This window comes from Halopiger djelfimassiliensis, from assembly GCF_000455365.1.
GTDB lineage: Archaea > Halobacteriota > Halobacteria > Halobacteriales > Natrialbaceae > Halopiger_B > Halopiger_B djelfimassiliensis.
On sequence record NZ_HG315686.1, the window covers coordinates 87,871 to 141,913 of the forward strand.

Here is a 54,043-nt window from a genome sequence, read left to right on the forward strand (position 1 = left end):
CTGCCCTCTACGCGGCCGCCCGTCAGGCCGGCACTCCCCGCAGCCTCGACGAGATTTCCGCCGTCAGCCGGGTCGAGAAGGACGAAATCGCGCGCACATATCGGTACGTGATCCGCGAACTCGGCCTCGAGGTCAAACCCGCCGACCCCGAGAGCTACGTCCCGCGGTTCGCAAGCGACCTCGACCTCTCCGACGAGACCGAGCGGCGGGCCCGCCAGTTGCTCAAGACCGCGAAGGAAAGCGGCATCCACAGCGGCAAGTCGCCGGTCGGCCTCGCCGCGGCGGCCGTCTACGCCGGCGCACTGTTGACAAACGAGAAGGTTACCCAGAACGACGTCAGCGAGGTCGCAAGCATCTCCGAAGTCACCATCCGGAACCGGTATCACGAACTGCTCGAGGCGGAGGGCGGGGCCCCCGCCTGATCGTCGGCCGAATCGGCCGGCGGCTCTCGGTTCCGTCTCTCGGGAAATCCCACGTTGACTCGAATTACGATGCTACTAACTGATAGCGATCGGTGATAATCACAGCATACTGAATACCGATCCGTGTCTCGGCGACGGTATGGAGTGCGATAACTGCCAGTCGGACGGGATCGCGTACACACTGACGACGTACGTCGACGGTGAATCCGGGGATCGGGTCAATCTGCACTTCTGTTCGGCGGACTGTCTGCGCGTTTGGACGTAACGGCTCCTCTCGCGGCGATGACTGCTCGATTGGGGGTCACCACTCATCGACCACGGTACGGGTATCATCGACCACAGTGGCCGGGTTTGGCGGCTCGCCGCCGTAAGCACGCTCGACGAGCCCGTTCCGGTTTGCCAACAGGACGAGATTGGAGTGAACGAAGTGGCGGTCGTGGTCTCCATCCGCTCGAGCGGTGTCGGTCCCGCTGTGTTCGTCGGTCGCCTCGTCGCCGGCGGCCGACCCGGGCGCTTCGCCGTCGGCCCGTTCGAACGCCACGCCGAACGTCTCCTCGACGAACGCCCGTGCCTCGCCGGGCGTCTCCGGCCGCAGGAAGTACCAGTTGCCGATGTCGAAGTCCACGCGCATGTCCTCGCCGTAGGACTCGAGGACGGCGGCGGTATCGTACTCGGGATCGAAGGTGACGGCGAGAAACCCGACCTCGTCCTCGTAGCCGCGTTCGGTTGCGTCGTCCTGCACGCGCCGGAGGACGGCGGTCAGCCCCGGACAAACGGTCGTGCAACTCGTGAAGACGAACGTGAGCAGTACGTGTCGCTCGCCGACGAATTCCGTGGTCGAAACCGAGCGGTCGTGCAGCGGCGCTGGTGCCGTCGCTTCGGGGAGTTCTTCCCCGTAGATGGGGTGTGGGACGGCGGCGGCATCGACGCGGCCGTGGTTCTCCGGCGGCGAGAGTACGGGTCCGTCACCCGCTTCCTCGTCGGCATCCGATCGCGAACAGCCAGCCAGGGCCGTGGTCGCCGTCGTACCCGCAACGTACAGGAACGCCCGCCTGTCGAGGGACGATGTAAAGACCATGCTCTCGAGCGAACCTCGGCGTCGACGGCGCTAAAACGTCGCTGGCATTCCAGAGCGGCGGGAATCGGCCGGACACGTTCAGGTTCCGCCTCGCCGGTCGAACTCGCGTCCGGTGGCGGGCGTCGGGACTTACGGTCCCGTCTCGAGGACGGGACGGGCCTCCTCGTTGAACGACGCGATCGCTTTCGCCGCTTGGGACGGGAGTTCGGACTGCGGTTCGGCCATCGCGGGTTCGTCGTCGGGACCCGGCCAGCCGACGACGACGCGACCGATGTTCCCGGCGACCTCGTGGGAGGTACAGACTTGCTGGGTATCGACGTAGTCGTAGACGCCCTCGCGGTCGAACGTGTGCTCGTACGACGACCCTGCCCCCGTCAGCCGGTCGCTCCCCCAGGGTTCGGTGCCGTTCGGGGTCCGGTGTGGTCCGTGACCGTCCTCGTGGTACGCGGTCACGTCGTGGCGGCCGGTCTCGACGAGCCACTCGACGGTGCCACCGGTGACGACGTGGACGATCTGCGGATCGAACTCCGGGTACGGTCGCGAGTTCGCCGCGACGGTGACCCGTTCGGCGGGCGTTCCGAGTTCCCCTGCGTTTTCGGGTTCGCCGTCGCCGCTCGAGCGGTCGGTCACGCCGCCGAGACAGCCCCCGAGGGAAACACCGAGTACACAGGTAGTCGACCGAAGAGCGGCACGGCGGGACGTTGGTATCATGATCGTACCTCGGTACCGTCTACGGTGAACGATCGGTCACTACTATCGACGATTCCATCGAAGACGGAATCAGCAGGAACGTGTTCGGGCTGCCGTTTTCGTTTCCGACGGGTTACCCATACGTTGAAATCGAACTGCATACAATCCTAGCGATTATGGAGTCGAACCGTCCCCCGGCGGAAACCGACGCATCGCTGCTTTCGACGGTCGACGCGGCGTCGACCGTCCGTACAGTTAATGGTATCCGGCTTCATGCCGTCGTCGCCGGCGACGAGGACGCGCCGCTCGTCGTTCTCCTTCACGGGTTTCCCGAGTTCTGGTACGCGTGGCGATACCAGATCGAACCGCTCGTCGAAGCCGGCTATCGCGTCCTCGTCCCCGACCAGCGCGGTTACAATCTCAGCGACAAGCCCGGGTCCGTCCGAGCCTATCGGCAGCGGTACTGCTCACGGGACATCGTCGACCTGATCGCGACCGAAGGCCGATCGTCCGCCCACGTCGTCGGCCACGACTGGGGCGGCGCCGTCGCCTGGGATCTCGCGCTTCGGTATCCGGACGCCGTCGATCGGCTCGCGATCAGCAACGCCCCACACCCGACGGCGTACGTCGAACAGCTCCGTTCGGATCCCGACCAACTGCGTCGGAGCGGGTACGCGTACTTCTTTCAGCTTCCGCGGCTCCCGGAGTGGTGTCTCCGGTTCGACGGGTTCCGGCTCCTCGAGTGGATGCTACGCGAGTCGTCCGCACCGGGGACGTTCACCGACGAAGAACTGCAACGGTATCGGGCGGCGTGGCGTCGGGACGGTTCGCTTTCGGCGATGCTCGACTGGTATCGGGCCAGCGCCCGGTACCCCCCATCGACGGCTCGTAACCGAGTCGATCCCCCGACGCTTCTCGTCTGGGGCAAAGCCGACGCCGCGCTGGTTCCCGAACTGGCGACCAGAAGCCGTGCTTTCTGCGAGCAGGGCCGCCTCGAAATGCTGTCCGAGACGACCCACTGGGTCCCCCACGAGCGACCGGAACGGACGACGGAACTGCTGCTCGAGCACCTGGCTGGCTGACACCGGGCCTCCGGATTCCGACCTGCCGATCAGTTTTCGGGTTTCCAGATGACGGTCACGACCTCGTCGTCGAGCTCGACGGTCTCGTGTTCGTATCCCCGGTCCTCGAGTTTCGGAAAGAGGAACTGCGGCACGCGGTCGTTGCGCTGGACCAGCACCGTCCCGTCGGGGAGTTCGACGAGGTGCTCGAGGGTCTCTTTCAGCGGTTCCGGCGGCCCGAGCGAGCGAACGTCGATCGTTACCTGTGGGCGGTCGGTCGGGGCATCGGTTCGGTCGACGACGGACGCTGGCGACTGCATAGCCGTTCGTTCGTGGCGCTTCAGCCTGTGTTTCGTCCCGCACGTGTTCGGCCTCGATGGCGGGTTCGACGGCGACCGCGAAACGGAGCGGTGAGTACGTCCGAGAGGCCGCGTCGTTGCTACGTGTCTCGCTTCGGGAAGTGGGCGACGAACTCCTCGGAACCGACCTTCTCGACCTCGTATCCGTCCGCGTCGAAACTCTCGACCTCCGCCTGAAACTCGTAGAACAGCGGCTTCGGTTCGTGATCGTTGACGATCGTCAGCGTCTCGCCGGGCTCGAGGTCCGCGAACGCCTCGTGGATCTTCGGGTGGCGGTTCACCGGTGGGATGTCCCTGACGTCGAGTCGCGTCATGCAGGTGGAGGTCGGGGAGGTGTCGCCATCGTCGTTTGCCCGAACACGTTCGTCCGGTCGAGCCCGGCGGGGATCACTCCCGCCGGATCAGGACGTGCCAGACGTCTCCCTCCCGCTGTTGACTTTCGTACGCGTATCCCCGTGCCTCGAGAACCTCGTAGAGCGGCTTCGGTTCGAACGGCGCGATTAGTCGGAGCCGTTCGCCGTCCTCGAGCGAACCGAGGGCGGAGATGATGTCGTCGAACGGCGGGCCGTCGATCTCTCGGACGTCGAGCGTTCGGTCGGCGGTATCGGTTGCCATCACCGTCCCGTTCGGACCGGCGACGGTTGGCTATTCAGCCGAACGAGTTCGGATACCGCCGCATTCCCACGCTGTAGGAATTGCGCCGAATATATTCGTAGCCATGGGTTTGTAGTCTCGTCTAGAACGAGTCCCCATGGCCCAGGCGACACTCACGATCACGATGCCCGAGCAGGTCTGGATCCAACAGATCTCGACGGACTACCCCGAAGCGACGTTCCGAGTGCTGGCTGCCGTCCCGGGAGCCGAGACCGGATTCGCGCTCGTCCGGATCGCCGGTACGGCGGTTCCCGAGGTGGTCGACGACATGAACGACCATCCCCAGATCACCGAGCTCACGCTCGCCCAGTGGAGCGAGAACGAGGCGACGGTCCACTTCGAGACGACGGCCCCGCTCTTGCTCTTTTCCTCCCAGGAATCGGGGATGCCGATCGAACTCCCCGTCGAGATCCGGGACGGCGAGGCGACGATCGACGTCACCGGCTCGCGCGAGCGCCTCGCCGAACTCGCCGAACAGCTCGAGCACTTCGGACTCCAGTACCGCATCGAAAACGTCCGCGAACGGCTCCACGAGAGCCAGCTCCTCTCGGAACGGCAACTCGAGATCGTCGTCGCCGCCGTCGAGGAGGGCTACTACGATACTCCCCGTCGCTGTTCGCTGACCGAACTGGCCGAATCCCTCGATATCGCCAAGTCGACCTGCAGCGAGACGCTCCATCGGGCCGAGGAGGCGATCGTCAAACGGTTCGTCGAGGACCTTCCCGGCCTCGACGGCGAGGAACCGCTCGAGGAACAACTCGCCGCCAACTGATCGGGAGTGTGAGCCGATTCAATCGGTATTTGGGCCGTCCGCCCGCTTGGCGAGGACGAGCAACGCCGTCGCGTCCGTGAGCGCCTTCGGGGCGATATCCTGTGCACCGTCGAACCGAACGACGTCGCCGGCGTCGAGTTCGTGGCTCTCGTCGCCGAGTGTCACCGCAAGCCGTCCCTCGAGTACGTGCAGGACGATCTCGCGATCGGGATGCTGGTGTGCCGCGACGCCGTCGCCTTCCGCGAGGGTCAACCGGATCGTCTTGGGCTCGCCCTCGAACAGTCGTGCGTGGGGAGTGCCGTCGAGGTCCTCGAGCGTTCGTTTCTCCGTTGGCGTGATCGGTGGGTCGTCGGCTGTCGTCATATCCGGAATTCCATTCCGGCGCGGCAAGTATATTCGGCCGAACAGGTCGATCGCTCGAGGATCCATCTATTGTGATATGATACCACCGACCTCGATGTGGTGACACTTATGCTCGGAAGAGTCACCGCTTCAATACGGTCCATCGCCGGCCGCTCCCCCTCGTTTATTACCGTGCTGGCGGTCGGAACGCAAATGAAACCGGTTGCGCGCTCGAACACTGTAACGAGGTTTGGTACCACAGAGCTACGGTGTCGGGCGGTATCCGCGGCCTCCCGTAATATATCTACGAACATGTTCGAGTCCATTCTCACGGCGTGGAAATCGGGTCGATACTTCATCCGGATCTAGTTGTGACTGCGGGGTAGAGGAACCACAAATGAACGTATTCAAGTGGGTGCTGTCGAGTATCCACTCCATGATAGGATGTCAAGAGGTGTTCGATCATGAGCGCTGACGACGAATCGTTCCACCCGCTCGGCGAGGAGTGGGAGGGCGAACTCGAGTCGATGCTCGACGATACCGAGTACGACAGCGATCTCGGGATGCGCATGGCCGAGGACGCCATGCGCGTCACCAAGGGCGAGCTGTCGGAAGCCGAATTCCACGAGAAGTATCACGACGACGTGATGGAGGAGTTCGGCGAGGACAACCGCCCGACCGAGGAGGCCTACGAGGAGGCCAAGAAGAACGCGGGCGGTTTCGCCGAGATGCTCAAGAGCTTCGACGGCGACGGCGACGAGAGTCGCCGCGAGATGATGAAGAAGATGGGGGCCGGCGCGGCCTTCGTCGGACTCGGGGCCTGGGGCACCGTCGGCGACGGTCCCCAGCAGAGCCTCGCCGCCGAGGAGGAGCACGGGCGTCACACGGAGACCACGGAGGAAAGCGACGTCCAGTGGGGCATGACGATCGACCTCGAGCGCTGTGACGGCTGTCTCTCCTGTATGCAGGCCTGTTCCGAGGAGAACCAGCTGGACCAGGGGGTCAACTGGATGTACGTCATGGCCTTCGAGGACGATCTCACGTCTTCCCCTGCGCCACAGCCAGACGTGGTCGGCGGACAGAGCGAATACAACATGCTCGTTCGCCCGTGCCAGCACTGTACGGACGCTCCCTGTGAGAAGGTCTGTCCGACGACGGCCCGCCACACCCGCGACAAGGACGGGCTGGTGCTGACCGACTACGACGTCTGCATCGGCTGCCGGTACTGTCAGGTTGCCTGTCCCTACGGGGTCAACTACTTCCAGTGGGACGAACCCGACGTTCCCTACGAGGACCTCGCGAAAAACCAGGAAGCCGACGACCCCGACGAGATCACCCACGCCGAGTACGAATACGGCGAGCGCTGGGTCGACAGCCGGGCTCCCCGCGGCGTGATGAGCAAGTGTACGATGTGTCCGTCCCATCAGGACGGCAAGCGCGGCGACGACATGCGCGGTACGACCGCGTGTGAGGAGGCCTGTCCGCCGGACGCGATCCAGTTCGGGAACGTCAAGGACCCCAAAAGCGACGCCAGCCAGCACCGCGAAAACCCGATCAAGAGTCGGGCCATCATCGACATCGCCCCCCTCATGCCCTCGCCCGACGAGATCGACGAGAGCCTCAGCGAAGACGCCGACCTCGAGTCGGCCCTCGAGGCGGTCGATTCCCTCGACGAGGAACTCGTCAGCGTCATGAAGGCGATCGAGATCTACAGCCGCGACGGCGAAACCGATCCGGGCGAGGAAGAGAATAACACGATCCTCCGCCAGCAGCAGGACATCCTCGAGGTCCTCGAGGCGTTCGAACAGTACGTCAACCTCGAAGACGAGGCGACCCTCGAGGAACTGCGACTCGGCTCGGGTGACCACGACGACGCCCAGTCGCGGCTCATGGAGTACGCCGGCAACCCGAGTTCGAAGTTCCGCTTGCTCGACGAGATCGGCACCAACCCGAACATCACGTACCTCGGTCAGGAACCCGGGCCGGAAGCCGAGCAGGTCGAAGGGCCAAAGATGTACGAGGAGGCAAAATATGATCAGGGTGACCAAGAGGTCAACCTCGTCGACAAGCGCCAGGAGATCCTCGACGAGGGCACGGTCGGCGGCCTCGACGGGGTGTCGCTATGAGCACGAAGACACCCTCCGAGGAGGACATCCTCCGGCCGATCAACACGCTGACCAAGAAGTACATCATCATGTACGCCGCGGCCGCCCTCGGCCTCGTCGCGTTCCTCGTGGCCTGGGCCTATCAGCTCGAGAAGGGGCTGATCGTCACCGGGCTCGGTGACTGGGGTACCGGTGGCGGCTCGACGTGGGGCCTGTACATCGGCGCGTTCATCTGGTGGGTCGGCGTCGCCCACGGCGGGATTATTCTCTCGGCCGCCGTCCGTCTGCTCGGAATGGACCGGTACATGCCCGTCGCACGGATCGCCGAGATGACGACGATCGGCGGGCTCTCGGCCGCTGGCTTCTACATTCTGGTCCACATGGGTCGTCCGGACCGGATGGTCACCAGCGTCATCGGCCACTACCACATCACGGTCAACAACTCGCCGCTGGTGTGGGACGTGACCGTCATTACGGCCTACTTCGTGCTGTCGGCGACCTACCTCGGCCTGACGCTTCGCTACGACATCTCCCGGCTGCGCGATCAGCTCCCGTCGTTCGCACCGAAGATCGGCGGGGTTCAGCTTCCGGACCTGTACGGGATCGTCTACAACGTGATGACGATCGGCTACACCGAGAAGGAAGACGAGGTCATCGAGCGGATGGTCTGGTGGCTCGCGGCTGCGGTCATCATCATGGCCCCGCTCTTGCTCCACGGCGGCGTTATTCCGTGGCTGTTCTCGCTGCTTCCGGCGATGCCCGCCTGGACCGGCGGAATTCAGGGCCCGATGTTCCTGAGCATCGCGCTGATGTCGGCGATCAGCGGCGTGATGATCATCTCCTACTCGTTCCGTCGCGCCTACGACTGGGACCACATCATCACCGACGACATCTTCCGCGGGCTGCTCCTGTGGCTCGGGTTCTTCATCCTGCTGTTCCTCTGGTTCCAGCTGCAGTTCGTCCTCAACGGCGTCTTCCTCGGCCCGCTTGACAAGGCACACGCGGCCGAGGAGAAGATCGCAAGCCCGCTCTACCAGATCGCGATCGGGATGATCTTCGCGACGCTCGTGTACATCTTCCTGCAGGCGATCCGCCCGGCGCTGTTCAGCAAGAAGCGAGCGCTCCTCGCCAGCGCTGCGGTGCTCGTCGGGACGCTGACCGAGAAGGTCCTGTTCGTCGTCGAAGGGTTCATGGACCCGCACTTCAACATCTACGCCGCGACGCCCGGGACGTACTTCCCGGGCGCGATCGAGTGGCTGTCGCTCGTCGGGACGGGCGGTCTGGTTGCCCTGCTGTTCCTCAACCTCTCGAAGCTCGTTCCGGTGGTCGAACTCCACGCGATCGAGCACCTGCGCGGTGACCACGACCACGATCACGAACACACTGACGCGACCGAACCCGAGGTGGAAGCATGAACGCAGCACTCGCAACCCTTGCGTCGAACCTGCTGTACCACGGCTACGACGGTACCGAAGGCTTTACCGGCTTCGCCAACGAGGGAACCTGGATCATCTTCGCCGTCATCCTGGTCCCGGTCTACATCATGCTCATCGCTTGGTTCACCGGGGAACCCCGCGACACGAAAAGCGGACTGCTCGGCGTCTCGTATCTCGTCGGGCTGACGACATCGATGTGGGTCGGCATGTTCTTCCTGACGCTGCTGATCGGCATCGTCTTCTACGGCGGGATGCCCGAACCGGTCGGCGCACCCGGCCCGTAACTGGACCGACGCCGTAGCGATCCCGGATTCGTTTTTTGCGCTCGTAACCCTCGACATGCCGTCTCGACGTTGAGACGGCTGGTACTCTCGGTGACCCTGACGACGACCATGATGACGCAGGGGAAACTGCAACCAGCCGTGGCGTGGACGGCCGACCATGTCGGTTCCTGACACGCTCGCGTCGGTCCTCTACCACGGCTACGAGGGGACCGAGGGGTTGACCGGGTTTCCCAACGACGGCACGTGGCTTATCTTCGGTATCGTCCTGTTGCCGGTCTACGTCATGGTCGTCGCGTGGTTCGTCGGTTCCCCTCGTAGCCCGAAAACGGGACTGCTCGGCGTCTCGTATCTCGTCGGGCTGACGACGACGATGTGGGTTTCGATGCTGGTCCTGACGGTAGTGATCGGCTTCGTCTTCTACGGCGAGATACCCGAACCGATCGGTACTCCCGGACCGTAGCTGCGAGCCGCTCGACTGCGTGTGACGCCCCGTTTGCCCGGTTCGAGTCCCGAACCATCACACGTATCCCGTTCGACCCCCTCCGTTCGACTAGCGTATCTCGACGCACCATGAGTATCACAGAACACGAACTCAAGATCAAACTCGAGGGTATCGAAGACCCCGATATCGGCGAGGACATCGTCTCGCTCGGGTTGGTCAACGACGTCACCATCGAGGACGAGACCGCACGTATTTCGCTTGCATTTAACACTCCCTACGCACCGTCGGAACTGGAGATCGGGAACCGGGTCCGAGAGGTCGTCTCGGAGGCCGGTCTCGAGGCCGATCTGCGCGCACACGTCGGTCAGGAACACGGCATCGAGAACGAAATCCTCCCGCGCGTTCGCAACGTCATCGCCGTCGCCTCCGGGAAGGGTGGCGTCGGGAAGACGACCGTCGCGGCGAACCTCGCGGCCGGACTCGAGAAACGCGGTGCGATGGTCGGCCTGCTGGACGCCGACATTCACGGGCCAAACGTCCCGAAGATCCTGCCGGTGGAAAACGAGCCTGGGGTAACGCCGAGCGAGGACATCGTGCCGCCCCGCTCCGACGGCGTCCGCGTGATCAGTATGGGCTTTATGATGGAGGAAGACGACGACCCGGCGATCCTTCGGGGGCCGATGGTCAACAAGTTCATGATCAAGTTCCTCGAGGGCGTCGAGTGGGGTCGACTCGACTATCTCATCGTCGACCTGCCGCCGGGGACCGGTGACGCGACGTTGAACCTGCTCCAGTCGATGCCGGTCACGGGATCGGTCGTCGTCACCACGCCACAGGAGATGGCGCTGGAGGACACCCGGAAGGGGATCCAGATGTTCAACAAACACGACACGCCGGTGCTCGGCGTCGTCGAGAACATGAGTTCGTTCGTCTGTCCGAGCTGTGGCGACCAGCACGGGCTGTTCGGCACCGAAGGGGCCGACTCCATCGTCGACAAGTACGATGTCCCGTTGCTCGGTCGGGTCCCGATCCACCCGGACTTCGGCGCGGACGGGAGCGAAGGCGCGCTCGTCAAAAACGACGAGAGCGAGGTACAGGAGCCCGTCGAGGAACTCGTCGGCGAAATCGCCGATCGCGTCGGCGAGATCAACCGGCGGACGGTTTCGGAACACGTGTCCGACGAACCGGACGACAGGCTCCCGACCGAGACCGAAGACTGATTTGTTGATCCGGGGTTCGCGTTCGTTTTGCTGGCGCTGTCGCGCCAACGGGAACACCGATGTATCGCCGCCGCGAACGGCAGACTATGACGCTCGACAGCTACGCCGACGCGCTCGAGTCCCTCGAGCCGGTCCCGGATGAAGTCGAAACCGCGGAACTGGTCGGTACCGACGACGTCCTCGTCAAGGCGTTTGCGCTCGGCCCGGGTGCGGAACTCGAGGCCCACGAACACGCCGACAGCACGAACGTGTTTCACGTCCTCGAGGGCACGGTGACCGTCCTGCGAGGCGGCGACCGCGAACGGATCGCCGCGCCCGGCGTCGTCCACCACGAGCCGGGGGTCGATCACGGCGCGAAAAACGAAACCGACGAGAGGGTGGTCTTCACGGCGAGTCTCTGTCCGCGTCCGTCCTGACGTCGACCGTTCGCCGCCGGTTGTGGCGTCCGCCGATCACGGCGACGCCGTCTCGTCCTCGAGCAACGACCGAACGTACTTCGTGACGTGATCGTCCATCCGTCGTTTGTAGCCGGCTTGCCGGGCGAGGCGGTCGAGTTCGCGTGCGACGAGGCTTCCGTACTGGACCGCCTTCTTGTCCCTGTCGGCGACTTCGTCGGGAAGGTAGTTCGCCGCGACTCGCCGGAAGCCACGCTTTCGCGTTTCGTCGTCGGCAAGCAACTCCTCCGGGAGCCGAAGCGCTGCTTCGATCACCGCGTCATGAAGCAGCGGGATCACCGGCTCGAGCCCCGCGGCTTCGATCGTCAAGACGTCGCGGGGAAGCTGTTCGGGGAGGCTGCAAATTCCTTCGCGGACGGCACCGCGGGTCGTCTCGGCGTCGACGCGGTGGTCGAGCCGAACGACCTTCTCGTAGCCGCCGAACAGTTCGTCAGCGCCCTGTCCGACCGCCAGCGCGTCGAATCCGTCGTCGCTGACGCGCTCGCCGACGAGATACAGGGGCAACGCGATCTGGACGTCCATCGCATTGGTCCGGCCGATCGCCCGTGCGACCTCGGGGACCGCTCGTTCGAGATCGGCAGGCTCGAGTTCGACGACCGTCAGCTCGCGGTCCATCGCCGCCGCGGCGGTCCGGGCGGCCTCGACGTCGTGGCTGTCCGGAAACCCGACGACGTACAGCGGCGCGTCGAGGAGTTCGGCGACGAGCGCCGAATCGACGCCGCCGGAAAACGCCACCGCGATGTCACGGTCGCCGGCGGCCGACTCCTCGATGGCGGTCCGGAGTCCGGTTTCGAGGCGCTCGAGGGCGCGGTCTCGGTCGGGGTCAGGGTCCGGGAGGTGCCAGCGCGGACCCGGCTCGCCGTTCGGTTCGGCGACGGCCCCAGCCGGGAACGGGACGGGGTCCTCGAGCGCGGACGGCTCGAACGCCCAGTCCTCCCTGTGGCCGGCGTCGGCCTCGACGAACAGCGGCACGCGACCGAGGACGTCCCGGACGAGGCGTCCGTCGACCGTGCCCGCAAACCCCGTCGTTCCGGGCAGTGGGTCGCCGCTCTCGAGCGCTCGGCGAACGGTTTCGGGAGTGGCTCCACGGAGGGTCATCGAAACAGCCCCATGACGCCGTTTCGAACGCGTCTCGAGACGCCGCCGGCGGCCTGCCGGAAGCTGATGTGCCACGGCGTGCGCTTTCCTTCGACGGACGTCCGGCCCTGACGGATGGCTTCGAGGATCGCCTCGACGGATCGTTCGTCGGTGTCGACCCGGGTTACGGCCTGTCCGACCATCTCGCTGATGTGGGCGTCGCTGCCCGCGGTCATCGGCAGCTCGCGGGCGGCGGCGAACCGTTCGGCCTGCCGGTTGGCGCGGCCGGTCAGCAGCCGGGAGTTGTAGACCTCGATCGCGTCACCCGCGGCGAGTTCTTTCTTCGAAATTCGGGCCATAACGCCGTGGCGAGACTCCTGAAAGGGATGAGGGATCACCGCGATCCCGCCCTGCTCGTGGATCGCATCGATCGTCGATCCGTATGAGAGTCCCGGGGGGATGGCCTCCTCGACGCCCAGTCCGAGGATGTGGCCGGCCTTGCTCGAGATCTCGATACCCGGAATCCCGACCAGCCCGTACTCGGGGGCTCGCTCGGCGGCCTCGAGGCTCGCGTCGATCTCGTCGTGATCGGTCACCGCGATCGCGTCGAGTCCGACCGCTTTCGCCTGTTCGAGGATGAGTTCGACGGGGTCGCGGCCGTCGTAAGACAGCGACGAGTGGACGTGGAGTTCGACCGACAGCACGACCGTATGTTTATGTTGCCTGATGAAAAACGGCTCGGTCCTCGCGTTCGAACCGGCTCGAACGGACTGCCACGCAATACCGCCAGCCGGCACGAAGGTAGTGGTGTGTATCCACGAACGTGGATATAGAAACCCATTTACTCCCCGAGTTTCACCACTTAGGTGAATGAGTCTTGCCGATTCGGACCGGGAACTCGTCGTTTCCGAGCTGGGGCGGGAACCGACGCCGGCGGAGGCGGCGCTGTTCGAGAACCTCTGGAGCGAACACTGCGCGTACCGCTCCTCGAGACCGCTGCTGTCGGCGTTCGAGAGCGAGGGCGAGCAGGTCGTCGTCGGCCCGGGCGACGACGCGGCGGTCGTCGCGCTGCCGGATAATACGGACGACGGGGAAGGCGAAAACACCTACATCACGATGGGCATCGAGAGCCACAACCACCCCTCCTACGTGGATCCGTTCGACGGTGCCGCGACCGGCGTCGGCGGCATCGTTCGGGATACGCTCTCGATGGGTGCGTACCCGATCGCGCTCGCGGATTCGTTGTACTTCGGCGAGTTCGACCGCGAGCACTCGAAGTATCTCTTCGAGGGCGTCGTCGAGGGGATCAGCCACTACGGGAACTGTATCGGGGTTCCCACGGTCGCCGGCAGCGTCGACTTCCATCCCGACTACGAGGGGAATCCGCTGGTCAACGTCGCCTGTGTCGGCCTGACGAACGAGAAGCGGCTGGTAACCGCCGAAGCCCAGCAACCGGGCAACAAACTCGTTCTGGTCGGGAACGCCACCGGCCGCGACGGGCTCGGCGGCGCGTCCTTTGCCAGCGAGGACCTTGCGGAGGACGCCGAGACCGAGGACCGGCCCGCGGTTCAGGTCGGCGACCCGTACGCGGAGAAGTTGCTCATCGAGGCCAACGAGCAACTCGTCGACGAGGGGCTGATCGAGTCCGCGCGCGACCTCGGTGCCGCCGGTCTCGGCGGGGCCTCGAGCGAACTGGTCGCCAAGGGCGGACTCGGTGCCGAGATCGAACTCGAGCGGGTCCACCAGCGCGAGCCGAACATGTCCGCTCTGGAGATCCTGCTCGCCGAATCCCAGGAGCGGATGTGTTACGAGGTCGCCCCCGAGAACGTCGACCGCGTTCGCGAGGTCGCCGAGCGGTTCGATCTCGGCTGCTCGGTCATCGGCGAGGTCACGGACGGCAACTACGCCGCTACCTTCGAGGGCGAGCGGGTCGTCGACGTCGACGCCGAGTTCCTCGGCGACGGCGCGCCGATGAACGACCTCCCGTCCACGGAGCCGGACCAGCCCGAGACCGAACTGCCCGCGGTCGATCTCGAGACGGCGTTCGACGCGGTCGTCTCGAGTCCGAACACGGCCTCGAAGCAGTGGGTCTATCGCCAGTACGATCACGAGGTCGGCGTCCGAACGAGCGTCGGCCCGGGCGACGACGCGGCGCTGATCGCGATCAGGGAGGCCGGAACGGGGCTGGCGCTCTCGTCGGGCGCGGCTCCGAACTGGACCGCCGCCGCTCCGTACGAGGGTGCGCGCGCGGTCGCCCTCGAGAACGCGACGAACATCGCGGCCAAGGGCGCAACGCCGCTTGCCGCCGTCGACTGTCTCAACGGCGGTAATCCCGAGAAACCGGCCGTCTACGGCGGATTCGAGGGGATCGTCGACGGGCTGGCGGAGATGTGCGATCGGCTCTCGACGCCGGTCGTCGGCGGCAACGTCTCGCTGTACAACGACTCCGTCGCCGGTCCGATCCCGCCGACGCCGACCATCGCGATGGTCGGCACGAAAGCGGGCTACGACGCGCCACCGCTGTCGGTCGCTCCCGACGGCACGGTGTTGCTCGTCGGGGACGTCGGCCTCGAGAGCGGCGAGTGCCGCCTGGGCGGCTCCGAGTATCTCGCCCGATTCGGCGGCAGCGACCGGTTCCCGGCGCTACCGCCGGAGCCGTCCGCGTTCGTCGAGGCGCTCGCTGGCGTTGCCGACGACGACACGACGCGTGCCGTCCACGACGTCAGCCACGGCGGCCTCGCGGTCGCTCTCGCGGAGATGGTCACCGAAACGGCCGGGCTCGAGGTTTCGATTCCGAGCGCGGACGTCGACCCCGCCGGCGCGCTGTTCCACGAACAGCCGGGGCGGGCGCTGGTCCAGACCACGTCTCCCGAGCGTGTTCGTGAGGCGTTCGACGGGCTCGCACCGGTCGTCGAACTCGGTTCGGGGACCCCTGACGGCACGCTCACGATCGCTGTCGGCGACCGAACGATCGAGGTCGACGCGTCCGGCATCCGTGACCGGCGCGCGACCCTCGAGCGCGAACTCGAGTAATGAGTTCCGCTCACCCGGTCGACGGCACGCGGTCGCGCCTCTGGACAGTGTGGACTCGGGTTCGGACCGAACCCGTTCGCGTCGATCGGTTCGCAGCTCCGGTATCTTGATATACCCCCAGTACTACCCCTACGACGAACCGTCAATTTCGGAGGATTACCGTTCGATGGCACCCGACACCCCGTCCGTCCTGATCGTCGAAGACGAGCCCGATCTGGCCGACCTGTATGCGGCCTGGCTTCAGGAGGACTGTACCGTCGAGACCGTCTACGACGGCAGCGAGGCGCTCGATTCGATCGACGAGAGTATCGACATCGTGCTTCTCGACCGTCGAATGCCGGGGCTGTCGGGTGATACCGTTCTCGATACGATCCGCGAGCGGGAACTCAACTGTCGCATCGCGATGGTGACCGCGGTCGAACCGGACTTCGACATCATCGGGATGGGGTTCGACGATTACCTCGTCAAACCGGTTTCGAAGGACGAACTCGTCCGGGTCGTCGACCAGCTACGGCTTCGCTCGACCTACGACGAGCAACTCCAGGAGTTCTTCGCGCTCGCGTCGAAGAAGGCGCTGTTGGACGCCCAGAAGACCGAGGCCGAACGAAAGACCAGCCGGGAGTACGCCGAACTCGAGGATCGCCTCGCCGTGTTGCGCGTGTCGGTCAACGAAACGATGGCGGAACTCCTCGAACAGGACGAGTACCGACAGCTCTGTCAGGATCTCACCCGGGAGTCGATCCTCGACGAGTGAGGTGACTGCGGGGTCGATCGCGGTCCGACGGATTACGATCGTCGCTCGAGGGTCGTCACGTCCCGGATCTCGATTCGAGTGCCACGGTCCGTTTCGTCGATCGAGAGTGTCCAGTCGTGGGCTTGCGCGATCGCCCGGACGAGCGCGAGTCCGAGGCCGTCGATGGCACCGTCGTCGTCGCCCGTCGGATCGAGGAGCCGTCCCTGTGCGTGTGCGCTCGGCGGAACCTCCTCGGCATCGTCGAGCAAAAAGATCGCGCGGGGTCGGTCGGACTCGTCGATCCCGATCACGCCGACCCGAACCGTAACGTCGCCGTTCGAGCGGGCGGCAACGTCGTCGAACGCCGTCTCAAGCAAGTGGATTAGTCGGTCGTAATCGGCTCTGAGCGTCGCCTCGTCCTCGAGCACGACGTCGGTTTCATCGAGCCGTGAGCCCTCGACGGCCTCGTCGATCGCTCGCTCGAGGTGGATGCGGCTTCGAGGACCGACGGCAGCGGCGTTGCGTGCGAACTCGCGCACGTCGTCGACGAGGCGCTCGGCCCGGTCGAGCGTGGCTTCGACCGAATCTTCCGCGAGGGGGAACTCCCAGGCATCGTCGGCCCCGTCGTCCTCGAGCGCGTCGGCGACGGCCTCGAGCTGGCGTTTCAGATCCGTCGAGAGCACTTCCGCGATCCCTTCCAGACGCTCGGTCTGGCGCTCGAGTTCGGTCGTCCGTTCACGGAGGATTCGTTCCCGATCGGCCCGATCGAGGGCGGCCCGGGTGTTCTCGACGAGCGTCGAGACGAGTTCGACGTCGGTTTCGTCGAACCGGTTCGGCTCCAGCGCCCCGGTCATGAGGACCCCGTGCGTGCCGATCGGTGCGATGATCTCCGAGCGAAGCGGCGTCTCCGGGTTGTAGAGGCCATCGACCGCCTCGAGGTCGTCGAACCGCTCGACGTCGCCGGACTCGAAGACGTCCCAGACCAGCCCTTCGCTGGGGTTGAACCGCGGGAGGCCGCCGAACTCGTCGTGAGCGCCGGCGGTTCCGGCGACGGGGTCGAGATACCCCTGCTCCTCCTCGAGCAGCCAGATGCCGCTGATCGGGAGATCGAGCAGGTCGCTGCCCGCGTGGACGGCGATCGCACAGATCTCCTCGGGATCGTTCGACTCGAGGAGCCACCGGGTGATCTCGTGGAGCGAGGCGGCGACGCGTTCGTACTCGTACTGATCGGTCACGTCGCGGACGACGCCCGCGACGGTCGCTCTGTTGTCCTCGATCGGGACGAACCGGAACTCCCCCATCCGGTCGTCCCCGTCGGCGTCGGTGAACGGAACCTCGAGTTGTCGTTGCTCGGCCGTGCCGATGTCGACGTCGGTGATCGCTCGCCCGATCTCGACGGCGTCCGCGTCGTCGATCGCGGCCAGTTCGGGAATGATTTCGACGTGCTCGCCGGTCAACTCGTCGCGGTCAGCACCGAGCAGTGTCTCCATGGCTTCGTTGACGGAGACGATCTCGCGGTTGCGATCCAGCGTCACCACGCCGTCGTGGACCGCCTCGACGACGGCGGCGTGCTGTGCGAGCGTTCGCTCCTGTTGCTTGCGCTCGGTGACGTCGCGCATGTACACCGACAGCCCGGTCTCGGAGGGGTAGGCTCGGGCCTCGAACCAGGTCTCGAGGTGGGTGTGATAGATGTCGAACGAGACGGGGACCTGCTCTTCCATCGCCTGGTGGAAGCCGTCGGGGAACTGGGTTTCGACGGTCTGGGGGAACTCGTCCCACATCACCCGGCCGATCAACTCCTCGCGGGAGCGTTTGAGCAACGTTTCGGCTCGATCGTTGAGGTAGGTAAACCGAAAGTCCGTATCGAGCGCGAAGAACGCGTCGGTGACCCGATCGACGACCGGAACCGGTTGCAACGTCAGGGCTCGTCACCCCCGTTCAGCCACGGCCGCGAACACGCGTTCCTGTGGCTCCACCCGTCCCTGCATCCCCCGTCATCGAGACGATCGGCTCTCACTGTCGTTGTAATCATCGACAGACAGTCAGGAAATACTTGGCGAAGCCGCTATTTCAGTGTCGTGGCCGACGAACGACGTTCGAGGTGGCGATCGAACCGCTCACAGCGGAACGGTCGTTCCGACGCCCGCCTCCCGAGCCCGGTCGAAGACGAACGTCGCGGTCGCGGCGTCGAGTACCGCCGTGCCGACGCTCTCGAGGACGACGAGTTCGTCGTCCGTGTCCCGCCCCCGTTCTCCCGCCAGAACGTCCCCGAAAGGACGTATTTCGCCGTCGTACGCCCGGAGATCACCGGTTTCGGCGGCTTCCGCTGGCACGTCGCCGAAGAGCTGGTCCGCGCGAGTCACCGTCTCGTCGTCCAGTTCGCGCATTTCGGGGGTGTACGCACCGATCGCGATCACGAGTGTCCCCGCCGAGAGCGCATCGCCGGAAACGACCGGCTCGGTGCTTGTCGTCGCGGTGACGACGACGGTCGCCGGCGATACGGCCGCCCGCGGACTCGAGACCGCGTTCGCGGGAACGCCCAGCTCCGACTCGAGAGCCGTGGCACAGTCGTGTCGCGAGTCGCTGGGGGAGTACACTCGCATCGACTCGAGGCGATCGGTCCCGACCGCGGCGGCGATGGCACGCGTTTGCCAGCGGGCCTGTGTCCCGGCTCCGATGACCGCGAGGTCGATCGGCCCGGCCGGGGCGAGTTCGCGGGCGGCGAGGCCGCCGATACAGCCGGTCCGGGCGTTGGTGATCCGGTTGCCGGCGAGATAGCCGACGGGCTGGCCGGTTTCGGCGTCGACGAGCGACAGTTGCGCGGTAACGGTCGGTAGCCCCCGTTCCGGGTTGTCCGTACAGACGGTCACGAGTTTCGTCGCGGCGTAGGGCGATCCGTGTACGTAGGCCGGCATACACAGCCCGGTTCCGGTCGGTTCCTCGGGGGCGGTCGGATCGACCCCGATCCCGATCGGGTAATGGGGTCGTTCCGGCCGCTCGACGTCGCCCGCCCGCTGGCTCTCGAACGCGTCGGCGACGACCGGGAGCAGTTCCTCGAGGTCGAGCACCGACGCGATATCGTCGTCGGAGAGTACGCGGATCGATGGCATACGCGTACATCGACGGTGATCCACTTCAGTCGTCCTCCCGGGGCCGTGACGAGCGGCCGGGCTGAGCGTAACGCTCGCCAGCGAGCCACGCTCCGGCGGCCGAACCGAGGGAAGCGGGTTTGTCGCTGGGCGTCATACGAAAGGCATGGACATCGTCATCGTCGGCGGTGGGATCATCGGGACCGCGATCGCCGCACGGCTCGGCGGGACCGACCACGACGTGACGCTCGTCGAGCGCTCCCGGATCGGCGAGGAAACCACGGCGGCCTCCGCGGGGATCCTGATGGAGACCGCGGTCGACCCGACGCCGTTCGACCTCCGGTTTCGCGAGCGCGCCCGCGAGAGCTACGCCGAACTGTTCGATCGGAGCTCGATCGAGACGACACGGGTCGGAACGCTGTACGTCGCCGAAACGCCGGCCTTCGCGGACCGACTCGAGGACTCCACCGAGCCCCTTCGGGCCAACGGCGTCGAGGCGTCGTTCCTGCCCGCGGCCGAGTTCGAGCGGTTCGGCGTCGACCCCGAGGGGTTCGTCGGCGGGCTCTACACGCCGGGCGACGAACTCTGTGAGCCGACTGCGGTGGCGCAGTGGTTCGCCGAGTGTGCTCGTGCCAACGGCGCGACCGTTCGAACCGGCGTGACCGTGACCGATATCCGCACGGACGGTCGGGACGGGATCGCCGTCTCGGGCGTCGAAACCGATGCAGGGCGACTCGAGGCGGACTGCGTGATCAACGCGGCCGGGCCGTGGGCGACGGAACTGAACGAGATGGTCGGCGTCTCGCTCCCGCTGTGTCACACGCTGGGACCGATGGCGGCCCTCGAGGCCGACGACCCCATCGAGGGCCCCGTGACCATCCTCGAGTCACACCGATACGTGCGACCGACCGACGGACCCGGCGTCTGGGTCGGCGAGTATCTGACGGAGTACGTCGATGGACAGCGGTACGATCCGAGTGCCGAGACCGTTTCGGACGAGTTTCTCGAGACGGCTTCCGACGTCGCGGAGATCGTTCCCGCGCTCGAGGGGGCGACGGTCGAAGACGACTGGCTCGGGCTCCGAACCGTCACGCCGGATGGTCGGCCGCTCGTCGGCGAGACGACCGTCGACGGGTTCGTCGTCGCCTGCGGCCTGACCGGGCGGGGGATCACCCTCGCGCCGGCCGTCGCGGACGCCGTCGCCGAAACGCTCGCGGGCACGGTCGACGACGAGACCCGCTCTCGGCTCTCACCGGAGCGTTTCTGACGCGTCCTCGCGGAGCGAACGCTTATCTCGGACCGTGTGAATAAGTAACGTATGAACGCAGTCGTCGTTGGCGGTGGTATCGTCGGTCTCTCGAGCGCGTACGAACTGGCCGTCCGCGGCGTCGACGTGGTCGTCTGCGAGAAGGGGTCGATCGGGAGCGGCAGCACGGAGCGGTCGGCAGGTGGTATCCGCACGCAGTTCTCGACGCCGGTCAACGTGGACCTGTCGCTCGAGAGCATCCGCGTCTGGGAGTCGTTCGACGAGCGCTTCGGGACGCCGATCGACTACCGGACCAACGGGTACCTGTTTCTCGCTCGCACGGCCGAAACCGCCGCGACGTTCGAGTCGACGGTCGAGATGCAAAACGAACGCGGGGTGCCGAGCGAGATCCTCGACCCAGAGCAGGCTGCGAACCGCTGTGGCGGCATCGATCCAGCGGAGTTCGTCGCCGCCACGTACTCTCCGATGGACGGCTTCGCCGACCCCCACCTCGCGTTGCAGGCGTACGCGCGGGCGGCGGCCGAGGAAGGTGTGGACGTCCGGACGAAGACGCCGGTCGTCGACGTCCGTCGGAACGGGGACCGCGTCACGGGCGTCGAAACGCCGGGCGGCCGACTCGAGGCGGAGGTCGTCATCAACGCTGCCGGCCCGTGGGCACGCGAGATCGCCGCGATGGCGGGTATCGACCTGCCGATCGCACCTAAACGGCGACAGATCGCCGTCGTCGAGCCCGAAACACCGGTTCCGTCGACCGACCCGCTGACGGTCGATCTCGACAGCGGCTCGTACTTCCGTCCCGAACGTGACGGCGACGCGCTCGTCGGCGGCCACTTCGCCGACGCGGACCCCGATCGCGACCCCGACGCCTTCGCTACGTCGATGGACTTCGAGTGGGCCGTCGACGCCCTCGAGGCCGTGGCCGACTGGACGTCCTATTTCGGGCCGGAGTCGGCGATCAAGCGCGGCTGGGCGGGGCTGTACGCCGTGACGCCCGACGACAACGCGATCCTCGAGGAAACGGTGCCGGGACTGGTCACCGCGGCCGGCTTCTCCGGCCACGGGTTCCAGCACGCGCCCGCGACGGGGCGGATCGTCGCCGAACTCGTGACCGAGGGCGAGGCGACGCTGGTCGATGTCGCGGCGCTCTCGAGCGATCGGTTCGGGACCGGCGACGAACGAACGGAAACGAACGTCGTGTGAGCGAGCCCGGATCGACTCAGAAGAACTCCCCGAGGTAGACCGACGTTGCCGGAAAGAGCGCCTCGAGCGTCGCCACCGCGTCCGTATCGAGCGCTTCGAGCCGCCCGGTCCGCTCGAGCGCGCTTGCCGACTGCGAGCCCACGACGAGTCGGGACAGCGCGGCAATGTCGATGCGAACGTCGACGTCTGCAGTAACGGACGCCGCAGCCGGATCGTCGTGCAGGCGCTCGCACGTGCCGTTCCCGTCCGCGACCTCGAGCGCGAACGTGCCGTCGTTCCAGTCGGCGACGGGATCCTCGACGGCGATCGTGACGCTCGCATCGCTGCCGGGATACGAGAGCGCGGACAGCGTGTCCGCGACGTCGACGAGTCGGACCATCGGTCCGGTCTCGAGCGTCGTCTCGATCTCGTCGGGGTCCCGGGCGCTCTCGAGCAACGGACCGTCCGGCGGCGCTCGAAACCGCACCCGCTGTACCTGCGAATCGTGAGTGTGACAGAACGACAGCAGCGCCAAGAAGGCCTCGTGATCGACGAACGCGAGTTCGCTGACGGCCATCGTCCGCGGGAGTTCCTCGCCGGCCATCGTCCGACTGGCGTCGTCGTCGATCGTGTAGACGAGATACCCCCGAACGCGGCCGTCGCGTTCGTAGGCCGCGACGAACGGATCGACGCCGTGACCGCCGAAGACCCGATGCCGCCACCACTCCTCGTCGCGCTCGAGCGCGAGGGCGTGCCGATCGGCGTGGGCCGTATACACCGGCTTGAGTGCGGCGTAGTCGTCCGGTTCGAGTCGGCGAAACGAGCCCGATTCCCGGTCGAACGCGTCCGTGGCAAACGCCAACACCGACGGATCGCACTCGTGGGTCGCGATCCGGTTGCTCGTTTCCCAGCCGTACTGTCGGTAGAACCGGTACTTGAACGGCCAGAGCACGGAGAACCGACAGCCGCGGTCGCGATACTCCTCGAGCGAGTGTGCGAGCAACTGCCCGACGTATCCGCTCCGACGGTACTCCGGCGGTGTCGCGACCGACGCAAGCCCCGCCGTGGGATGGCGGTCGCCGCGGACGCCGGCCTCGAGCCAGTAGTGCCGACAGACACACCGGGGATCGTCGTCGGCATCGTCTTCGGCCGCGTACAGGCCTCGTCTGGCCCCGCGAAGCGCCCGCGGCGTGTCGTGTTCTCCCGGGTCGTACGCCGGTCGGCCCTCGTCCGGCCGAAACGCGTAGCTGCGGTACTCGTGGAAGACCTCGCGCTGGTCCGGAATGGGACGGTAGTCGACCATACGAACCAACGTGACGGCGATCGGGAAGAACGTTCCTGTGGCGGGTGGCCGTCAGGCGTGGTCCTCGACGAACGCCTCGAGACGGTTCATCGCCTCCCGAAGCTCCTCGAGACCGGTCGCGTAGGAGATCCGGAGGTGGCCGTCGCCGCCCTCGCCGAAGACGTCGCCGGGGACGACGGCCACCCCCTGCTCGCGGAGGACGTCCTCGGCGAACTCCGCTGCGGTCCAGCCCGCGGGAACCTCGGGGAAGCAGTAGAACGCGCCTTTCGCCTCGAAAACGTCCATCCCGATCTCGCGGAACCGCGAGAGGACGAACCGCCGGCGACGGTCGTACTGGTCGATCATCTCCCGGACGTCGTCGTCACAGGAATCCAGGGCCTCGAGCGCGGCGTACTGGGCCGTCGTCGGGGCCGAGAGCATCGTGTACTGGTGGATCTTGTTCATCGCGCCGATGGCGTCGGCGGGTCCGAGCGCGTATCCCAGCCGGAGGCCGGTCATCGCGTGGGCTTTCGAGAAGCCGTTGAAGACGATGGTGCGCTCGCGCATCCCCGGCAGCGTCGCGATCGAGGTGTGCTCGCCGTCGTAGGTCAGCTCGGCGTAGATCTCGTCGGAAAGGACCGTCAGGTCGTGCTCGCGGGCGAATTCGGCGACGGGCTCGAGGTCGGACTCGCGCATGATCGCGCCCGTCGGGTTGTTGGGATAACAGAGCACGAGCAGGTCCGCGTCGGCAGCCCCGGCCGCCTCCAGGGCCTCGACGGTGAGGCGGAACTCGTCTGCCTCCGTCGTCGGCACCGGCAACACGTCGCCGCCGGCGAAGATCACGCCGGGTTCGTAGGAGATGTACGACGGCTGGGCGATCGCGACCGTGTCGCCGGGGTCGACGAACGCCCGGAACGCGAGGTCGACCGCCTCGCTCGCGCCGGCGGTGACGATGATCTCCTCGTCGGGATCGTAGCCCAGATCGAACCGGTCGGCGACGTAGTCCGCGATCGCCACACGAAGGTCGCGTTTTCCCCGGTTTGCCGTATAGGAAGTCCTTCCTTGCTCGAGCGACGTAATGGCGGCGTCGCGTGCCGCCCACGGCGTCGAGAAGTCCGGTTCGCCCACGCCAAGCGAGATGACCTCGTCGCGCTCTTCGGCGATCTCGAAGAACCGCCGGATGCCCGACGGCGGAACCGTCTGCACGCGATCTGACAGTTCGAACGTCATGGTCAGGGTGAGAACGAGAGGCGGTCGTCGTCCTCGCCGTCGCCGAGTTCGATCCCGTTTTCCTTGTAGGAAGTCATCACGTAATGGGTGACCGTCTGGGTGATCTCGGGGACGGGCGCGACCTTCTCGCTGATAAACTGTGACACTTCACGGATGGAGTCGCCCTCGACCTCCATGTCGAAGTCGTAATCGCCGCTGACGAGTCGAAGGGCCGTGACCTCCGGAAACCGTGCGAGGCGCTCGGCGATGTCTCCGTATCCGGTCTCGCGATCGAGGCGGACGTTGAGTTCGACCTCGGCGCGGACGCGTTCGTCCTCGAGTTTGTCCCAGTCGACGACCGCCTGATAGCCGCGGACGACACCTGCTGCCTCGAGTTCTTCGATTACTGCCTCGACCTCCGACTCCTCGAGGTCGGTCATTCGCGCGATATCCGCGGTCGAATAGCGCGCGTTCTCACGAAGCAACTCGAGCACCTCGCGTTCGCTCATACCAACGCGAAACGCGAGCGTGTGTAAAAACGTTGTTCTTCATCTTTCGTTTTGGTTAGCGTGTGCCCGACCTCGACGCTGGCTCCGCTCCGACGACGACTACCGGTAGTTCTTGAACAGCAGCGCCCGCACGTCGTCTTTCGTCTGGACGTCCTCGGTCGAACCGTCGGGAAGGGTAACGGTGTATCGATAATCCGAGGAGGCCGACTCCTCCCACTTGTCGTCGTGGGTCTCGAGCAGGCTCATCATCTCGTCTAACATATCGTCGTCGTCGGCCTCGCCGCTCGTATCGTCCGCCGCATCGGGGTCGTCGTCGGTCTCCGCCGACTCCGCGTCCGTCTCGGTCGCGCCGTCACTCGCATCGTCGCCGTCCCCGTCGGCCGCGTCGGGTTCCGGATCGCTGGACTCGTCGTCCGACTCGACCGCGCCGGCCGTCTCGCCGGTTTCGGCGGTCTCGTCGTAGCTGATCGCCTCGAGTTCGTTCGGATCGGCGGTCCCCTCGATGGCGGCGTCGACGGACGCGGCGACGTCGTCGGTGGCGGAGGACGCGACGTCGTGATCGATCTCGAGTTCCTCGTCGAGGTTGTCGATCAGGAACTGGACGGCGTCCTGTTCGCGGACGAAACCGTACTTTCCGACGACGTCCGCGGCGATCTCTTCCCGGAGGTGCTGGATGAACGCGTACTGTTCGTCGGTAACCTCGAGCGTCTTCATACTCCATCGATGATGCGGCGGGTACAAATATGTAAGTCGTCACCCGCTCGCCGAGTCGCGTCCGGAGCCGTCGTCCCGTCAGTCGTCACTGATCGACCAGACGAGCGTATTTCCGACCTTCCGCGAGGTGATGATTCCCTTCGTTTCGAGCGCTTGAAGGCGTTTGTACGCGGTATCGTGGGCGCACCCGACCGCCTTCGCGATCTCTCCGGTTCCGACCGGCTCACCTTCGTTTTCGATCGCTTCCACGAAGTCGTCGTCCGAATACGTTCCGGTGTACCGACCCGTCCCCTCGTCGCGCTCTGGCATCGATCGGTCGTTGACCCCCATACTGAATAGTCCTAACGGATACCCACGTCCTCCGTTCTGAGAATTCCGAAAGGGATTTACCAATCGGAGTTCTCATTATGGATTGGAATCCCGGCTCCATGGGGCGTGACCGTCGGAGGAAATGCCCGAGTGCTGGTACACTCGAGCCGGGTTCCCGTGCCGGAAACCCATGTCATCTAACGCGATACCGGGTCATGAAAGTCCCGAAACGACGGTCGTATCGACAACCAAACGTGAGTTCGTGGAGGGGTTCTGATGCCCGGAGATGATAGTCTTGATCGTGATGTGGCTGCGGAACTCGCTCGCGATCAACTCGCACAGGAACTCCGTTTTCCTCCCAGGTCTGACCGGAGTGACGTTGCTGCCCTTGTGGAAAACACGTCCCATATCGCCGCTGCACTCGAAGAGGGAGAAGTCCCCGAGCAAGGCGACATCGAGACTGCTCGTTACTATCTTACAGCGGTTGAGAAGTGCCTTGATGAGATAACATCTCTGTTCGGCTGGAATCCGTGGGACACGGGCGCAACGTGGGGAGAGCTTACTGCCGAGCAGCAAACCGAGGTCTACGAGCAAAATCACCAACGGCTCGGTGAAGACGACGAGAGCAACACGGAAATCGTTGGCAATAGCGATGAAGAGGTTCTGTCCGATAGGGACCTCGCGGTACTCCGCATGGGCCTCGAAGCGGGCCTCTTGCAGGTCGAACATGGCGAGCGAAACCGTGAAGCCGCCGCTCGGATGCTCGAACGCTATGCTGAAGCTGTCCGCGACGGGGACGTGTATTCCCGCATCCGTAATTGAAGTCGGCACCTGGACGTTTACAAAGAGTGTGTCGTCTGATTATCGATGACGACGTTCGAAGACCGAATCGTTCGTGCAGGGCTAGCGGCGCTCGAATAGTTTCCAACAACTGTTAAGAACGAACGACCGGAACCGTTCGGCATGGTCCTACGAGAGTCCGATTCCGAACTCGAGGCCGGCGACCCCGCGCCCGACTTCGAACTCGACGGCGTCGACGGCGAGCCCTATACGCTCGAGTCGTTTTCCGACGCCGAGGCCCTGTTGCTCGTGTTCACCTGCAACCACTGCCCGTACGCGGAGGCGAAGTTCGATCTGCTGAACGAACTGGCCGCCGAGTACGACGAACTCGCGGTCGTCGGGATCAACCCCAACGACGCCGAGGAGTACCCCGAGGACTCGTTCGAGAAGATGCGCGAGTACGTCGACGACGGGACGATCCGGTACGACGCGTACCTCCGCGACGAAACCCAGACCGTCGCCGAGGCCTACGGCGCGGTCTGTACGCCGGACCCGTTCCTCTTCCGTCGTGAAAACGATACGTTCCGGCTCGCTTACCACGGCCGGCTCGACGACGCCCTGAATCCCGAGGACGACCCGACCCGGTTCCACGTCCGGGAAGCCATCGAGTCCGTGCTCGCGGACGAATCGGTCGACCTCGAGTGGCAGCCCTCCCGGGGTTGTTCAATCAAGTGGCGCGAAGACTGAACCGATCGCAGCTCAGCGAACGGCGTGACGGTACTGGATCGGCCACTCCCGGGTGCCGTCGAGGGCGTCGCTCGATCGGAGGCCGAAGTAGGGATCCCGGAGGAACTCCCGGCCGACGAGGACGAGATCCGCGCGGTCGTTGCGCACGATGGCGTCGGCCTGTTCGGGTTCGGTGATCCCGCCGACCGCGCCGACGGCGACGTCCGTCCGTTCCCGCAGCTCTTCGGCGAGCGGGACCTGGAAGTTCGGCCCCGCGGACAGTTCCTGTGCCGGGTGGAGTCCGCCCGAACTGACGTCGATCAGGTCTCCGCCCAGATCCGAGAGGTCGGCGGCGAGGCGGGCCGACTCCTCGATCGTCCACGACTCGCGATCGTCCAGCCAGTCCGTTCCGGAGAGACGAACGAAGACGGGTTGGTCGTCGGGCCAGACGTCGCGGACGGCCGCGGTGACCTCCCGTACGAGTCGCGAGCGGTTCTCGAAGCTCCCGCCGTAGTCGTCTTCGCGCCGGTTCGTGACGGGCGAGAGGAACTCGTGGAGCAGATAGCCGTGGGCCGCGTGCACTTCCGCGATCTCGAAACCGGCCGCGAGCGCCCGTTCGGCGGCCGCGCGGTAGGCGTCGATCACGCCCTGAATATCGTCCGGGGTCGCCTTTCGCATCGTCGGCCGATCGCCGTCGAACGGCGGGTATGCCTCCGGCGAGGGCGAGAGCACTTCCCATCCGTTCTCCTCGTCGGCATCGATCGGGACGTTGCCCTCCCACGGGCGAGTCTTGCTCGCTTTGTGACCCGCGTGGGCGAGCTGGATCCCCGGTACCGTGCCTTGCTCCCGAACGAACTCGGCGATCGGCTCGAGCGCGGCCGCGTGGTCGTCGCTCCAGATCCCGAGGTCGTAGGGCGTGATTCGCCCGCGGGGGCTGACGGCCGTTGCCTCCGTCATGACGATTCCGGCACCCCCGACGGCGCGACTTCCGAGGTGGACGCGGTGCCATTCGGTTGCGAGTCCATCACGATCGCAGGAGTACTGACACATCGGCGAGACGGCGACTCGGTTCGGAATCTCACAATCACGAAGCGACAGCGACGTAAACAGCTCAGCCATCGCCGGCTCTTGGTCGCAGGCCGGCTAAATCCCCGTGAACGGGGAGGGACTTGCCGGCAGGTGCCGTCGATCCGAAACCGTGAGAGGAGCAACCCTTTGACGGTCGAGACGCGATCACCACCATGGCCAGTTCACGACGACCCGTTCTTCTCGACGCGTTCGACGCGGATCGACCGGTCCTCGGCATGATTCACCTGCCGGCATTACCGGGCGCACCGGCCTCGGACGGCGACCGTGACGCGATCCGGACTCGGATGCTCGAGGACGCCCACCGCCTCGAGGACGGCGGGATCGACGGTCTCATCGTCGAGAACTTCGGCGATGCCCCGTTCTATCCCGAGACCGTCCCGAACCACGTCGTCGCCGACATGACGGCGCTGGCGACGGCGCTTGGAAACGCCGTCGACGTCCCCGTCGGCGTCAACGTCCTCAGGAACGACGCCGACGCGGCGCTGTCGATCGCTGCCGCCGCCGGCGCGGCGTTCGTTCGGGTCAACGTCCACGTCGGGACCGCCGCGACGGATCAGGGGGTGCTCGAGGGCCGGGCCCACGAGACGCTGCGCCGCCGCGACCGGATCGACGCCGACGTCGCGATCCTCGCGGACGTGCACGTCAAACACGCGACGCCGGTCGGTGACCGGGACATCGAACGGACCGCCATCGAGACGGTCGACCGCGGCAAGGCAGACGGCGTCGTCGTCTCCGGAGCCGGGACCGGGGTCACTACGCCGCTCTCGAATATCGAGCGCGTCGCCGATGCCCTCTCCGGCGAGTACGAGCACGTCCCGGTGTTCGTCGGCAGCGGCGTCACGAGCGACACCGTCGGCGACTGTCTCGAGGCGGGCGCGGACGGCGTCATCGTCGGGACGGCGCTCAAGGAGGGCGGTGAGACGACCGCCCCCGTCTCGCAGGATCGCGTCGAATCGATCGTCGCGGCGGCTCGAGAGAGCCGGCCGAACGCCGAATAAGCGACTGTTCAGAGGCCGAGCAGTAACGGGCCGATCAACACGCCCATCAGATGCACGCGCCGACACCGGAGTCGAAGCGGTACCAGTCCGATCGCGGTCGCAACGCCGAAGACTACGACCCCGACGGCCCCGCCGAACAGGTACGACAGGCCGACCAATACCACGAGTACCGCGGTCGAGACCTTCCAGTACGGAAGCCGACCCACCAACTCGAGGTACGCGTCGCCGACGATGATGACGAGAACGAACCCGAACAGCCCGGCGAGGACGACCCCCACGAGCAGGACCGGCAACTCGAGGGGTGCGTTCACGCGGTCGAAGGCGACGAGGACGCCGGTGCGTGGCTGTCCGATCGCGACGAGCGCGAACAGGGCGAACACGGTATTGGCCGTATCGACGCCGCTCGTCGCGACGATGTACCCCCGATCCCCGGACCGACCGGGAACGAACGCAAGGACGGCGACGGCGGCGATCGCGGCCGTAATCCCCGGCATGTAGCCGACGGCCGCGCCCGCGAGCGCGCCGGCGAGTGCCGTCGTCCCCACGAGCGGACCGGACACCGCGATCGCGTCTTCGTGCTGTGGTGGGAGTCCGCTCCCGCGGATCGCGTCGAGCAACATCGGTGCCCCGAACAGGCCGGCGAAAAGCGGTGCCAGCGTTCCGCCGGCTTCGAGGGGTGCATCCGTGGAGAGATCGAGTGCGACTGCTCCCAGTCCGGCGGCGAGGACGAACGAACACAGCCCCCCGATCCGAGCGTTCCACGTGCGTTCGGCGGCAAGCAGCGCGACGACCACCATCGCCAGCACGAGCGACAGGTGTCTCCGAACGATCGGATACGCGGCCGTCACACCCCGCGTGATCGGAACGGCGAGCGGCACCGCCCCGAGGACCGCAAGCAGGCTTCCGAGTGCCGACAGCCGGATCGCTTCAGGCCCTCGTCCCTCGAGGACCATTCGGTGACCCGGTAGCGCGGTCGCGGCCGTTTCGGCATCGGGGACGCCGAGGGCCATCGCCGGGACGGCGTTGAGAAACGTATGGACGACGCCTGCCGAAAGCATCGCACAGCCAACCAAAAGCGGCGGGCCGGGGACCGACGGGGCGATCCCCGCGAGCAAGAGCGCGAAGTTGTTCGCGTGAAGTCCCGGGACGAGACCGCTGCAGCTACCGAGGAAGGCCCCCGCGAGAACCCACACGAGTACCTGTAGCGTCAGCGATGGATCGGTGACCAGTCCGGCTGGAACGGCGGCCATCGGACGGTCTGGCCGCGGCCTGATAGATAAGTTCTCGGTCGGGTACGTGATCGACGGTGTGTGTCCGGCAGTCGATCGGCTCAGGCCGGTGAGTACAATACACGCAGCCAGCGTCGTCACTCACCGTCCGTGTCGAGCGTTCGCAAAAAATCGGGATTGACGACTCGTCGTCGAAGCGACTGGTCCGGCTTAGCCGAAGAGCTCGCCGAGGCCTTCGCCGCTGGCCTCTTCGTCTTCGTCGTCGTCTTCGTCCTCGTCCGTCGTGTCCGGGACGTCGCTGGTCTCCTCGGCTTCCTCCTCTTCGCCGCCGGCTTCGGCGGCCGCGGCACCGCCTGCGGCGGCTCCGCCGGCAGGGACCGCAGCAGCCTCGGAGACTGCCTCGTCGATGTCGACGTCCTCGAGTGCGGCGACGAGCGCCTTCACGCGGGACTCTTCGACGTCGACGCCGGCAGCGTCGAGCACGTCGGTGAGGTTGTCTTCGTTGATCTCTTCGCCCGTTTCGTTCAGGATGAGTGCAGCGTATACGTATTCCATGTTTGGATCCTCCGTTGATTAGTTAGCCGAACATTTCGCCGAGCCCAGCGGCACCGTCACCGTCTTCGTCGTCTTCGTCGGTGTCGTCGTCTTCGGCCTCGGCGTCAGCCTGGTCGTCTGCCGATTCGTCTTCACCCTCGTCCTCGTCGGGGGCCGCCGGTTCGGCGGGCGCCTCGACGTCCTGCAGTTCCTCAGGCAGGGCTTCCTCGTCGTCGATCTGGGCCGCGAGCGCACGCAACTGTGCGTCGGCCTTGCTGACGAGGTCGGGCATCAGGTCTTCGTCCTCGATCGCGGCCTGCAGGCCGAGGCTCTTGGCCTCGCCCGTGGCCTTGGCGATAAGCGTCGGTGCCGTCGTCGCGGTCGGGAAACTCGCGTTGACCGAGAGGTTCCGAGCGCGGGCGGCAGCCGTCGAGACGTCGCTCCGGTAGGCGTCGACGTCGATGTCGAGGTCCTCGGGGTCGAAGAGTACGCCGTCGGCGACGACGGCACGAAGGTCGAGTCCGACCTCCTTGGGTTCGATCCCGAGTTCGTTGAGGACGTTCGCCAGGTCCGCAGAGACTTCCCCGCCGGCCTCGAGGACCGTCGAGTCCTCCATGACCTGAATCGAACCGTCCTCGATGCGCGCGTTGGCGCCGATGCTCTGAAGTTCGCCCACGAACGGTCCCGGATCGACACCGGTGTCGCCTTCGGGAATGACGATGTCGTTCGGGGCGACCTCGCCCTCGTTGATCGGGGCGGGCGTCTTCGACGCCTCGAGCTCTTTGTACAGCGTGAACGGATTGTCGTTCGTGCCAATAATTCCGACCTGCCCTTCGATGTGGTCGACGAGATCGCCGAGTCCAGCAGCCTCCAGTGCACGGACCTGCAAGGTGTTGCGGCTGACGCGCAACTCCGCGGTGCCGTGTAGGTCACGGCGCATATCCTGGAGCTGTTTGCTCGGGATGCCGGCGATGCCGACGATACCGACGCTCTCGTAGCTCTCGATGAGCTCCTCGAGTTCGTCGACTTCCTCTTTCTTCCACTGGGGAAGGTTCTCGGTTTTGCGTTCAGCCTGTGCGCTCATGTTAGGCCACCTCCACGGACGGCCCCATCGTCGTCTTCACGTAGACGGCGTCGATGTTCTGGGGCCCCTTCTCGAGGTCGGCGTGCAGGCGACGCAGGATGACGTCGATGTTGTCGGCGATATCTTCGGCATCCATATCCTCGGCACCGACGAGCGTGTGGAACGTCCGGCGGTCACCCGAGCGAAGCTGCACGGTGTTTTTGAGCCGGTTGACGGTCTCGACGACGTCGTCGTCGGGCGAGAGCGGATCCGGCATCTTCCCCCGGGGACCGAGAATGGTACCCAGGTGCCGGGCGATGTCTTGCATCATCGCCTCTTCGGCGATGAAGAAGTCCGTCTCGTCTGCCATGTCTTTGGCCTCGTCGTCGTCCAGATCGGCCACGTCGTCCTCCGAGAGGACCTCGTCCGCGACCTCCTCGGCACGGACTGCGGTTTCCCCTTCGGCGATGACGACGATTCGCGTCTCCTGCCCGGTTCCGGACGGGAGGACGACGGACTCGTCAACGCGGTTCGACGGTTCGTTCAGGTCAAGGTCGCGCAGGTTGATCGCGAGGTCCACCGTTTCGGTAAAGTTCCGATCGGGCGATTCCTCGAGTGCGCGAGCCACTGCGGTTTCAATATCCGAATCTGCCATCGTTCACCTCCGTAGTACGCAGGAATGCTCCTACGGGTCAGTGAAACAGGCGATGCCTGTCTCTGTTGAAGGAAATGCTATGCGGAACTTAAACCCGTCGAACTGGGATAGGACCGGGTTCGCACAACATTTATTTCACCCGATAATGGCCCGAATACACTATTATCTATATTTTAACACGATGTGGCCGGGGCCGTTGTTCCGTCAATAAGCCGACGTAACGGCGCTGTATCACTGGTTCATCAGCTGACCGAAAGTAATATGATACATGATAGTGAAACAAATGGATATGTGGCCAGAGGGTTTATATACATCGAGTGATCCGGCAGGGCGGGAGTCCCTCGAGTATCTCGTGTACGGCGGCGGCCTCGATGCCTACCAGTCGTTCGATCCCATCATCAGGGTGGGGCTACAGTTTGCTGGAACGCTGGTCGTCGCACTGGTCGTCCTCGGGATGATTCAGGGGTACGGTCCACGTATCGTGGCCAAATCACGTCGAAGCCCGGTCATCTCGTTCTGTATCGGGCTCCCGGCAGTACTCGTCCTCGGCGGCCTCGCGAGTACCGGTTATCTGATCGTCGGCACCAGTCTCGGAACGTTCTTCGGCGTTCCGTTAGTCATCCTCGGCTCGACGGTGTTACCGACGGCGACCGCTCTCGGGTTCGTTGCGATCGGGCAAACGATCGGGGCGCGACTCGGACAGAACCAACTCGCGGTTGGCATCCTCGTCGGGAGTCTCGTCGGCGGTTTGGCCGCGTTCTCGTTACCGGCTACCGTCGCCGTCACCGCCCTCGCAGCGTCGCTCGGCGTCGGTGCCGGCGCTCGAGTACTGTTCAACGCCGGGAGTTCGTCCAGCCCGGACGAACGCACCGTTCCACCTGCGAACAAGATTTAGCTCCCGGCCGGCATATTGACGCGGCAACGTCTTTAGTGCCGATTAGAACGTCATCACGTAGCCGTCCCAGTCGATCCGTGTTCTCGGGTCCACAGCCGTCTCTTCCCAGAACTGCGACCGCAGGGATCGGCGTCCAACCTCGTGCGGACGAATCCCTCGTGGCTGGTCACACGCGTTCAAAAAACGATCGTGACCGGCGGCGGCCGAACTCCGATTCGCGTCGACGCGGTTACGCTTCGGCCCCGTCGACCAGTACGTCGTCGTACTCGCCGCCGTCGACCTTTTCCTTGAACTCGCGAGCGTCCTCGCCTTCGATGGTCACACCCATCGAGGCGCAGGTGCCGACGACTTCCTTCGCGGCGTTTCGCAGGTCGTAGGCGAGCAGGTCGGGATGTTTCTGCTCGGCGATCTGTTTGACCTGTTCGACCGAAAGGTCCGCGACGAAGTCCTCCTGCGGTTCGCCGCTGCCGGTCTCGAAGCCGGCCTCGTCTTTGATCAGTTCCGCCGTCGGTGGGACACCGACGTCGATTTCGAAGGAGCCGTCCTCCTCGTACTCGACGGTAACGGGGACTTCGGTGCCGTCGAACGCTTCCGTCTGGTCGTTGATCTCCTGTACGACCGCCTGTACGTCGACGGGCGTCGGTCCGAGCTCGGGACCGAGCGGCGGGCCAGGATTGGCCTGCCCACCCGGAACGAGCACTTCGATGGTTCCAGCCATACCCGTGAAAACCCGTGCGCGAGTTTTAAGGGTTGCTTTTTCGTGCAGTCTTCGCCTGTGACGATCTGACGCACCCTCGGGAACGGCCGCTACGAGGGGTTTCGACCGGTCTCACTCGGCCTCGACGCTGTCGGTGCGCCAGTCCGCAAACGACTCGAGAACGTGTTGCTCGTCGAATCGCTCGATGCAGGGGACGTCGTACGGATGGATCGTCTCGACTCGAGCGACGAGGGCGTCGTAAGCCTCGTCCGTCGTCTTTGCGAGCAGGATTTCCTCGTCGTCGTGGTGGATCTCACCGTCCCAGCGATAGGTCGATGTCGCGGCAAGTCGGTTGACACAGGCTGCAAGCTGCTCTTCGACGAGCGTTTCGGCGATCCTGTCGGCGTCGGCCGGCGGTGCCGTAATGTAGACTGTGGGCATGGTCGCGGCTACGCTCGAGACGGCAAAAAGACTCCGTACTCGCCGTGGGGTCGGAGAAGCGGTCGCGTTACTGTTCGCCGATCGGGTTGAACGTGCCGTTGATGTCCCACTCGTGGATGCAATGTGGGTTCCCGGCCTGCTTTTCGCCGTTCTCCCGGGCGATTTGCCAGGCTTCGAGCTCGTCGTCCCACTGTTCGGCTCGGCCACACGTTTCACATACTCTTGCGGTTGGTTTCCGTACCTGTGCGCTCATTGGTGGCTGTGTGTACTGAACGCATATAACAGTATTCGTGTGGGGCGATCGCTATCCGTGGCCGAGATCGCATGACCCGCTGCGGATGATCACGGACTCTCGTTCGGTGGCCCGCTCTCGAAAACGGAAACCGGGAATCGGCGTCTGTGGGGCTCAGGCTCCAGTGACCGACGCCGTCGCGTCGACGGTCGCCGTTTCGTCAGTTTCGTTGACTGGGTCGTCGGTTTCGACCGGCCCGTCGTCAACTGGTTCCTCCGCCATCGGCCCATCGGCGCTGATGACGAAGACGGACACCCGCTCGAGCGTCACGCTGAGGTCATCGTCCTCGACGGGCTCCTCGTCGACCGGCTCTTCCTCGGCCGGTTCTCCGTCAATCGGCTCCTCTTCGACCGGCGGTTCGGTAACGTTTTCGTCGACTTCGTCTTCCTCGACAGGCTCCTCGTCACTCACGACGTGAATCGTCGCCTGATCGATACCGATCTGTATCCGATCGCCGTCAAGTGGCTCCCCCTCGAGTTCATCGTCATCGAACTCGTCGTCCTCGAATTCGTCCCCGCCACGTAACACGACGATGGTCGCCTGATCGATAGCAACATCATCCTCGAGTTCGTCGTCCTCGAGTCCGTCGTCGAGTTCGTCATCCTCGAGTTCGTCATCCTCGAGTTCGTCGTCCGGTTCGACCGACTCGTCGTCAACTGGTGCGTCCGCTTCGAGTCCGTCGGAGTCGACGAAATTCGCCTGATCGATGGTAATCTCGAGTGGGACTTCCTGAACGACTGCGTCCTCAGTCGTGTCGGATTCATCGTCCTCGAGCTCGTCGTCTTCGGCGACTGAATCAGCGCTATCCTCGAGCATCACGAAAACGGTTGCCTCCTGAAGCGTGAGTTCCCGATCCGAATCGGCTCCGGCGGGTTCTGCTCCCGATTCGTCTTCGGTGACGACGAAAATCGTTGTCTCGCCGATTCGATCCTCGTCGTCGGTGTCTTCTTCGAACCCGTTCTCTTCCTCGAAGACGTCGTCTCCCTCTCCAAACTCGTCTTCTTCTTCGATGATGTCGTCCTCTTCCTCGAAGACGTCGTCTCCCTCTCCAAACTCGTCTTCTTCTTCGATGCTGTCGCCCTCTTCCTCGAAGACATCGTCTCCCTCTCCAAACTCGTCTTCTTCTTCGATGATGCCGTCCTCTTCCTCGAAGACGTCATCTTCCGTTCCGAAACCGTCCTCTTCGAACACGTCTTCCTCTTCGATGACGTCGTCGTCCGTCCCATCCTCATCGAGTTCCTCGTCCGCATCATCGTGATGGCCGGTAACGACGAGCGTTGCCCGGTCGATAGTGATGTGTAGTTCACCATCCGTGGGATCATCGCCCTCCTCTTGGGTGGTGCTCGTTGCGGCCGGGGTCGCCGAAACCGCCATTGCTCCACCGGAACCCAACATCAGTACGACGACGGCGACGATCAGTATGTTGCGTACGCTCATGCCTCGACCGGAACAACACCTGTCTTGATTCTTAAACCACTACTGCCATTACAGTGATCAATTTTCTATTCCGCCGTGAAACACCCTCGAGTCCCGTAGAAACAGCTAGTTACGGATAATTCGGAATGCTATCAATGATGCGAAACGGAGCGAGAGAGCACGTGTTCTCGCTCTCGTATCATCGACTCTATGAGACGGTTCGAACGGCGGAGGAGAATCACGGCTTTCAACGCGATGCCAGCGGCGTCCCTGCCGAGAAGTATCGATGGACGTCGGTTCCAACTCCCCGTTACTCGGCCAGTCGTTCGGGATCGGTCTCCAACCGTTCGTTGGAAACGATCGAACGAGCGGACTGGCAGGGTTTCGTGACCGTCCGGATCAGTAGACGGCGTCTTTGATCTCCTCGCGGAGGTCGTCGAACTGCTCGAGATATTCGCGTCGTTCCGTCCGGAGGTCCTCGAGTGCCTCGTCGTAGTCATCGACGTGGTCGGGAACGTAGTACTCGTCGACATCGAGGCCGGGCACGGAGTCGGGGATCGTCAACCCGGTCCGGTCGTCGTCGGTCCACTCGATCGTTCCACGGGCGGCCTCCGTGAGGATCGTGACGGACTCGGTAACGCCGATATCCGTGGATTTGTCGCCGAGATATCCCGTGTTGAGTACGTAACAGTCCACGTCGAGGAGACTAATGAGTTCGTGGAAGGTGTTCCCTTCTTGGCCTTCGGAACCGATGATAAACGGGTTCGTACCGACGACCCGGATCGATTCCCCGGCCCGGGACGGATCGCCTGCGCTCGTCTGGATCGACTCGCCGAGCATGAACGCGACAGCGGCCTGCTCGTCCTCGAGTTTCGCGACCGGGGGCATCAGGGGGTTTCGGGTGATGAAAAAGACCTGATCGATCCGGTCGAGGTCGATCTCGTCGGCGGCGCTCTCGAGTTGCTCGCGCTGGACGATCGCCCGCGAGTTCGAGGTGTAGCGGTCCTCGTCGAAATGGACCGTCCCGTCCTCGTCGACGGCGACGTTCTCGAGAATCGCCGATTCGTGGGTTGCCGCCTCGTAGAGTTCGGGCTGTTCGTCCCCATCGAGACCGATCGTCTTGATGAACAGTCCCTTGCCCTCGCTTCCGGCGACGGAGCCGTCCGGGAGGAGGCCACAGACGTCGTCCTGTAACATCGTGGCGTCTTCGGGCTCCTCGAGCCAGCAGCCGTGGGAGGTCAGCGTCGATTTGCCGGTCGCGGACAGGCCCATGAACACCTGTCCGACGGTGCGCAGGGAGCCGTCGTCGTCGCGGACGCGGACGCGTTTGCTGCCGGCGTGCAGCCCGAGACCGCCCTGCTGTTTGATGCGGTACATGAACAGTCGCAGGAACGATTTTTTCGCCTCGCCGGTGTAGTCGCTGCCGAGCACCGCAGTAAAGCCGTCCTCGGGGAGCACGCGGATGGCGGTTTCGTCGTAGTCGGGGAGCTGGACGGTATAGAGGTCGGGATCGCGGCCGTCGGCCGGTTCGAACAGGTTCGCCCACGCCATAGCGATTCGGGCGTGTTCGACGGGGACATAGAGGCGACAGCAGAACGTTGCGTCCGGATGTCGCCCCATCAGCCGATCGACACAGATCATCTCGCGGTCGCCGGTCAGACCGATGGCGTCGTCGACGAGGGCGTGATCGCGATCGGTGAACTCGTCGTCGACGGTGTTTTTCGTCCGATCGGCGCTCCGCGAACGGTAGTCGCTGACGTACGACGGGGAGCCGAACTCGGTCGTCGTCTCCTCGTGGGCAGCAAGGTCACGCAGTTCCCGGAGCGGGGGATTGTTCCGAACGTTCGACGCGGTCGTTGGATCGGGGAGCCGTCGGACCAACGGGCGGGACTCCGTCCCGGTTTCGGACATACGAGTTAACCACCACCACCCTGATGTATAAACGTGGAGGATTTTGACCGGAGTGTGTCACGACCTGTCCAACGAATGGCTGACGTATGGCAGCTCGTGGCTGTCTGAAGCGCTGCGTGTCCGTCTCCGAATTCTCTGAAAAATGGTATTAGAATAGACAATTATGGATTAGTACTCGAGTCAGAATTAATTCTAATGTCGATTCATGCACGATCGGTTTATCCGGATCGAACGGTGGCTGTGGCCGGGGAGTGAGTCCGGTGGCCGTTCAGCCGTCTCGCTCGTCGAGGTTCACCGAGATGTTTTTCGTCTGTAGATACGAATCGAGCGCCTCGAGTCCCTTCTCGCGCCCGATGCCGCTTTTTTTCGTTCCGCCGAACGGCGTCTCGGTCGACCCGCCGAACCACTCGTTGACGTAGACGCTTCCGGCGTCGACCTCGCGGGCCATCGCGAGCGCCTGTTTGACGTCTTGGGAGAAGACGCCGCCGGTCAACCCGTAGTCGACGTCGTTGGCGATCGTAATCGCTTCCTCACGGTCGGAAAACGGGATCACCGTGAGTACCGGACCGAAGATTTCCTCCTGCGCGATTCGCATCTCCGGTTCGACGTCCGAGAAGACCGTCGGCGGAACGAACTGTCCCTCCCGCTCGGGGGGTTCCCCGCCGGTCTCGAGGGTCGCCCCTTCGGTGACGCCGATGTCGATGTAGTCGACGACCTTCTCGAAGTGTTCGGCGTGGTTGAGCGGACCCATATCCGGGTCATCCGTTCCGGGACCGAGCGTGTACGACTCGGCCCGCTCGACGATCCGCTCGAGGAACTCGTCGTAGATCGACTCGTGGACGAGGGCCCGATCGGCCGCCGAACAGATCTGGCCGGCGTTCGTGAAGATCCCGATCGCGGTCCAGAACACCGCTTCGTCGAGATCGGCGTCGGGCATCACGATCGCGGAGTTCTTCCCGCCGAGTTCGAGCGTCACGGGGGTGATCGTCTCCGCCGCCGACTCCATTACGGCCTGTCCGGTCGGGACGCTCCCGGTAAAGGTGAGCTGGTCGACGCCGTCGTGTGCGGTGAGCGCAGCACCGGGTTCCGAACCGCCGGGAACGACGTTTACGACGCCATCGGGAACGCCGGCCTCTCGACAGAGTTCCGCCAGATGCAACGCGGAAAGTGGCGTCGTCGGTGCGGGTTTGACGACGACCGTGTTGCCGGCGACCAGCGCGGGTGCGACGCCGCGAGCGGTGAGATTAAACGGGAAGTTCCACGGGACGACCTGCCCGCTTACGCCGTATGGCTCCCGAACGGTGACGTCGAGTTTGTCCTGTCCGAGCGGAATGCTTTTCCCCTCGAGTTTGTCCGCTGCGCCCGCGTAGTACTCGAAGAACCGCGCCGCGCCCTCGACGTCGGTTCGGGCCTGTGTGACGGGCTTTCCCTGATCGCGACTCTCGAGGTGTGCCAGGTCGTCAGCGTTGTCCCGAATTTTCTCAGCGACCCGATGAACGATCCGACCGCGTTCGGCCGGCGTCTTCTCCTGCCACATCGCACTCGCCTCGCGGGCCGCCTCGACTGCACGGTCTACGTCCGCGGGCGTTGCCGTCGCGACACGGGCGATGGAGTCGCCGGTCGCGGGATCGGTCGTCGTGAAATACTCGTCGGTCGATGCCTCGACGTGTTCGCCACCGATGAATAGCTGGTAGCGATCCTTCTCCGTAATTGACATAGGTTCCTCGCAGCGGCACCGCGTCGATGGGTTCGATACACCGCTGTGGGTCGTGTAACGAGCTCGGATCAAATAACTATATTTATAATATGATGTATATATTAATCACATCTAGTTTCCCTCAACGGTTTCGAGAACCATTCTGATGCTGATTCCAGTTACTTCGGCGGCAGGTGTGGAACTCCCTCGAGCGGTCGGCGTGCTCCCGACCGAACCGTTCTCGGCTGATGCGGGACGGACGCCGCTATTGCGGTTGTTTCCCGTGCTGCCGTCGCTGATTTTCACATCTGGTACTCGAAGCCAAAGTTCCAAGAGGGGGGTCTGCTATGTCGCGTCCATGATAGTCGGTCTCGATATCGGCACGGATGCGATCCGGTCGGCCGTCGACGGTGCCGACGGGCCGGCGATCGAGTCGGTCCCGGCGATCGTCCTTCCGGTGACGGAGTCGACCCTCGAGTCGGCGTCGCTCTCGCCGGCTGACGGTCGACTCGTCGAAGCGGGTGAGACGACGTACGTGGTCGGTTCGGATGCAGCGGCCGTCGCCGAGACGGTCGACGCCGAGCCACAGCCGCTGTTTTCGACCGAACGGCTCGCGTCCGAAGGGGACATCGAACTCGCCCTCGAGACGATCGTCGACTCGGTTCTCACGGCGTCCTCGTCCGACCGGCTCTGTTATACGCTGTCCGGTACGCCCGTCGATGCCGAGGAGCCGGCAACGTCCCATCGCGAGACCATCGAATCGGTGATCGCCGATCCCGACTCCACGACGCCGATCAGCAAGGGGTTCGCGGTCGTCTACGATCAACTCGAGGGGGACAACTTCACCGGCCTCGGCATCTGCATCGGGGCACAGGTGACAAGCGCCACGCTCGCGTACTACGGTGTCCCGGCGATGTCCGTTTCGATCGGAACCGGGAGCGACTGGATCGTCGAACGGGCAGCCGGCGAGACCGGCCACGACCCCGCGAAGGTCAGGGACGTTCTCGAGGCGTTCGATCTCGACCCCGATGCGGCGACGGGGGGAATCGAACGTGCGCTCGCACAGGCCCACGACGATTTCGTCGGTGACCTCGCCGACGCGATACGGGAGGCGGCCGACGAAGGCGACGTCCAGCAGGGGCTTTCGGTACCGATCGCCGTCGGCGGGACGGGCGCGGTCGAGGGTATCGAATATCTGCTCGGCGGCCGATTCGATGCAGCAAACCTCCCGTTTTCGATTCGCGGCGTTCGGCGGGCCGACGATCCGGCGACGAGCGCCGCCAGAGGGGCCCTCGCGGCGGCCCGGGACGACGTCGATGTCGACGAAGACGGACTCTGGTCCGACCCCGAGTCCAACGCGACGAGTCCCGCAAGCGGAGATGGGAAAACGGGACCGTCACCTCCCGACACCGAAGCCGAGACCGTCGATGTGCGCGTTCCAGGTGCTGCTGCGGATGATCGCCAGTCCCGTTCGTTCGATACCGGCTGCTCCGCGGACGACGCCGCCCGGGCCGACGACGCGATCGAGCAACTGTTCGATCGACTCGCGAACCGCGACGACGAGATCCGATCGATCGACGCGGCCGTCGACGACCTCTCCGAATCGCTGGGGGATCTCGAAGATCGAACGCCGTCGACCGACGACGTCACAGCCCTCGAGGAGCGTCTCGATGACCTCGGGGACCGCGCCGAAACCCTCGAGGAACGAACGGCCGGGTTCGGCGAGCGTCTGTCCGCCCTCGAATCGCGTCCCGACGAAACGACGCTTTCGGCGGTGACCGACGACGTCGAGTCGCTCGAGGCCGCCATCGAGAGCGTCCGGTCGGACCTCGAGGCCGTCGAGGGACAACTCACCGAGGCGGCGACGCGAGACGAGGAAATCGACGCGCTTCGGGCCGATATCGAGGAGATCCGGGCGGACGCACAGTCGCCGACGGCCATCGCAGCGCCGATAGCTGCTGGCGGCGGTGCGGCGGGAACCGTCGCCGGAGGCGTCGCGGCGACGAGCGGGAATGGGACGATCGGGGCCGCGGCGATCGGTCTCGGGATCGTACTGCTCGCGGTCGCGGTGGCGCTCGCTCGCTGAACCGCGGGATTCGGACGACCGATGAGCAAATCCGGTGGCACCGCTTCCCGGCGTGGTCGCGCGTTCGGCCGACAGTCGGTTAGTCTCGGATCAACTCGACGTTGCGCATCTCGCCCCCACACTGTCGACAGGTGCTCACGAGCGTGCCGGCGGCCATTTCTCGGCGGCCACACTGGAGACATTCGTACTCGCGTGGGTCCGCGAGTGGCATAACGATACGTTCGTTGCCGGTGTATGTTAACGCTTTCCACGGTTGCGTGTTCGAGGAACGGGGCGTCAGTCCGACTCGAAAAGCCAGAGCACTACCGCAAGCACGGTCGCGGCGACGACCGAGGCCGTCAGTAGCCAGAACGCCGGGCGGAAGCCGACCGTTTCCGACAGCGCTCCGACGACCGCGGGAGCGACAGCCCCTGCGGCCATCAACAGCGTTCGGACGACGCCTAACCCGCCGCCGGCGAGGTCGTCGGGGATCGCCGCCATCAGATACGCGCCTCGAACGGGGCGAAACCCGTGTGATCCGATCCCGACGGCGACGAGTAGCGCTCCGAGCGCGATCGGCCCCGCCGTTCCGGTCAGCGAGACGAACGCAACCAGTGCACTCGAGGCCAGTCCGAGCGTTGCAGTGACGATCGGGAGCTGGCCGACCCGATCGCTGAGGTCGCCGGTCACGAGTTGCACGAGGCTCGCGAGGAACAGTCCGCTGTAGAGGAATCCGGCCGTTGCTTCCGTCAACCCCGCTTCTTCGGTCAGGTACAGCGGTGCGAACGCGACGAACCCGTTGTAGGTGAACGAAAACAGCACCGTCAACAGCGCGAAGGCCGAAAACTGCCAATCGCGAAAGAGCGCCACGTACCGGTCGACCCCGTCGGTGCCGATGCTGACGGCGGTCGCGTTCGGTTCGTCCGACACGCGGGTCCGGGCCTGCCTTCGAAACGCGGCGGCGAGCGCGAGACCGACGACTCCAGCAGCCAGATACACCAGTCGCCAGCCCGCTCCCAGCCCGAAGGTGATGCCCGTGACTGCGACGACGGCAGCGGGCGCGACGACCCCGCCGAAGGCCCCGAACGTGTCCAAAACGCCGAGCGCCCTGCCGGTCCGTGCGGGATAGGCGCGTGACAACAGCCGTACTGCGACGGTCTTGTGCGCGCCGGTTCCGGCACCCATGACGAGCATCGCCCCCACGAGGACGACGAACGGCGAATCGACGACCAGGGCAAGCGACGCGACCGTCGCGACGAGTGCACCCGCCGTGATGACGGTCACTGATCCGAGGCGATCGGCGAGAACGCCCGACGGAAACTGCATGGCCGCATAGACGAGCATAAACCCGGTGAACGCGGTTCCGAGGGCGGCGTTCGAGACGCCGTAACTCGCGCGGAACGAGCCGAAAAGCGGCGGGAACGTGTACCGAAGGAACTTCGCGAGAAACCAGATCCCCGCCGTCAACAGGAGCACGTCGAAGCGGGCGACCCGCCGGACCGCCTTGGAAACCACCATTCGGTTCCCAGAGGCGTCCGCGGTGACGAGAATCCTCCGATCGAGATGCGGCGCACCCACCCTCGCGTTCCCCCGAAGCGCCCGATAGCCGTGATCATTCGAGACGACGTTCGCCGAACGAAGACTTAAGGTGATAATATGGCATATCTATTATATTGCTCCTTAACCGGTGAACCTTATATACTCGTTCGTGGTCGAATCGAGTACCGATGACAGTACACACCGAGTGGGTCGATCCGATCACCTGTCCGTTCTGTGGCGACGAACTCGCATCGCCGGGTGCCGGGTTCGTCGATCACATCGACGAGAGTACCGACTGCGAAACCGGTTTCGAGCAGTGGCGGGAGAACGTGTCCGGAGATCTCGCCGGCGAATGGTCGGGCTAACGCAGCGACGGATCGGTTACTCGAAGTCCGGCAGATCCTCGGGCGGTTCGTACTCCGCTTCCCAGTCGATGTACTCCTCTTTGAGGACGACCGAGACGATCTGCCCGAGTTCGGTGAGTTCGGCGTTGATCGAGGAGACGGTCCCCCAGGTATCGAGGTCGGGATGGTACTCCCGAACCTGCCAGTCTTCGGGAATCCCCGGCGCGTGGTAGCCGACCCGGTCGGCGAAATCGTCCCAGAAGAAGTCGAACTCCGCAAAGAGATCGAGATCGCGGATGATCTCGTACTCCCGCTCGTCGAGGTCGGTCCCGTCGAGCCACTCGTCGACGGCTTGCTCCCATGCACCCTCCGCGAGGAACGTCTCGAGTTCCTCGCGTCGGTAGTCGATCTCGTCGGCTCCGTCGGCGCTGATCGTGGCGTCGTCGTACTCGTTCGGATCGACGAACTCCAGTTCCGGCGGATCGGGTGGTTCGACCTCGAGTCCCATGCGCGGACGTAGGCCCGGTCGCGGGATAAGGATTCTCACCTCCGTGTACCGCTTGCCGACTCCGTGCCGGCGCACGGCATTCCCGTACAGTTATTTCTGTCGGACGGGTTACGTTACGTATGGCCAGCGAGAGCGACGGCAGTGACTACAGCCTCACGGAGATTTTCGCAATAAAGTTCGTTCTGGCCGACATCCTGATCATCGCCGTCCTGTTACTGGGCGGTCCGTTGTACGCGCTTGCGATCACCGCGTTGTTCGTGCTCAGTACGTTTCTGATCTGGTATCTCACACAACGAACCGGGACGGAACCGGATCGGACCCACGAGGCCGACTCCTCGTCTCCGTCCCGCGCCGGTTCCGAGCGCGATCCCGTCACGAAACTCCAGAACCGGTACGCCGCCGGTGAACTCTCCGAATCGGAGTTCGAGGAGAAACTCGAGCGGTTGATCGACGCCAACGAGCGCGCCGAAGCCGCGGGCGTGGATACGGCGGAGTTGTCGCTGGAGCGCACGAGCTGAGACGGCCGGCGAGGCGGCGTCCGTCAGCGGGGGCTGCGATCCAAACACTCAATCGCCGGTCGATCCTACGATCGACGATGACCGACTACGAGGCGGCGATCCTCGACGTCGACGGGACGATCGTCCGCGGCGAAACGCTGCTGCCGGACGTAACGGACGGACTACACGCGCTCGAGGACGCTGGCTGCTCGCGGCTGCTGTTTTCGAACAATCCCACGCGTGGCAGCGACCACTACCGCGGGAAACTCACCCCGCACGGAATCGACGTCGATCCCGGACACGTCCTCACCTCGGCGACGCTCTCGGCGGAGTTTCTCGCGACGACCCATCCCGACGCAACGGTTTATCTGGTCGGTGGGGAGCGACTCGAGACCATTCTCGAGGACGCGACCGTCGAGCTGACGAGCGACCCCGACGTGGCCGATGTCGTCCTCGGGTCGTTCGACGACTCGTTCTCCTACGAGACGCTCCGGGATGCACTGCGAGCGCTCGAGGACGACGTTCCGTTCTACGGGACCGATCCCGACGCGACGATCCCGGTCGACGACGGACTGATTCCCGGATCGGGCGCGATCCTCGCCGCGATGGAGGCCGTCGCCGGCCGCGAACCCGACGCGATCCTCGGCAAACCGTCGGCGATCGCCGCCGAGGCCGCGACGAACCGACTCGGCGTCGATCCGGCCGAGACGCTCGTCGTCGGCGATCGACTCGACACCGACATCGCGCTCGGAAACCGGGCCGGAATGACGACGGCGGTCGTCCTTACCGGCGTGACGGACCGGACCGACATCCCGGATGCGGCCATCGAACCCGACTACGTGCTCGAGTCGCTCGCCGAACTCGAGACGCTTCTCTGATCGCCGGACCGATCGTATGGCGTCGTCTCCGACCGACCCGAACGGAATATATTTATCCGGTTCAGTCACGATACTCAAGGTATGAGGGAACGACTCATTCCAGTCCTTCGACGCGCCCGCTATGCGGCGATCGGTGCGGCCGTCGGGGCCGCGATCGGCGGATTGTTCGACCGAAACGCGGCGAGTACCGGCGGAGCCATCGGCGGGTTCGTGGGTGCTCTCATCGCCGATACCCGCGGAACGGCCAGTAACTACCTCGAGGACGTCAAAGAGCGGACCGGCTAGCTGGTCGGTTCTCGGACGACCGCTCGCACCGCCGGCCACAGTGCTCCGAAGCGACGCGTCGTCCTTGCTCGATATTCGACGCGTCGATATGTCAATCAGTAACGTATCTCAAGAACGACTATGTTCTCCTCGTCCAGTTATCGTGTATGGCCGACTTCGTCACGCCGCCGCCGCTCGAGCCGGGCGACGAGATCGCCGTCGTCGCACCGTCGTCGAACCCGACCGACGAGTTCCCGCACGTCTACGAACTCGGTCTCGAGCGCCTTCGCGAGGAGTTCGATCTCACGCCGGTCGAGTACCCCACGGTATCGAAATCGGACGAGTACCTCGCCGCCAATCCGGAAGCGCGCGCTGCGGACGTAATGGACGCCTTCGAGGATCCCGACGTCCGCGGCGTCATCGCGGTCATCGGCGGCAACGATCAGGTGCGGATCCTCGAGCACCTCGATCCCGCGGTCCTCCGGGAGAACCCGACGCGGTTCTACGGCTACAGCGACAACACCCACCTCGCGCTGTACCTGTGGAACCTCGGACTCGTTTCCTACTACGGGCCGACGGTGCTGGCCGAACTCGGGATGGACGGCCGGCTGTTCGACCACACGATCGAGTACACCGAGCGGGCGTTCTTCGACGAGTCGTTCGGCGAAATCCGGCCGGCCGAGGCATTCACCGACGAACCCGGCGACTGGACCGATCCCGCGTCGCTTTCGGAGCCGCGGACGACCGAACCCAACCCGGGCTGGCGGTGGGCCGGCGGCGACGACCTCGTCGCGGGCCGGCTCTGGGGCGGCTGTCTCGAAGTCCTCGACCAGCAGTTCCTCGCGGGCCGGTTTCTCCCCGACGAGCGGGACCTCGAGGGAACGATTCTTGCCATAGAGACTTCCGAAGAGCTTCCCGATCCCGCCTGGGTGGCGGGCGTGCTCCGGGCGCTCGGCGAACGGGGGTTACTCGAGCGGTTTGCCGGCGTTCTGGTCGGCCGACCGCCGGCGCGATCCCATCTCGAAGATCGACCCCCGGAACGGCGCGAGACCTACCGGAACCAACAGCGCGAGGCGATCGCCGGCGTCTTCGAGACGTACAATCCGGACGCGCCGATCGTCTTCGATATCGACGTCGGACACACGTGGCCGACGACGCCGATCCCGATCGGCGAACGCGTCGAAATCGATCCACAGAACGAGACGGTCCGGTTCGAGTAAGCGGCGACGCGTATCAGCACCCGCCGTTTTCGCCCTCGAGCGCTCGTTCACGGAGCCGTTTTTCTTCCTCGGTGCTGACGGTCAGTTCGGGAACGTCGGTCGGCGTGTTGTCGTCGTCGATGGCCACGTAGACGAAGTAGGATTCGGTCGTCTTCTCCCGCTCTCGCGTCCGCAGGTCTTCCCGTTCGGTGACCAACCGAACGCGGACGCTCGAGGTTCCTGCGGCGTAGACGTAGGCCGTGATGTAGGCGGTATCGCCGACCGGAATCGGCCGTTCGAAGTTCATCTGGTTGACCCGTGCGGTGACACACGTCTCCCCCGAAAACCGCATCGCGGACATCGCACCCACCTCGTCCATCCACTTCATGACGTTGCCGCCGTGGGCAACGTCGAGCATGTTCGCGTGATTCGGCTGCACCATCTCCCGATTCTCGACCAGCGTCTCCATGAGATCCGTCATCGGTTGCTGTTCACACGAGACGGCAATCAGTCTTCAGTTTTGGTTCGACTGCCGGCCCCTGCCTGGCCGTCCCACACCATAGAGTCCGATACTGGTAAAAGTCGTGGCCGAGTTGAGCCGGTAATGAGCGATGCAGGCGACGCCGACGTGCCGGAGCCGCCCTCCCCGCCCGAAACCGATCACGGCTCCGTTCACGTCCTCGGGACGGCCCACGTCTCGCAGGCGAGCGTCGACGACGTTCACGAGACGATCGATCGCGAGGAACCCGACGTCGTCGCCGTCGAACTCGACGAAGGCCGTTACCGGCAGATGCAGGGCGGAACCCCCGACGACATCGAGGCGAAGGATCTCCTTTCGGGAAACACCGTTTTCCAGTTTCTGGCCTACTGGATGCTTTCGTACGTCCAGTCGCGGCTGGGCGAGAAGTTCGACATCGAACCCGGCGCTGACATGCGAGCCGCCATCGAAGCCGCCGAGCGCAACGGCAGCGGCGTCTCCCTCGTCGACCGTGACATTCAGGTGACGATCCAGCGGTTCTGGCAACGACTGTCGTTCACCGAGAAGCTGAAGATGGTCGGCGGTCTCGCGCTCGGCGTGACCGATCCTCGAACGATCGGCCTCGCACTCGGTGCGGTCGTCGGGATCTTCGTCGGGTTCGTTTTCGCCGCGTTTCTCGCACCGTTGCTCGGACTCGGCGACCTCCTGTTGCTCGGCGTCACCGCGCCGACGACGCTGCAGTACGTGGGTGCCCTCGGTATCGGCACCGTCGGCGGCGTCCTCGTTGGCCTCCTCGTTCTCCCCTCGTTCGAGTCGACCGACCGCTATACCGGCGGCGTCCTCAGCGGCGTTTCGATACGGATACTCGCCGGGATCGTCGTCGGGATCGCCAGCTGCGTCGCGCTCGTCGCCACCGACACGTTCGTCGGACCGTTCTCCGCCACGACCTTTCAGAACGCCGGGACGTACGCGATCCGCGGAACGATCGGCGTTCTCGCCGGCCTTGGTGTCGGCGTCGGTATCGGGGCCGTCATCGGACTCGTCCTCGAGGCGCTCGGCGGCGATGTCGAGGAGATCGACGAGGTCGATATCGAGGAGATGACCGACGGCGACGTCGTCGCCGCGATGATGGAGGAGTTTCGCCAGTTTAGTCCCCGCGGTGCGAACGCCCTGATCGACGAACGCGACGCCTACATCGCCCACAACCTCCATACGCTTCGTGAACAGGGATACGACGTCGTCGCCGTCGTCGGGGCCGGCCACAAGGCCGGAATCGAACGATACCTGCGCAACCCCGAGGAGTTGCCGTCGATGGAGTCGCTAACCGGGACCGCCTCGGGACGTCGATTCTCGCCGCTGAAGATCGTCGGCTATCTGGCGATGGTCGGGTTCGTCGGCTTTTTCTTCCTGTTGCTTATGGCCGGCGTTCAGAATACGTTCCTGCTTCGGCTCTTTGTAGCGTGGTTCCTGTTCAACGGCATCTTCGCGTTCACGCTGGCCCGTCTCGCCGGCGCTCGCTGGACCAGCGCCGGCGTCGGCGGGGCGGTCGCGTGGCTGACCAGTATCAACCCGCTGTTGGCCCCCGGCTGGTTCGCCGGTTACGTCGAACTCAAACACCGCCCGGTCAACGTCAGGGACATCCAGACGCTCAACGACATCATCGGCGATACCGAGCGGCCGATCGGCGACGCCATCGAAGAGATGTTCGAGGTGCCGCTGTTCCGGCTCATCATGATCGTCGCGCTGACCAATATCGGCAGCATGATCGCGACGTTCCTGTTCTTTCTCGTCGTCGTCCCCTGGATGGGCCACGAGGTCGGCGGCGTCGACGCACTGATGGGGGAACTGCTCGCCGGCGCCGAGAACAGCCTCGAGTTGATTCGAGAGGTGATCACGTGAGCGTCCGCACCCGTCGCCGTTCCGATCCGGAGTTGACCTTCAGCGACAGGGAACTGTTCGACCTCGGCATCGCGTGGACCGCGCTGTCGGTTGCGTTCGCGTTGTTGCTGGCTCCCGTGCACCGCGGGATGGCATCCATCGGGACCTTCGGTCTAATGGTCGCCCTGAGTTTCATCACGGTCGGCGTCGCGTTCCTGTTGCACGAACTCGCGCACAAGGTCGTCGCGATCGAACACGGCCAACTCGCCGAGTTCCGCGCGGACTACCAGATGTTGTTTCTCGCCGTGATGGGCGCGCTCGTGGGCTTTCTGTTCGCCGCGCCGGGAGCCGTCTACCACCGTGGTCGGATCACCGTCCGCGAAAACGCGATGATCGCGCTGGCCGGCCCGGTTACCAACCATCTGCTCGCGCTCATGTTCTTCCCACTGATGATATTCCCGGGTCTCATCGGGACGATCGGACAGATGGGTGTCTGGATCAACCTGTTCCTGGCCGCGTTCAACATGATCCCGTTCGGACCGCTAGACGGCAAGTCGGTCTACAACTGGCACAAGGGCGTCTTCGCGATCGTTTTCGTTCCCAGCGTTCTGCTCGCGGGCTACGTGCTCCTGTTCGTCGGCCTGTTCTGAAAGCAGCGTTTTCGATACCACACACTCGATTCTCGACGTCGAACCTACCGTTTGGCGCAGCCCGGCTATTCCCTCATATTTAAGACTGTCGCTACTTTGCTACATAGAGCTATCTAATGGGCAAAGGTTTTACTACTGTAAATCGACGATCAGGACGAACTGGGGATCACCGACGGAAACCTCTCGGGACACATCCAGCGTATGGAGGCTGCAGATGCCGTCAGCGTCGAGAAGCAGTTCGTCGACCGGCGGCCCCAGACGACCTACGAATTGACCGAGCACGGTCGTGACACGTTCGAATCCCACGTCGACACGCTCGAGGCACTGCTCGAGCAACTCGAGCGGGACGGGTCGGAGACGGACGGAGACGCGAGTTCGGAGTGATCGGCTCCGGGAACGGAACCCGGCTCGCGCCGGACCGGTGATCTTTTGCTGGCCCCACGCGGTCGTTCCCACATGACCGATCCAGCGGACGACGGGACCGACGAGCGGCTCACCTACGCCGACACCGGCGTCGACATCGAAGCCAGCGAGGACGCGACCGCAGCACTGCTCGAGGCGTTCGGCAGCGACCGACGGACCGAGTACGCCGGGCTGATCGACATCGGCGACCGGTATCTCGCGCTGGCGACCGACGGCGTCGGCACCAAACTACTGGTCGCGGAGGCGGTCTCCGACTTCTCGACGGTCGGCATCGACTGCATCGCGATGAACGTCAACGACCTCGTCGCCGCGGGCGTCGAACCGGTCGCGTTCGTCGACTATCTCGCCATCGACGACCCCGACGAGGCGTTGACAAACGAGATCGGCGAAGGGCTCGCGGTGGGTCTCGAGGAGGCCGATCTGACGATGCTCGGCGGCGAGACGGCGGTCATGCCCGAGGTCGTCAACGGCTTCGACCTCGCGGGTACCTGTGTCGGACTCGCCGGACCGGACGAAGTTCTCGAGGGAGAGGCACAAGTCGACGACGTCCTCGTGGGCGTTCCCTCGAACGGGATCCACTCGAACGGGCTCACGCTCGCTCGGGAAGCCGTCACGCGCGAACACGAGTACACCGACCCGTTTCCGTACGACGACGAGCGGACGATCGGCGAGGAACTCCTGCGCCCGACCCGGATCTACACGGAACTGCTCGAGCCGATGGGCGAACACGGCGTTCGGGCGGCCGCCCATATCACGGGCGGTGGCTGGACGAACCTGCTTCGGATGGGCGACCGAAAGTACGTCATCGACGACCCGCTCCCGGCACAGCCGATCTTCGAGTTCGTCCAGGCGGAAGGGAACGTCACCGACGAGGAGATGCACCGGACGTTCAACATGGGGACCGGATTCGTCGTCGCGCTGTCGGCGGAGCGAGCCGACGACTTCATCGCAGAGACTGAGGGGAAGCGTATCGGCCGCGTCGAGGAGGGTCACGGCGTCGAGATTCGTGGTCTCAGCCTTCAGTAGCTCGCGGAACCGCCACTTTCGTCGAATTATCCGAAATATTAATCTTTTATATCAGGGATTAGTATCACTGGCCTACGGAACGTAATTGCTCCACTATGGCGATTAAACGGAGTCCGAAATAGTTAAATAAAATTGATGTTCAGGAAAGGGTATGGAACGGAGAAGTTTCATTGCGATTGCATCGACGGCAGCAACGGCTTCGCTTGCGGGGTGTATCTTCGGGGATGACAAGTTTTCTACCGAACTTTCGGACGGCGAGAGCGAGTCCTTCGAAGCTAGCGAGGGCGACGAGTACGAAGTGACGGTCGATGTCACTGACGGCGACGAGGTATCGGTTCGGATCATGTACGACATGGAAAAGACGAGCCAGGAGTTCGAGAACGAAGAGGACGCTATGAGCGCTGTCGGCGAGTTGACTAGCGGTCCACTCCTCGATGAATCCGTCGAAGGCGAGTCGACGTTCGACCTCGAAATCGAGACGGACGGCTACTACGAAGTCGCCGTCTCCGGCGGTACTGCCGAGATTACGGTCGCCTGAGGCGTCGTCTGCCGAACCGTTAACGACCGCATCGACCGACTCGAGCACTCGTCTATCGGTCCGTCCCGTTCTCGGTTTCTGGCGTCCGGTCTCCTCGGCGACGATCGTTCCGTCGGCGAGGTCGAACCCGGTAGTGCCACAGCCGAGCGCTAGAAGACAGGGGATCGACGGCGAAACCCGACGGAATTCGTCCCCTCTTGCGTTCGCAACCGGTCGGTACGGATCGGGCTTTCGATCGGATCGTTCCCGCTCGAGGCGGATGATCGAATAGAAATAATTAAATTATAATTCATCAGTACTATAATTTATGGATAGACGACAGTTCGTCACCATGGTGACGATAACTGCACTGGGTGGGACCGCCGGTTGTCTCGGTGATGAGGACGACGAGGGTGAAGTCGTTCTGTCGACGGAACTCTCGACGAGTGAGAGTGAAACCTTCGAGGCCGAAGAGGGCAACGAGTACGAACTGACCGCGAACCCCACGGGAAGTCGGGCGAAGTTCCAGATCCGGAAGGACAGTTCCTTTGCCCCGAGCCCGATGCTCCGAGAAACGATCAAAAGCGAATCGACGTTCGACCTCGATATCGAGACGGACGGGACCTACGAACTCACCGGTCTCGGCGGCGGGGCCGAGATTACCATCATCGAACGGTCGTAAGCGTCGGCCGCTCTCGAGCGCTCTGTTACCGATCCGCCTCGTTCTCCCCGGCCATCTCCGATCGGTCCGCCCGTCCGATCGCCGCCCGGATCGTATCGTACTCCTCGTCGCTGTAGGCAATCAGACGGACGTCCTCGAGCGTCTCCGGGTCGTGGCGTTCGATCTCCTCACCGATGATTGCGGCCCCGTCGGCGAGGTCGAACCCGGCGACACCACAGCCGAGTGCGGGAAGGACGAGCGAGCGACAGCGGAGGTCGTCGGCTTTCTCGAGGGCGTTTCGAGTCGCGTCCCGGATGCTCGCTTCGGTCGCCTCGCCGTCGCCGTAGTGGGGCATCGCCGCGGCGTGGATGACGTAGTCGGCGTCGAGGTCGTAGGCGTCGGTGATAGCGACCGCGCCGAGGTCGATGGGGCCCTTCTCGGTCGCCTCGTCGTTGATCTCCTCGCCCGCACCGCGTCGGAGTGCGCCGGCAACCCCTGACCCCATCTCGAGGCTCGTCCCGGCGGCGTTGACGAGTGCGTCGGCGGACTGTTCAGCGATATCTCCCTGAACGACGTCGAACTCCATACGCGCCGGTACGGACTCGATCGGGTTGAAAGTAAACCACGCACCTCCCTGTCGATGGGCGACTCCACGAACGACAGTCGCTCCGCCCGACGAGCGAGTTCCCAGTTCCCAGAAACTTAGGCGGACCAAAACCCTTTTAGATTTAGGCACACCTAACTCCGGGTGATGGACGTACCCGCCCGCAGGCAGGATTCCGATTCCGACGACGGCGAACTCGAGGAGCAGGCGGCGCTCGTAACCAGTCACGAGACCCGCCCCGGCAAGGTCGTCTTTACGGAACGAGACAACACGGACGGCTGGATCGCGACGGACCTGACCGTCGACCTCGAGCGCTGAACTCGTCGGAACCGGACGTGGACCGTCGTATCGACGAGCGAGTAGCCCGTT

At 64.6% G+C, this 54,043-nt stretch carries 62 protein-coding genes; 31 read left to right on the top strand and 31 right to left on the bottom strand.

The genetic code is table 11. From position 1 onward, the window contains the following. Together TX80_RS11585 and TX80_RS19985 are read left to right on the top strand one after the other, a co-directional pair. On the top strand, positions 1 to 422 hold a 422-nt coding region (locus tag TX80_RS11585; protein WP_195893068.1), incomplete at its 5' end, for a transcription initiation factor IIB. A gap of 139 nt (positions 423 to 561) precedes the next feature. Further along, the gene (locus tag TX80_RS19985) at positions 562 to 687 is read left to right on the top strand and encodes a hypothetical protein (protein ID WP_268258144.1); all 126 of its coding nucleotides are present in this window, start codon (positions 562 to 564) and stop codon (positions 685 to 687) included. A gap of 36 nt (positions 688 to 723) precedes the next feature. On the opposite strand, the gene TX80_RS11590 is transcribed toward TX80_RS19985, so the two are convergent. After that, positions 724 to 1,500, bottom strand: a complete 777-nt coding sequence (locus TX80_RS11590) for an SCO family protein (protein ID WP_049923300.1) — start codon at positions 1,498 to 1,500, stop codon at positions 724 to 726. A gap of 129 nt (positions 1,501 to 1,629) precedes the next feature. Next, complete coding sequence (locus TX80_RS11595) at positions 1,630 to 2,211, bottom strand: cupredoxin domain-containing protein (RefSeq protein WP_049923301.1); 582 nt, start codon at positions 2,209 to 2,211, stop codon at positions 1,630 to 1,632. Between the two features lie 155 nt (positions 2,212 to 2,366). Between TX80_RS11595 and TX80_RS11600 the strand changes: the two genes are divergently transcribed. Beyond that, complete coding sequence (locus tag TX80_RS11600) at positions 2,367 to 3,272, top strand: alpha/beta fold hydrolase (RefSeq protein ID WP_049923302.1); 906 nt, start codon at positions 2,367 to 2,369, stop codon at positions 3,270 to 3,272. Positions 3,273 to 3,301: 29 nt separating this feature from the next. Here the strand turns inward: TX80_RS11600 and TX80_RS11605 are convergent, their stop codons facing one another. The 3 genes from TX80_RS11605 to TX80_RS11615 all read right to left on the bottom strand — a co-directional run bounded on the left by TX80_RS11605 (position 3,302) and on the right by TX80_RS11615 (position 4,225). After that, complete coding sequence (locus tag TX80_RS11605; protein ID WP_049923303.1) at positions 3,302 to 3,571, bottom strand: DUF2249 domain-containing protein; 270 nt, start codon at positions 3,569 to 3,571, stop codon at positions 3,302 to 3,304. A 119-nt stretch (positions 3,572 to 3,690) separates the two neighbouring features. After that, a complete protein-coding gene (locus TX80_RS11610) occupies positions 3,691 to 3,924 on the bottom strand; it encodes a DUF2249 domain-containing protein (RefSeq protein ID WP_049923304.1) in 234 nt (77 codons plus the stop codon). Between the two features lie 73 nt (positions 3,925 to 3,997). Next, the gene (locus tag TX80_RS11615) at positions 3,998 to 4,225 is read right to left on the bottom strand and encodes a DUF2249 domain-containing protein (RefSeq protein ID WP_049923305.1); all 228 of its coding nucleotides are present in this window, start codon (positions 4,223 to 4,225) and stop codon (positions 3,998 to 4,000) included. A 136-nt stretch (positions 4,226 to 4,361) separates the two neighbouring features. Here TX80_RS11615 and TX80_RS11620 point away from each other — a divergent pair, with 136 nt between their 5' ends. Continuing rightward, entirely contained in the window at positions 4,362 to 5,036 is a 675-nt protein-coding gene (locus TX80_RS11620; RefSeq protein ID WP_049923306.1) for a helix-turn-helix domain-containing protein, read from the top strand. Between the two features lie 18 nt (positions 5,037 to 5,054). On the opposite strand, the gene TX80_RS11625 is transcribed toward TX80_RS11620, so the two are convergent. Further along, complete coding sequence (locus TX80_RS11625) at positions 5,055 to 5,399, bottom strand: cupin domain-containing protein (RefSeq protein WP_049923307.1); 345 nt, start codon at positions 5,397 to 5,399, stop codon at positions 5,055 to 5,057. A gap of 443 nt (positions 5,400 to 5,842) precedes the next feature. Between TX80_RS11625 and TX80_RS11630 the strand changes: the two genes are divergently transcribed. The 6 genes from TX80_RS11630 (at position 5,843) to TX80_RS11655 (ending at position 11,281) form a co-directional block, all read left to right on the top strand. Continuing rightward, the gene (locus TX80_RS11630; protein WP_049923308.1) at positions 5,843 to 7,504 is read left to right on the top strand and encodes a 4Fe-4S ferredoxin N-terminal domain-containing protein; all 1,662 of its coding nucleotides are present in this window, start codon (positions 5,843 to 5,845) and stop codon (positions 7,502 to 7,504) included. Next, positions 7,501 to 8,898, top strand: a complete 1,398-nt coding sequence (nrfD, locus tag TX80_RS11635; RefSeq protein ID WP_049923309.1) for an NrfD/PsrC family molybdoenzyme membrane anchor subunit — start codon at positions 7,501 to 7,503, stop codon at positions 8,896 to 8,898. The genes TX80_RS11630 and nrfD overlap by 4 nt, the downstream gene beginning before the upstream one ends. Continuing rightward, positions 8,895 to 9,203 (top strand): hypothetical protein, encoded by a 309-nt coding sequence (locus TX80_RS11640; RefSeq protein WP_049923310.1) that lies wholly within the window; start codon positions 8,895 to 8,897, stop codon positions 9,201 to 9,203. The genes nrfD and TX80_RS11640 overlap by 4 nt, the downstream gene beginning before the upstream one ends. A 157-nt stretch (positions 9,204 to 9,360) precedes the next feature. Further along, positions 9,361 to 9,663 carry a hypothetical protein gene (locus TX80_RS11645; protein WP_049923311.1) on the top strand — a complete coding sequence of 101 codons (303 nt, stop codon included), beginning with the start codon at positions 9,361 to 9,363 and terminating at the stop codon, positions 9,661 to 9,663. A 110-nt stretch (positions 9,664 to 9,773) separates the two neighbouring features. Then, on the top strand, positions 9,774 to 10,865 hold the full coding sequence (locus TX80_RS11650) for an Mrp/NBP35 family ATP-binding protein (protein WP_049923312.1): 1,092 nt from the start codon (positions 9,774 to 9,776) through the stop codon (positions 10,863 to 10,865). An 86-nt stretch (positions 10,866 to 10,951) separates the two neighbouring features. Beyond that, on the top strand, positions 10,952 to 11,281 hold the full coding sequence (locus TX80_RS11655) for a cupin domain-containing protein (protein ID WP_049924060.1): 330 nt from the start codon (positions 10,952 to 10,954) through the stop codon (positions 11,279 to 11,281). Between the two features lie 36 nt (positions 11,282 to 11,317). Here TX80_RS11655 and TX80_RS11660 read toward each other — a convergent pair whose 3' ends face one another. Together TX80_RS11660 and TX80_RS11665 are read right to left on the bottom strand one after the other, a co-directional pair. After that, positions 11,318 to 12,418 (bottom strand): asparagine synthase C-terminal domain-containing protein, encoded by a 1,101-nt coding sequence (locus TX80_RS11660; protein ID WP_049923313.1) that lies wholly within the window; start codon positions 12,416 to 12,418, stop codon positions 11,318 to 11,320. Continuing rightward, positions 12,415 to 13,101, bottom strand: a complete 687-nt coding sequence (locus TX80_RS11665) for a PHP domain-containing protein (protein WP_049923314.1) — start codon at positions 13,099 to 13,101, stop codon at positions 12,415 to 12,417. Before TX80_RS11665 ends, TX80_RS11660 begins: the two co-directional genes overlap by 4 nt. Before the next feature lie 166 nt (positions 13,102 to 13,267). On the opposite strand from TX80_RS11665, the gene purL reads away from it, so the two are divergent. Beyond that, the gene (purL, locus tag TX80_RS11670) at positions 13,268 to 15,430 is read left to right on the top strand and encodes a phosphoribosylformylglycinamidine synthase subunit PurL (RefSeq protein WP_049923315.1); all 2,163 of its coding nucleotides are present in this window, start codon (positions 13,268 to 13,270) and stop codon (positions 15,428 to 15,430) included. 166 nt (positions 15,431 to 15,596) lie between these two features. Then, positions 15,597 to 16,184, top strand: coding sequence for a response regulator transcription factor (locus TX80_RS11675; protein WP_049923316.1), 588 nt, complete (start codon positions 15,597 to 15,599; stop codon positions 16,182 to 16,184). Positions 16,185 to 16,216: 32 nt separating this feature from the next. On the opposite strand, the gene TX80_RS11680 is transcribed toward TX80_RS11675, so the two are convergent. Together TX80_RS11680 and TX80_RS11685 are read right to left on the bottom strand one after the other, a co-directional pair. Beyond that, entirely contained in the window at positions 16,217 to 18,079 is a 1,863-nt protein-coding gene (locus TX80_RS11680) for a PAS domain-containing sensor histidine kinase (protein ID WP_049923317.1), read from the bottom strand. A gap of 201 nt (positions 18,080 to 18,280) precedes the next feature. Then, positions 18,281 to 19,273, bottom strand: a complete 993-nt coding sequence (locus TX80_RS11685) for an ornithine cyclodeaminase family protein (protein WP_049923318.1) — start codon at positions 19,271 to 19,273, stop codon at positions 18,281 to 18,283. 145 nt (positions 19,274 to 19,418) lie between these two features. Between TX80_RS11685 and TX80_RS11690 the strand changes: the two genes are divergently transcribed. Then, positions 19,419 to 20,519 (top strand): NAD(P)/FAD-dependent oxidoreductase, encoded by a 1,101-nt coding sequence (locus tag TX80_RS11690; protein WP_049923319.1) that lies wholly within the window; start codon positions 19,419 to 19,421, stop codon positions 20,517 to 20,519. A gap of 51 nt (positions 20,520 to 20,570) precedes the next feature. Next, entirely contained in the window at positions 20,571 to 21,719 is a 1,149-nt protein-coding gene (locus tag TX80_RS11695; protein ID WP_049923320.1) for an NAD(P)/FAD-dependent oxidoreductase, read from the top strand. A 16-nt stretch (positions 21,720 to 21,735) separates the two neighbouring features. Here the strand turns inward: TX80_RS11695 and TX80_RS11700 are convergent, their stop codons facing one another. The 5 genes from TX80_RS11700 to TX80_RS11720 all read right to left on the bottom strand — a co-directional run bounded on the left by TX80_RS11700 (position 21,736) and on the right by TX80_RS11720 (position 25,721). Beyond that, complete coding sequence (locus tag TX80_RS11700) at positions 21,736 to 23,001, bottom strand: GNAT family N-acetyltransferase (protein WP_049923321.1); 1,266 nt, start codon at positions 22,999 to 23,001, stop codon at positions 21,736 to 21,738. Positions 23,002 to 23,052: 51 nt separating this feature from the next. Further along, the gene (locus TX80_RS11705) at positions 23,053 to 24,210 is read right to left on the bottom strand and encodes an aminotransferase class I/II-fold pyridoxal phosphate-dependent enzyme (protein ID WP_049923322.1); all 1,158 of its coding nucleotides are present in this window, start codon (positions 24,208 to 24,210) and stop codon (positions 23,053 to 23,055) included. A 2-nt stretch (positions 24,211 to 24,212) separates the two neighbouring features. Next, a complete protein-coding gene (locus tag TX80_RS11710) occupies positions 24,213 to 24,698 on the bottom strand; it encodes an Lrp/AsnC family transcriptional regulator (protein ID WP_049923323.1) in 486 nt (161 codons plus the stop codon). Between the two features lie 99 nt (positions 24,699 to 24,797). Next, positions 24,798 to 25,412, bottom strand: a complete 615-nt coding sequence (locus tag TX80_RS11715; protein WP_049923324.1) for a hypothetical protein — start codon at positions 25,410 to 25,412, stop codon at positions 24,798 to 24,800. A gap of 78 nt (positions 25,413 to 25,490) precedes the next feature. Next, positions 25,491 to 25,721 (bottom strand): winged helix-turn-helix domain-containing protein, encoded by a 231-nt coding sequence (locus TX80_RS11720; RefSeq protein WP_049924061.1) that lies wholly within the window; start codon positions 25,719 to 25,721, stop codon positions 25,491 to 25,493. Between the two features lie 276 nt (positions 25,722 to 25,997). Here TX80_RS11720 and TX80_RS19435 point away from each other — a divergent pair, with 276 nt between their 5' ends. Then, entirely contained in the window at positions 25,998 to 26,543 is a 546-nt protein-coding gene (locus TX80_RS19435; protein WP_195893069.1) for a hypothetical protein, read from the top strand. Positions 26,544 to 26,684: 141 nt separating this feature from the next. Beyond that, positions 26,685 to 27,248, top strand: a complete 564-nt coding sequence (locus TX80_RS11730; RefSeq protein WP_049923326.1) for a thioredoxin family protein — start codon at positions 26,685 to 26,687, stop codon at positions 27,246 to 27,248. A gap of 12 nt (positions 27,249 to 27,260) precedes the next feature. Here the strand turns inward: TX80_RS11730 and TX80_RS11735 are convergent, their stop codons facing one another. Then, the gene (locus TX80_RS11735; protein ID WP_049923327.1) at positions 27,261 to 28,346 is read right to left on the bottom strand and encodes an NADH:flavin oxidoreductase/NADH oxidase; all 1,086 of its coding nucleotides are present in this window, start codon (positions 28,344 to 28,346) and stop codon (positions 27,261 to 27,263) included. 122 nt (positions 28,347 to 28,468) lie between these two features. Here TX80_RS11735 and TX80_RS11740 point away from each other — a divergent pair, with 122 nt between their 5' ends. Continuing rightward, positions 28,469 to 29,314 (top strand): BtpA/SgcQ family protein, encoded by an 846-nt coding sequence (locus TX80_RS11740; RefSeq protein WP_049923328.1) that lies wholly within the window; start codon positions 28,469 to 28,471, stop codon positions 29,312 to 29,314. Positions 29,315 to 29,322: 8 nt separating this feature from the next. Here TX80_RS11740 and TX80_RS11745 read toward each other — a convergent pair whose 3' ends face one another. The 4 genes from TX80_RS11745 to TX80_RS11760 all read right to left on the bottom strand — a co-directional run bounded on the left by TX80_RS11745 (position 29,323) and on the right by TX80_RS11760 (position 32,795). Next, entirely contained in the window at positions 29,323 to 30,564 is a 1,242-nt protein-coding gene (locus TX80_RS11745; RefSeq protein WP_049923329.1) for a tripartite tricarboxylate transporter permease, read from the bottom strand. 189 nt (positions 30,565 to 30,753) lie between these two features. Next, a complete protein-coding gene (gene rpl12p / locus TX80_RS11750; RefSeq protein ID WP_049923330.1) occupies positions 30,754 to 31,098 on the bottom strand; it encodes a 50S ribosomal protein P1 in 345 nt (114 codons plus the stop codon). Positions 31,099 to 31,120: 22 nt separating this feature from the next. Next, positions 31,121 to 32,161 carry a 50S ribosomal protein L10 gene (locus tag TX80_RS11755; protein ID WP_049923331.1) on the bottom strand — a complete coding sequence of 347 codons (1,041 nt, stop codon included), beginning with the start codon at positions 32,159 to 32,161 and terminating at the stop codon, positions 31,121 to 31,123. 1 nt (position 32,162) lies between these two features. Next, entirely contained in the window at positions 32,163 to 32,795 is a 633-nt protein-coding gene (locus tag TX80_RS11760) for a 50S ribosomal protein L1 (protein ID WP_049923332.1), read from the bottom strand. Between the two features lie 289 nt (positions 32,796 to 33,084). Between TX80_RS11760 and TX80_RS11765 the strand changes: the two genes are divergently transcribed. After that, positions 33,085 to 33,690, top strand: a complete 606-nt coding sequence (locus TX80_RS11765; protein ID WP_081661636.1) for a hypothetical protein — start codon at positions 33,085 to 33,087, stop codon at positions 33,688 to 33,690. A gap of 229 nt (positions 33,691 to 33,919) precedes the next feature. Here TX80_RS11765 and TX80_RS11770 read toward each other — a convergent pair whose 3' ends face one another. The 6 genes from TX80_RS11770 to TX80_RS11795 form a co-directional block, all read right to left on the bottom strand. Continuing rightward, positions 33,920 to 34,408 carry a 50S ribosomal protein L11 gene (locus TX80_RS11770; protein ID WP_049923334.1) on the bottom strand — a complete coding sequence of 163 codons (489 nt, stop codon included), beginning with the start codon at positions 34,406 to 34,408 and terminating at the stop codon, positions 33,920 to 33,922. Between the two features lie 111 nt (positions 34,409 to 34,519). Further along, positions 34,520 to 34,828 carry a divalent-cation tolerance protein CutA gene (gene cutA / locus TX80_RS11775; RefSeq protein WP_049923335.1) on the bottom strand — a complete coding sequence of 103 codons (309 nt, stop codon included), beginning with the start codon at positions 34,826 to 34,828 and terminating at the stop codon, positions 34,520 to 34,522. Between the two features lie 67 nt (positions 34,829 to 34,895). Then, positions 34,896 to 35,081, bottom strand: a complete 186-nt coding sequence (locus tag TX80_RS11780) for an HEWD family protein (protein WP_049923336.1) — start codon at positions 35,079 to 35,081, stop codon at positions 34,896 to 34,898. Between the two features lie 153 nt (positions 35,082 to 35,234). Then, entirely contained in the window at positions 35,235 to 36,557 is a 1,323-nt protein-coding gene (locus TX80_RS19000) for a hypothetical protein (protein ID WP_049923337.1), read from the bottom strand. 378 nt (positions 36,558 to 36,935) lie between these two features. Beyond that, a complete protein-coding gene (locus TX80_RS11790; RefSeq protein ID WP_049923338.1) occupies positions 36,936 to 38,447 on the bottom strand; it encodes a phosphoenolpyruvate carboxykinase (ATP) in 1,512 nt (503 codons plus the stop codon). A gap of 268 nt (positions 38,448 to 38,715) precedes the next feature. Then, positions 38,716 to 40,164: an aldehyde dehydrogenase family protein gene (locus tag TX80_RS11795; RefSeq protein WP_049923339.1), complete on the bottom strand. Its 1,449-nt coding sequence runs from the start codon at positions 40,162 to 40,164 to the stop codon at positions 38,716 to 38,718. A 337-nt stretch (positions 40,165 to 40,501) separates the two neighbouring features. On the opposite strand from TX80_RS11795, the gene TX80_RS11800 reads away from it, so the two are divergent. Next, positions 40,502 to 42,229 (top strand): hypothetical protein, encoded by a 1,728-nt coding sequence (locus TX80_RS11800; protein WP_049923340.1) that lies wholly within the window; start codon positions 40,502 to 40,504, stop codon positions 42,227 to 42,229. A gap of 79 nt (positions 42,230 to 42,308) precedes the next feature. Here the strand turns inward: TX80_RS11800 and TX80_RS19005 are convergent, their stop codons facing one another. Continuing rightward, positions 42,309 to 42,440 carry a rubrerythrin-like domain-containing protein gene (locus tag TX80_RS19005; RefSeq protein ID WP_154658634.1) on the bottom strand — a complete coding sequence of 44 codons (132 nt, stop codon included), beginning with the start codon at positions 42,438 to 42,440 and terminating at the stop codon, positions 42,309 to 42,311. Positions 42,441 to 42,505: 65 nt separating this feature from the next. Further along, positions 42,506 to 43,726, bottom strand: a complete 1,221-nt coding sequence (locus TX80_RS11805; protein ID WP_049923341.1) for an MFS transporter — start codon at positions 43,724 to 43,726, stop codon at positions 42,506 to 42,508. Positions 43,727 to 43,935: 209 nt separating this feature from the next. Between TX80_RS11805 and TX80_RS19440 the strand changes: the two genes are divergently transcribed. Beyond that, positions 43,936 to 44,112, top strand: coding sequence for a DUF7501 family protein (locus tag TX80_RS19440; RefSeq protein ID WP_195893070.1), 177 nt, complete (start codon positions 43,936 to 43,938; stop codon positions 44,110 to 44,112). Positions 44,113 to 44,128: 16 nt separating this feature from the next. Here the strand turns inward: TX80_RS19440 and TX80_RS11810 are convergent, their stop codons facing one another. Next, positions 44,129 to 44,599, bottom strand: coding sequence for a hypothetical protein (locus tag TX80_RS11810; protein ID WP_049923342.1), 471 nt, complete (start codon positions 44,597 to 44,599; stop codon positions 44,129 to 44,131). Between the two features lie 119 nt (positions 44,600 to 44,718). On the opposite strand from TX80_RS11810, the gene TX80_RS11815 reads away from it, so the two are divergent. From TX80_RS11815 to TX80_RS11830, 4 genes are all read left to right on the top strand, one after another. Next, entirely contained in the window at positions 44,719 to 45,117 is a 399-nt protein-coding gene (locus TX80_RS11815) for an SHOCT domain-containing protein (RefSeq protein WP_049923343.1), read from the top strand. Positions 45,118 to 45,194: 77 nt separating this feature from the next. After that, positions 45,195 to 45,974 carry an HAD-IIA family hydrolase gene (locus TX80_RS11820; protein WP_049923344.1) on the top strand — a complete coding sequence of 260 codons (780 nt, stop codon included), beginning with the start codon at positions 45,195 to 45,197 and terminating at the stop codon, positions 45,972 to 45,974. A gap of 81 nt (positions 45,975 to 46,055) precedes the next feature. Continuing rightward, positions 46,056 to 46,259 carry a glycine zipper 2TM domain-containing protein gene (locus tag TX80_RS11825; protein ID WP_049923345.1) on the top strand — a complete coding sequence of 68 codons (204 nt, stop codon included), beginning with the start codon at positions 46,056 to 46,058 and terminating at the stop codon, positions 46,257 to 46,259. 146 nt (positions 46,260 to 46,405) lie between these two features. Next, positions 46,406 to 47,458: a S66 family peptidase gene (locus TX80_RS11830; RefSeq protein WP_049923346.1), complete on the top strand. Its 1,053-nt coding sequence runs from the start codon at positions 46,406 to 46,408 to the stop codon at positions 47,456 to 47,458. A 13-nt stretch (positions 47,459 to 47,471) separates the two neighbouring features. Here the strand turns inward: TX80_RS11830 and TX80_RS11835 are convergent, their stop codons facing one another. Continuing rightward, the gene (locus TX80_RS11835) at positions 47,472 to 47,918 is read right to left on the bottom strand and encodes an acyl-CoA thioesterase (protein WP_049923347.1); all 447 of its coding nucleotides are present in this window, start codon (positions 47,916 to 47,918) and stop codon (positions 47,472 to 47,474) included. Between the two features lie 123 nt (positions 47,919 to 48,041). On the opposite strand from TX80_RS11835, the gene TX80_RS11840 reads away from it, so the two are divergent. The 6 genes from TX80_RS11840 to TX80_RS11865 all read left to right on the top strand — a co-directional run bounded on the left by TX80_RS11840 (position 48,042) and on the right by TX80_RS11865 (position 53,091). Further along, positions 48,042 to 49,814 (top strand): TraB/GumN family protein, encoded by a 1,773-nt coding sequence (locus TX80_RS11840; protein ID WP_049923348.1) that lies wholly within the window; start codon positions 48,042 to 48,044, stop codon positions 49,812 to 49,814. After that, complete coding sequence (locus tag TX80_RS11845; RefSeq protein ID WP_049923349.1) at positions 49,811 to 50,443, top strand: Zn-dependent protease; 633 nt, start codon at positions 49,811 to 49,813, stop codon at positions 50,441 to 50,443. Before TX80_RS11840 ends, TX80_RS11845 begins: the two co-directional genes overlap by 4 nt. Positions 50,444 to 50,608: 165 nt before the next feature. Continuing rightward, positions 50,609 to 50,827: a transcriptional regulator gene (locus TX80_RS11850; RefSeq protein WP_268258150.1), complete on the top strand. Its 219-nt coding sequence runs from the start codon at positions 50,609 to 50,611 to the stop codon at positions 50,825 to 50,827. 72 nt (positions 50,828 to 50,899) lie between these two features. Then, positions 50,900 to 51,892, top strand: a complete 993-nt coding sequence (gene purM, locus TX80_RS11855) for a phosphoribosylformylglycinamidine cyclo-ligase (RefSeq protein WP_049923350.1) — start codon at positions 50,900 to 50,902, stop codon at positions 51,890 to 51,892. A gap of 151 nt (positions 51,893 to 52,043) precedes the next feature. After that, positions 52,044 to 52,430 carry a hypothetical protein gene (locus TX80_RS11860; protein ID WP_049923351.1) on the top strand — a complete coding sequence of 129 codons (387 nt, stop codon included), beginning with the start codon at positions 52,044 to 52,046 and terminating at the stop codon, positions 52,428 to 52,430. A gap of 307 nt (positions 52,431 to 52,737) precedes the next feature. Next, entirely contained in the window at positions 52,738 to 53,091 is a 354-nt protein-coding gene (locus tag TX80_RS11865) for a hypothetical protein (protein ID WP_154658635.1), read from the top strand. A 25-nt stretch (positions 53,092 to 53,116) separates the two neighbouring features. Here TX80_RS11865 and TX80_RS11870 read toward each other — a convergent pair whose 3' ends face one another. Then, on the bottom strand, positions 53,117 to 53,656 hold the full coding sequence (locus TX80_RS11870; RefSeq protein ID WP_049923353.1) for a macro domain-containing protein: 540 nt from the start codon (positions 53,654 to 53,656) through the stop codon (positions 53,117 to 53,119). A gap of 165 nt (positions 53,657 to 53,821) precedes the next feature. Between TX80_RS11870 and TX80_RS19445 the strand changes: the two genes are divergently transcribed. Then, positions 53,822 to 53,992, top strand: a complete 171-nt coding sequence (locus TX80_RS19445; RefSeq protein ID WP_195893071.1) for a DUF7331 family protein — start codon at positions 53,822 to 53,824, stop codon at positions 53,990 to 53,992. The last annotated feature ends 51 nt before the right edge of the window (positions 53,993 to 54,043 follow it).

Bases quoted from the DNA above. Each gene is read 5' to 3' on its own strand.
- TX80_RS11800 (WP_049923340.1), top strand. From the start codon at position 40,502: ATGATAGTCGGTCTCGATATCGGCACGGATGCGATCCGGTCGGCCGTC.
- TX80_RS11815 (WP_049923343.1), top strand. From the start codon at position 44,719: ATGGCCAGCGAGAGCGACGGCAGTGACTACAGCCTCACGGAGATTTTC.
- TX80_RS11840 (WP_049923348.1), top strand. From the start codon at position 48,042: ATGAGCGATGCAGGCGACGCCGACGTGCCGGAGCCGCCCTCCCCGCCC.
- TX80_RS11790 (WP_049923338.1), bottom strand. From the start codon at position 38,447: ATGTCCGAAACCGGGACGGAGTCCCGCCCGTTGGTCCGACGGCTCCCC.
- TX80_RS19435 (WP_195893069.1), top strand. From the start codon at position 25,998: ATGCCCGGAGATGATAGTCTTGATCGTGATGTGGCTGCGGAACTCGCT.
- TX80_RS19440 (WP_195893070.1), top strand. From the start codon at position 43,936: ATGACAGTACACACCGAGTGGGTCGATCCGATCACCTGTCCGTTCTGT.
- TX80_RS11695 (WP_049923320.1), top strand. From the start codon at position 20,571: ATGAACGCAGTCGTCGTTGGCGGTGGTATCGTCGGTCTCTCGAGCGCG.
- TX80_RS11590 (WP_049923300.1), bottom strand. From the start codon at position 1,500: ATGGTCTTTACATCGTCCCTCGACAGGCGGGCGTTCCTGTACGTTGCG.
- TX80_RS11615 (WP_049923305.1), bottom strand. From the start codon at position 4,225: ATGGCAACCGATACCGCCGACCGAACGCTCGACGTCCGAGAGATCGAC.
- TX80_RS11620 (WP_049923306.1), top strand. From the start codon at position 4,362: ATGGCCCAGGCGACACTCACGATCACGATGCCCGAGCAGGTCTGGATC.
- TX80_RS11830 (WP_049923346.1), top strand. From the start codon at position 46,406: ATGGCCGACTTCGTCACGCCGCCGCCGCTCGAGCCGGGCGACGAGATC.
- TX80_RS11805 (WP_049923341.1), bottom strand. From the start codon at position 43,726: ATGGTGGTTTCCAAGGCGGTCCGGCGGGTCGCCCGCTTCGACGTGCTC.
- TX80_RS11685 (WP_049923318.1), bottom strand. From the start codon at position 19,273: ATGCCATCGATCCGCGTACTCTCCGACGACGATATCGCGTCGGTGCTC.
- TX80_RS11730 (WP_049923326.1), top strand. From the start codon at position 26,685: ATGGTCCTACGAGAGTCCGATTCCGAACTCGAGGCCGGCGACCCCGCG.
- TX80_RS11625 (WP_049923307.1), bottom strand. From the start codon at position 5,399: ATGACGACAGCCGACGACCCACCGATCACGCCAACGGAGAAACGAACG.
- TX80_RS11650 (WP_049923312.1), top strand. From the start codon at position 9,774: ATGAGTATCACAGAACACGAACTCAAGATCAAACTCGAGGGTATCGAA.
- TX80_RS11690 (WP_049923319.1), top strand. From the start codon at position 19,419: ATGGACATCGTCATCGTCGGCGGTGGGATCATCGGGACCGCGATCGCC.
- TX80_RS11700 (WP_049923321.1), bottom strand. From the start codon at position 23,001: ATGGTCGACTACCGTCCCATTCCGGACCAGCGCGAGGTCTTCCACGAG.
- TX80_RS11860 (WP_049923351.1), top strand. From the start codon at position 52,044: ATGGAACGGAGAAGTTTCATTGCGATTGCATCGACGGCAGCAACGGCT.
- TX80_RS11755 (WP_049923331.1), bottom strand. From the start codon at position 32,161: ATGAGCGCACAGGCTGAACGCAAAACCGAGAACCTTCCCCAGTGGAAG.
- TX80_RS11660 (WP_049923313.1), bottom strand. From the start codon at position 12,418: ATGACCCTCCGTGGAGCCACTCCCGAAACCGTTCGCCGAGCGCTCGAG.
- TX80_RS19005 (WP_154658634.1), bottom strand. From the start codon at position 42,440: ATGCCACTCGCGGACCCACGCGAGTACGAATGTCTCCAGTGTGGCCGC.
- TX80_RS11645 (WP_049923311.1), top strand. From the start codon at position 9,361: ATGTCGGTTCCTGACACGCTCGCGTCGGTCCTCTACCACGGCTACGAG.
- TX80_RS11820 (WP_049923344.1), top strand. From the start codon at position 45,195: ATGACCGACTACGAGGCGGCGATCCTCGACGTCGACGGGACGATCGTC.
- TX80_RS11870 (WP_049923353.1), bottom strand. From the start codon at position 53,656: ATGGAGTTCGACGTCGTTCAGGGAGATATCGCTGAACAGTCCGCCGAC.
- TX80_RS11760 (WP_049923332.1), bottom strand. From the start codon at position 32,795: ATGGCAGATTCGGATATTGAAACCGCAGTGGCTCGCGCACTCGAGGAA.
- TX80_RS11780 (WP_049923336.1), bottom strand. From the start codon at position 35,081: ATGAGCGCACAGGTACGGAAACCAACCGCAAGAGTATGTGAAACGTGT.
- TX80_RS11605 (WP_049923303.1), bottom strand. From the start codon at position 3,571: ATGCAGTCGCCAGCGTCCGTCGTCGACCGAACCGATGCCCCGACCGAC.
- TX80_RS11595 (WP_049923301.1), bottom strand. From the start codon at position 2,211: ATGATACCAACGTCCCGCCGTGCCGCTCTTCGGTCGACTACCTGTGTA.
- TX80_RS11600 (WP_049923302.1), top strand. From the start codon at position 2,367: ATGGAGTCGAACCGTCCCCCGGCGGAAACCGACGCATCGCTGCTTTCG.
- cutA (WP_049923335.1), bottom strand. From the start codon at position 34,828: ATGCCCACAGTCTACATTACGGCACCGCCGGCCGACGCCGACAGGATC.
- TX80_RS11740 (WP_049923328.1), top strand. From the start codon at position 28,469: ATGGCCAGTTCACGACGACCCGTTCTTCTCGACGCGTTCGACGCGGAT.
- TX80_RS11675 (WP_049923316.1), top strand. From the start codon at position 15,597: ATGGCACCCGACACCCCGTCCGTCCTGATCGTCGAAGACGAGCCCGAT.
- TX80_RS11715 (WP_049923324.1), bottom strand. From the start codon at position 25,412: ATGAAGACGCTCGAGGTTACCGACGAACAGTACGCGTTCATCCAGCAC.
- purL (WP_049923315.1), top strand. From the start codon at position 13,268: ATGAGTCTTGCCGATTCGGACCGGGAACTCGTCGTTTCCGAGCTGGGG.
- TX80_RS11795 (WP_049923339.1), bottom strand. From the start codon at position 40,164: ATGTCAATTACGGAGAAGGATCGCTACCAGCTATTCATCGGTGGCGAA.
- TX80_RS11810 (WP_049923342.1), bottom strand. From the start codon at position 44,599: ATGGGACTCGAGGTCGAACCACCCGATCCGCCGGAACTGGAGTTCGTC.
- TX80_RS11630 (WP_049923308.1), top strand. From the start codon at position 5,843: ATGAGCGCTGACGACGAATCGTTCCACCCGCTCGGCGAGGAGTGGGAG.
- TX80_RS11640 (WP_049923310.1), top strand. From the start codon at position 8,895: ATGAACGCAGCACTCGCAACCCTTGCGTCGAACCTGCTGTACCACGGC.
- purM (WP_049923350.1), top strand. From the start codon at position 50,900: ATGACCGATCCAGCGGACGACGGGACCGACGAGCGGCTCACCTACGCC.
- rpl12p (WP_049923330.1), bottom strand. From the start codon at position 31,098: ATGGAATACGTATACGCTGCACTCATCCTGAACGAAACGGGCGAAGAG.
- TX80_RS19000 (WP_049923337.1), bottom strand. From the start codon at position 36,557: ATGAGCGTACGCAACATACTGATCGTCGCCGTCGTCGTACTGATGTTG.
- nrfD (WP_049923309.1), top strand. From the start codon at position 7,501: ATGAGCACGAAGACACCCTCCGAGGAGGACATCCTCCGGCCGATCAAC.
- TX80_RS19445 (WP_195893071.1), top strand. From the start codon at position 53,822: ATGGACGTACCCGCCCGCAGGCAGGATTCCGATTCCGACGACGGCGAA.
- TX80_RS19985 (WP_268258144.1), top strand. From the start codon at position 562: ATGGAGTGCGATAACTGCCAGTCGGACGGGATCGCGTACACACTGACG.
- TX80_RS11610 (WP_049923304.1), bottom strand. From the start codon at position 3,924: ATGACGCGACTCGACGTCAGGGACATCCCACCGGTGAACCGCCACCCG.
- TX80_RS11735 (WP_049923327.1), bottom strand. From the start codon at position 28,346: ATGGCTGAGCTGTTTACGTCGCTGTCGCTTCGTGATTGTGAGATTCCG.
- TX80_RS11825 (WP_049923345.1), top strand. From the start codon at position 46,056: ATGAGGGAACGACTCATTCCAGTCCTTCGACGCGCCCGCTATGCGGCG.
- TX80_RS11720 (WP_049924061.1), bottom strand. From the start codon at position 25,721: ATGCCAGAGCGCGACGAGGGGACGGGTCGGTACACCGGAACGTATTCG.
- TX80_RS11765 (WP_081661636.1), top strand. From the start codon at position 33,085: ATGTGGCCAGAGGGTTTATATACATCGAGTGATCCGGCAGGGCGGGAG.
- TX80_RS11865 (WP_154658635.1), top strand. From the start codon at position 52,738: ATGGATAGACGACAGTTCGTCACCATGGTGACGATAACTGCACTGGGT.
- TX80_RS11705 (WP_049923322.1), bottom strand. From the start codon at position 24,210: ATGACGTTCGAACTGTCAGATCGCGTGCAGACGGTTCCGCCGTCGGGC.
- TX80_RS11710 (WP_049923323.1), bottom strand. From the start codon at position 24,698: ATGAGCGAACGCGAGGTGCTCGAGTTGCTTCGTGAGAACGCGCGCTAT.
- TX80_RS11745 (WP_049923329.1), bottom strand. From the start codon at position 30,564: ATGGCCGCCGTTCCAGCCGGACTGGTCACCGATCCATCGCTGACGCTA.
- TX80_RS11770 (WP_049923334.1), bottom strand. From the start codon at position 34,408: ATGGCTGGAACCATCGAAGTGCTCGTTCCGGGTGGGCAGGCCAATCCT.
- TX80_RS11655 (WP_049924060.1), top strand. From the start codon at position 10,952: ATGACGCTCGACAGCTACGCCGACGCGCTCGAGTCCCTCGAGCCGGTC.
- TX80_RS11835 (WP_049923347.1), bottom strand. From the start codon at position 47,918: ATGACGGATCTCATGGAGACGCTGGTCGAGAATCGGGAGATGGTGCAG.